Origin of the sequence: Rheinheimera pleomorphica, assembly GCF_011634895.1 — a bacterium.
Classification (GTDB): domain Bacteria; phylum Pseudomonadota; class Gammaproteobacteria; order Enterobacterales; family Alteromonadaceae; genus Alishewanella; species Alishewanella pleomorphica.
In genome coordinates this window covers 1-48,627 of the sequence record NZ_SIRR01000004.1, presented here as the reverse complement: position 1 = coordinate 48,627, position 48,627 = coordinate 1, and the positions used below count along the sequence as shown (strand labels likewise).

The window sequence follows — 48,627 nt, the reverse complement described above, 5'->3', positions numbered from 1 at the left end:
TACGGCATAACGCCGCTGAGCACGCCAGAGCAGGGCGCTTATGATGCGGTTATCCTGGCGGTGGGGCATCAGCAATTCCGTGCCATGGGTGCAGCGGGTATCCGCGCGCTAACCAAGCCAGAAAGTGTGATCTATGATTTGAAGTACGTATTAGACAAGTCGATGGTTGATATTCGTTTTTAATGTAGAGAGTAAATGAATGAAAAATTTTGCCTTAATTGGTGCGGCCGGCTACATAGCACCGCGGCATATGAAAGCTATTAAAGACACCGGCAATAACCTGGTGGCGGCACTGGATAAAAACGACTCGGTAGGCATTATCGACAGCCATTTTCCTGATGCGCATTTTTTTACTGAATTTGAGCGTTTTGATCGTCACGTCGATAAATTGCGTCGCGAGCAAAACGGTAAACAAATTAGCTATGTGTCGATTTGTTCGCCAAACTATTTACACGACTCGCACATGCGTTTTGCCCTGCGCGCCGGTGCTGATGCTATATGTGAAAAGCCGTTGGTGCTTAATCCGTGGAATATTGACGGCTTGCAGGAAATTGAAAAAGAAACCGGCCATAAAGTAAACACTATTTTGCAACTGCGACTGCACCCGGCCATTATTGCGTTAAAGCAAAAAGTGGCGGCTAGCCCGGCTGGCAAAAAATTCGATGTCGACTTAACTTATATCACCTCGCGCGGTAACTGGTATTTGCAGTCCTGGAAGGGCGACGACAAAAAATCCGGCGGTATTTCAACTAATATCGGTGTGCATTTTTACGATATGTTGCACTTTGTGTTTGGTGCCTTGCAAGACAACAAGGTGCACTATAATTCACCGACCAAGGCGGCCGGCTATCTGGAATATGAGAAAGCGCGGGTGCGCTGGTTTTTATCCGTCGATGTTAACGACATTCCCTCTGATATCCGCGCCAGCGGCCAGCGCACCTTCCGTGCGATTACCGCTGATGGTGAGTCGGTAGAGTTTTCTGATGGTTTTACTGATTTGCACACCATCAGCTATCGAGAAATCCTGGCCGGTAATGGCTTTGGTCTGGAAGAAAATCGTATTGCCATTGAAACCGTTGCCCATATCCGTAATGCGGCGCTGTCGCCACTAACCGGTGATTACCATCCGTTTGTTACCAACCTGGTGAAATAAACATGACGCAATATCAGGTACATTCAAGCGCTATCGTCGATGATGGCGCTACGATAGGCGATGGCAGCCGGGTTTGGCATTTTGCCCATGTTTGTAGTGGCGCTGTTATTGGCAAGCGTTGCTCACTGGGGCAAAACGTCTTTGTTGGCAATAAGGTCAGTATTGGTGATGATTGCAAAATACAGAACAATGTTTCGGTATATGACAATGTCACCTTAGAAGATGGCGTATTTTGCGGCCCCAGCATGGTGTTTACCAATGTGTATAATCCGCGTGCTTTTGTCGAGCGCAAAAATGAATACCGCAACACCCTGGTCAAACGCGGCGCAACCTTAGGCGCAAACTGCACTATCGTGTGCGGTGTCACCATTGGCGCTTATGCCTTTGTCGGCGCTGGCGCCGTAATCAACAAAGATGTACCTGATTACGCCCTTATGGTGGGAGTGCCCGCCACGCAGCTGGGCTGGATGAGTGAGTATGGCGAACGTTTACCTTTGCCATTACAAGGCAACGCCAGTGCACAGTGCCAGCATACCGGTGCTAAATATGTGCTTGAAGGCACTGTCGTTCGCAAGGAAAGTTAACATGCAGTTTATCGATTTAGCGGCGCAGTACCAGCATTTAAAGCAGCGCATTGACCAGCGTATTCAAACCGTGTTGCAACACGGTAACTACATTATGGGGCCGGAAGTCGCACAGTTAGAACAGCAATTGGCTGACTATGTCGGTGTTAAACATTGTATTAGTTGTGCCAATGGCACCGACGCCTTGCAACTGGCTATGTTGGTGCTGGATATCAAACCTGGCGATGCGGTGTTTTGTCCAACCTTTACCTTTTTTGCCACTGCAGAAGTTATCGCCTACGCCGGTGCGACACCGGTGTTTGTCGACTCTGATGAGCGTACATTTAACATCTGTCCGCAGCATCTTGAGCAGCAAATTGAGCAGGTATTAAAAGACGGCAAGCTTACACCCAAAGCCATTATCGCCGTCGACTTATTTGGCCTGCCGGCCAATTACCCTGAGCTGGAAAAAATTGCCACTAAGTACCAGCTTAAATTAATCGAAGATGCGGCACAGGGCTTTGGTGGTGAAATCAATGGCCAGCGCGCCGGCAGCTTTGGCGATATCGCCACCACTAGCTTTTTCCCGGCCAAGCCATTGGGTTGTTACGGTGATGGTGGGGCAGTATTTACCAATAATGATGAGTATGCCGCCTTGTTCCGCTCTTACCGTGTGCACGGCAAAGGCAAGGATAAATACGACAATGTGCGTATTGGCATTAACAGCCGGTTAGACACCCTGCAAGCGGCGATTTTGCTTGAGAAACTAGCAGTATTTCCTGACGAGCTTGTTGCTCGGAATAAAGCTGCTGATCATTACACTACAATCCTGAGTGAAAGATATGTCACTCCTTATGTTCCGCAAGGCTATCTTAGCTCTTGGGCACAATATACTCTGATCAGTGAAAATCGCGATTTACAGATGGCGAGTTATAAAAGCAAAGGCATACCAACCATGGTGTACTATGGCACCTGTATGCATCAGCAAACTGCATTTAAATCATTGAACTATAAAGATAGTGATTTTCCTAATGCTTCTCGGTTATGTCAGCAGGTGTTTAGTCTGCCTATGCACCCTTACCTTGATCAAAGCATGTTCGCCAAATTGTGAGACTACATGCTTTGCTGAACCGAATCAAAGCCTCTTTAGCAGGTACCAAAGCCAAACTTGGAGACAATAATTACTTTAGGTCTGTAATAACTTTGGTTTTTGGTACTGCTGGTTCTCAGGCTATAACACTATTATGTTTGCCTATACTAACAAGATTGTATAATCCAGAGCACTTTGAATTATTTGCTGTTTACGTGGCTTTTTCTACAGTCTTATCAAGCATAGCTTGTTTCAGATTTGAGATAGCTATTTCTAAGCCGAAAAAAACGTCAGAAGCTATCAATATCGTATTGCTTGCGACTGTGTTGTGCGTTTTATCATCACTTTTGACGCTGTTAGTAATAGTTGTGCTGTTTCATAATATAAATTCATTAGCAAACTTACAGAGTCAATACAAGATACTCTACTATTTGATACCGTTAGGTATGTTGTCTGCTGGTCTTTATTCTGTTGCAATGTATTTTGCAAACAGAAGAAAATTATTTAAAGACGTTGCTTATACAAAATTCACGCAATCGATTAGCGCCGCTTCTGTGCAAACTGCTGGAGGCTTGTATTCTGCATCTTCGTTGTGGTTAGTGATTGGGCAAATATTGTCTCAATCTGTAGGGGTTTACAGGCTTTTTTCTAAATCATTCAGAAATAAATTTGTTGCAATACAAAGAATGAGTTTTGTGAATTTAAAAAGCACTTTTGTAAAGTATAAAAAATTTCCTAAATATTCAGTTTTAGACTCTCTTTTTAATACGGCAAGTTTGCAGCTGCCAATAGTGCTTATTGCACAGTTCAGTGCTGCACCTCTCGTTGGCTATCTGTATCTGGCGTTACGCTTATTGCAAATGCCCATGACCTTAATCGGAAGTTCAGTATCTCAAGCCTTTTTAGTATTCGCATCAGAGATATCTGGTGGCGATGAACTAAGAAGTTTTGCCTTAAGTAATATTAAAAAGCTTGCTAACTTTGGTGGGTTATTTTTATTAGCCACGGGCTTAGCTGCTTATTTTCTTGTCCCAACTATCTTTGGCAACGAGTGGGAGCTTACAGCTAAATATGTATTAATTATGGTGCCATGGTTTATATTTCAGTTCTGCGCGTCACCTATTTCAATGATTATGCATATAAACGGAGCGCAAAAGCAGCTGTTATTATTAACATCTTTTGGTTTAATTGGTCGGGTAGGTATAGTATTTTTGGCATATTTGTTTTTTCCTGATTACTTTGTTGAGTCCCTTGCATTAATGAGCTTTATATATTATGTGGCTTGTTATTTGGTTTTTTCAGTTGCTTGTGGGGTAACCTTTCGTGAAGCGGTTAAAGTCCAGTATTTAAATTTAATTTCTAGTTTTTTATTAATTGTATTCTACTTCTGCAGCGGGTTGGTGGTTTGATGTTTTTTAATGTTTTTGTAAGGCCTTTCTTTAATTTTGTTCTAGGTTTTTTCTTTGATAGAAAGATTTTTGCCGGAAGATACTTTGCAAAGCGTAAGATTGGTTATGCTTGGTGTTTAAGAAGTTTATTTCAAAGAAATATTCTTAGGTTGGCTAAACCGTTACCATTCCCTGCATGCTTAACTGCCAGTATTAATAACCCGGAGAACGTTGTCTATGATATTGACGATATCAATAACTTTCAGTCACCGGGAACCTACATCCAAAGCTTTTCGGCCAGAATTGTGATAGGAAAAGGTACTTATATTGCTCCAAATGTAGGCTTGATAACAGCTAACCATGACCTCGACGATTTGGATAAACACTGCAAGGGTAAAGATATTATTCTTGGAAAAAAATGTTGGATTGGTATGAATGTAGTGATACTTCCCGGTGTTGAACTCGCGGATGAAGTTATTGTCGCCGCAGGGGCTGTCGTTACAAAAAGTTGCTTGCAGTCTAGAGTCGTTCTGGCAGGTACGCCAGCGAAGATTATAAAATCGTTTTAAAGTTTATGGCCAGAATTTGGTTGGTATGCTGCGATAAAATTTCTAACCTGTTTTTTTTACGATTATTTCTGATAGAGCCTGTCTCTAATCGTCAAGGTTAACTAATTTTGACCTGGTTACAGCTGTTATTCTAAAGGTAAAGAATGGCAAATATAATATTTCACCACCCTCTGCCGCTTAATCCGCAAGCTACCTCTGCCAGCGGTATCCGGCCTTTGCAGATGATCAAAGCGTTTGAAGCCTTGGGTTATCAGGTTGATCTGGTTACCGGCTATGCCCAAGAGCGCAAAGAGAAAATCAAACAAATAAAGCGTAACATCGCAAAAGGGGTAAAGTACGAGCTGGTCTATTCTGAAAGCTCAACCATGCCGACACTGATGACAGAGCCACACCATCTGCCAACAGCCCCCTGGCTTGATTTCGGCTTTTTTCGTTACCTGAAGCAGCAGGGTATTAAGATTGGCTTGTTTTACCGTGATATTTACTGGTGTTTTCCCGAGTACGAAAACACCACCAACAAGCTTAAAGCCAAGATTGCAAAATGGTTTTACCGCTATGACCTGCGTAAATATGACGAGCTGGTTGATGTCTTATATCTACCCTCGCTGAAGATGGCGCACTACATCCCCGGCGCAAAATCCTGCCGTCAGCTTGAGCTGCCCCCCGGTCATGCCGTTAATGCCATGCCGGCGCTGGCAACGCCGTCAGACGCCAATGCTAAGCTGACGTTACTTTATGTTGGCGGTTTGTCGGCGCACTATAAAATGCATCAGCTGTTTAATGCCATGCAGGCTTTACCCAACTGCCGGCTAGTGGTTTGCACCCGCCAGTTTGAATGGCAAAAACACGGCCACGAGTATCAGCCACTGGCTGATAATATCGAGATTGTGCATTTAAGCGGCGATAAACTGGCACAACTGTATCAGCAGGCAGATATCGCGTTGTTATTTGTACAGCCGCACGAATATTGGACCTTTGCAGCGCCGGTAAAGTTGTTTGAGTATATTGGCTACACTAAACCCATTATCGCCTCCGAGGGCACTTTGTGTGCCGACATCGTGTCACAGCTGAATGTCGGTTGGCGGGTTAACTATGACCAGGCCAGTTTTATCACATTACTGCAGCGGCTTTTGGCCCAGCCTGAATTACTGCAACAGGCCAGAGCACAATTAGCTGGTATAGCCGCGGCACATAGCTGGCAAGGCCGGGCAGCACAAGTCGTAAAGGATTTAACCGCTATATGAAAGTTGTATTATTATCAGGTGCCTCATCTATTCATACCATCCGTTGGGCCAACGGTTTAGCCCAGGCCGGTATAGATGTGCACCTAATTTCGCAGCACCCACTGTTAGAGCCGGTAGACAGCCGGGTAACAGTACATTTGCTGCCGTTTCGTGGCAATCTTGGCTATTTTTTAATGGTACCGGCGGTAAAAAAGCTGCTTAAACAGCTTAAACCGGATCTGGTTAATGCGCATTATGCCAGCGGCTATGCCACCACGGCCCGCCTGGCTGGCTATCATCCGTGGCTGCTATCTGTATGGGGCTCTGATGTGTATGATTTCCCCTACAAAAGCGCGTTACACAAAATGCTGGTACGGGCCAATTTAAAGGCGGCTGACCAAGTGGCCTCCACCAGCCATTGTATGGCAGCGCAGACTAAACGTTTGCTGCCGGCACTTAGCAATATTGCGATCACGCCTTTTGGTGTTGATATGTCTCGTTTTAACCAGTGCTATGTTCCGCTGGCGCAAAAAGCGGATACCGATATCGTTATTGGCACCGTGAAGGTGCTGGCACCGAAATATGGCATTGATACCTTACTGCAGGCATTTGCATTAGCCAGGCAGCAATTACAACAAAGCCAGCCTGAACTAGCCAGCAAACTAAAGCTGCGTATAGTGGGTGACGGTCCACAGCGTGCAGAACTTGAGGCCTTGGCTAAAAGCCTTGCTATAAGCAACGTTACCAATTTCGTTGGCCGTGTGGCGCACACTGAGGTAGCTAATGAGTTGGCAAAAATGGATGTTTATGTTGCCTTAAGTCGGTTGGATAGCGAAAGTTTTGGTGTGGCTATTATTGAGGCCGGTGCTGCTGGGCGTCCGGTGATTGTGTCCGATGCCGGCGGCTTACCGGAAGTTGTTGTCAGCGGTAAGACGGGCATAGTGGTTAAACGCGAATCTCCAGAGCAGGCAGCAGAAGCAATCTTGTCTCTGGTTCGTGATAAGGAATACTGCATACGTCTTGCTGAAGCTGGCTATCAATATGTAAGAGAAAATTATGATTGGAAAATGAGCGTGGAAACAATGCTAAAACTTTATAGCGACATGTCTAAGTGACGCCATAACATGCATAATTTTAATTATGAACTGCTGTTTTATTTGGTACTACTAGTAATTGCGATAGTATTTGCTTTTAAAGCACAGCCCAGGCTTAGTAATGGCGTTAAATTAAGCCTTTTCTTGCTATTGTCAATGAGTTTATCTGCAGTTGTACGCCTTACAAATTTTGATTCTGACATAGCTGTTTATGCGGAGGCGATGCAGTTTAAAGTATTTTCTTTTTACTATTTACGTGAGCCGGTAGTTTGGTTGGGGCAAAGAGCCGCTTTTTCACTTTTTGACAGTGAAGTGCTGGTTTTCATGCTTTTTGATTTTTTCGTTTTTTTAGCATTATATGTTGCATTTAGTAATTACAGATTGCCATTTTATGCGTATTTTTCATTTCTATGTTTTTTCCCATTTGTACTAGGAATGCAAAATGTATACAGGCAATGGGTTTCAGCTGTTTTTTGTCTGTTGGCATTCTCTTTTGTATATCGCAGTTATCTTAATAGGTATTTAGCTTTTTTGGTTGCAGGCTTATCCCATAATGTTGCAGGGGTTTTTATATCAGCTTTTTTCCTTTTGTCAAAAAGCAAAATTGAAAAGCTGGCTGGGGCGTTTTTTCTGGCTGTAACGCCCGCAATAGTGTTCTTTGCTGCTGGCTCTAAATCCGCCGCTTCAACCGGGCAAAATTTAGTGGTGGCTTACTTAGGGCTTCTAGTGCTTTTCACAGTTTTTATGGTGTTGTCATCAAGGCTAAAGATCCGCTTGTATGAGAGACCAAGTTACTTAGTAATATGTATTGGTATCTATGTTTCATTATTTGCTGCTATTTTTCTTACCTCAACTGGTGCAGAAAGAATTGCTATGTACTCTCTGATGTTGATTTATCCACATTTAGTTAATTTTTTTGAATGGCATTATAAACAGCGTTTCATATTAAGGATTTTAATGACTATAGGTGGGTTCTTCCCTATTTTAATTTTCGGAACCAGGTCTTTTCTGGTTTGATATGACATTTTTAACTTTTGAGGTTTCTATGCCAGTTGTGTCCATCATTATGCCGGCCTATAACGTTGAGGATTTTATTGCTTTATCTATCGATAGCGTTATAGAGCAAAGCTTTACTGACTGGGAGCTTATTATAGTTAATGACTGCTCATCTGATGCTACTGCTGAAGTAGTAGCTAAGTATTTAGAGGATAAGCGGATTAAATTAATTAATAACCAAGTCAACATGGGAGGCGCAGGCTCCAGAAACATCGCAATAGAAGCTGCAAAAGGTCGTTATCTGGCGTTTTTAGACTCAGATGACTTATGGACATCAGATAAGCTCGATAAACAAATCTCTTTTATGCAGCAAAATAATATTGGGTTTTCATTTGCTGGTTATTCGACCATTAACGAAAAATCGGATTTGCTTGATAAGATTGAAGTGCCTAGCAGGGTTAATTTTAGCAAACTACTCAAACACAACTATGTTGGCTGTTTAACCGCAATTTATGACACCCTGCCATTTGGAAAAATTTATATGCCAGCTGTTAAGAAACGGCAGGATTTTGCTTTGTGGCTGGAGTTGTTGAAGCGATTTGAATTTGCCTATGGTCTTAATATTAATCTGGGATACTATCGTATTCGTGCCGGTTCGCTTTCAGCTTCGAAAAAAGATGCTTTAAAGTATTATTGGCGCGTTCTACGCAAGGTAGGTGGCTGCAATTTGTTGTCTGCTTGTTATAATATAGCGTGTTATTTGTTTATAGTGATGCTTAAAAAGAAGCATGTAGCGCTATATAACCGTATTTTTATAAGCTGAAAATAATGCAAAATAATAAAATACTCGTCACCGGGAGCACTGGTTTTATTGGTAATGCTTTGCTGCAAGAATTGTCATTGCGGCAGTATCCACTTATTGCACCGGTACGGTCATCGGCGGTAAGTCAATTACCGTCGGTAGAGCAGCCTGTAATCGGCGATCTCTCTGAGTTAGCAGGTAAAGGTTATTTAAGCGATTGCGATGTTGTTATTCATACGGCCGCCATAGCTCATACAAATGGTGTTTCACTGGACGAATTTATCAGAGTAAACACTGACGCAACGTTAACTTTGGCCGAGAGTTGCGTAAAATCAGGCGTGCGCAGGTTTATTTTTTTAAGCTCTATCGGTGTTAACGGCATATGTAGCTATACGCCCTTTAATATCGACGATACACCTGCCCCCGCTGAGGACTACGCTATATCAAAATTTAAGGCTGAGACCGGTCTTAAAAAAATTGTACAAAATAGTGCAATGGAATTAGTCATTATCCGGCCTCCTTTAGTATATGGTGCTGCTGCCCGCGGTAATTTTGGTAAATTGGCAAAGCTGGCACAAAAAAACTTACCCTTGCCACTTGGCGCCATCCATAATAAACGCAGCCTGGTGGCGCTGGATAACCTGGTTGATTTAATCGTTACCTGTATTGACCATCCCAAGGCTGCCAACCAAACCTTTATGGTTAGCGATGGCCAGGATGTTTCAACCACAGAATTGCTTAAACTAATGACACGTGCGGCGGGCAAAACGCCCTGGTTAATACCGGTGCCCATCAGCTGGCTAAAACTGGCTGGCAAGTTAACCGGCAAACAGGCGGTGATAGACCGGCTTTGCGGTAACTTGCAGCTGGATATCAGCCATACTCAACACACACTGGGTTGGACGCCGCCCTTAACGCTGGAGCAGGGCATAGCGAGGTGTTTTAGTCGCTAAATCTCCCCCCGGCCATCAAATCTCCCCCCGCCCCTCTTTACGAAAGAGGGGGCAGAAGTGCATCATTGCGCCCTGCTTCTAAAGTCCCACTTTAAAAAGGGGGATTTAGGGGGATTAGGGAAGGGGCACGGCGCGGTTGTGTAGGGGCGCATCATTGCGCCCTGTTTTCGTTAAGTCGGGCGTTAACGCCACGTTTTAAGTTTTTATCTTTGAGGTTGTATGTTAATTCGTTTACTGGACATTATTTTTGCCCTGTGTGGCTTGGTATTAGGCTTTCCGCTGCTGGTCATTCTGACCTTGATCGGCCTGTTTGATACCGGCTCACCAATTTTTCGCCAGGTTAGGGTGGGGCGCCATAAGCGGCCATTTACGCTGGTGAAGTTTCGCACCATGCAGCCCGACACTGCCCATGTCGCCAGCCATTTAGCCAGTAGCAGTGCTATTACCCCATTTGGTGGTTTTTTACGTAAAACCAAACTGGATGAACTGCCGCAGTTGTGGAATGTGCTGTGGGGCGATATGAGCCTGGTGGGCCCAAGACCTTGTTTATTTAACCAGCAAGAGCTTATCGCGGAACGTGAGCAACGCGGCGTGCTGAACGCCCGGCCTGGCATTACCGGCCTGGCCCAGGTTAACGAAATAGATATGTCAACACCGGTACTGCTGGCAGAAACCGACGCCAAAATGCTGCAACAGCTCAACCTGGCAAACTACTTTAAATACATTCTGCAAACTGTCGCCGGTAAAGGCAGTGGCGACAGAGTAAAATAGTGTAGGGGCGCATCATTGCGCCCTGCTTTTAAGCCTCCCTTTAGTAAAGGGGGGGTATGCAGGGATTCGGTTTTACGGTGATTGTGGCAGGAAAAGCAGTTTGGTTTTGTCAGGCGCTGTGCTAAATTATTGACGTTTTTCTATCAGGATGATCCCTAACATGTTCAGTATCAGTGCGGCGAAGCTCAAGGCCGGCCTTTTCTTTTGCAGCAGTATTTTATTAGCATCTTGCGCACAGAGCCCGTCATCGTCTGATGCCGCAACGCAGTACCATACACAGGTGCGTTTTTTAGCCGCCAGCCACAGCATGCAGTTGCAGCAAGCTGAGATCGGGCAAACCGTGCAGCTGGCCCCCAGCCCCTGGGGCAACAGTGCCGAGCTGTTGGTTACAGCACGTTATTTTTCGGCCGCCGGGCGTGAATGTGCTGCGGCGCTGGTGCAAACGCTGCAGCCCGCTCTGCCGGTGGTGTTATGCCAGTATGATGACGGGCGCTGGGGTATTACCCGTTCGTTAACTCAGGTCATCTAATTACAGCACAGGCATCGGTTTGGCCGGGCAGTTATTTTGCGGAACTCTTTTATGAAATGCACTTCTTTAACTTTCTTTCTTGCTTTCAGTGTCTTGCTAACGCAGGCCGTGCAGGCACAAAGCTTTGGCGACCTGCCACAAGCGCAACAGGCGCAGGTGCTACAGGCTGCCCAACAGCAAAATGTTCCGGTACAAGAACCCATTAGCCGTACCAGCTGGCAGCAAGGCACTTACGGCCCGGTGCCAGAACTGACAGATGATAACATGGCCGACATTAAACCCTTCGGAGCTGATTTATTCAGCGGTGGCTTTCGCGGTGTACGCGCCGATGGCTTAAATCCGGCTTATAAAATTCTGCCGGGCGATCAGGTCACCTTGCGGCTTTGGGGCGCGGTAGAGGTAGACCGCATTTTGCCGGTGGACGCGAAGGGCAATATCTTTATCCCCACCATAGGCCCGGTGCAGGTGATGGGCGTTAGCCACGGCCAGCTTGACAGCATAGTGCGTGCTGCCGTGCGCCAGGTCTATTCTGACAAAGTTAGCGTCTATACCAATTTACAGGGCGTGCAGCCGGTGGCGGTGTTTGTGACCGGTTTTGTCAGCAAACCCGGCCGCTATGCCGGTGTGCCCAGTGACTCGGTGCTGTACTTTCTCGACCAGGCCGGCGGTATTGACAACCAGCTTGGCAGTTTTCGTCAGGTCCACATTCTGCGCAATGGCAAGCTACTGGCTGAGCTGGATTTATATCAGTTTATCCTGACCGGTCAGATGCCGCACGGCCAGTTGCAGGATGGCGATACCATTTTAATCGGTCCGCGCGGCCCGGTGGTGACGGTGCATGGTGATGTTGGCCGGCACTATCATTACGAGTTAAACCCAAGCCAGCAGAAGCTGTTTGGCCAAACCTTAACCGAACTGGCACAGCTAAATCCCGGCGTATCGCATGCGCTGCTGCGCGGTAATCGTAGTGACGGCCCTTACGCCAGTTATTTACCGCTAGCCGAGTTTGCCACCACTGAAGTGGCCGACGGTGATGAAGTGATGTTCTTTGCCGACCAGCGCGATAACAGCATAGTGGTACAGCTTGAAGGCAACTATTTAGGCCAGTCGCATTTTGTATTGCCCAAAGATGCCAGCCTGCATGAGCTGCTAAACAGCATTGCTATTGACCCTGCCGCGACCGATTATCGCAGCGTGTCGGTGCGCCGGCTAAGTGTGGCCGAGCGCCAACGTCAGTCATTGCTCGACAGCCTGCGCCGGCTGGAAACCACCTATCTGGGTGCGCCTTCGGCGACAGTTGAAGAGTCTGCCATCCGCGTGCGTGAAGCTGAGCTGATTACCCAGTTTGTTGCCAAAGCCCGTCAGGTTAAACCGAACGGCCGTTTGGTGGTGGCACATCAGGGCGACATTATCGATCTGCGCCTGCAGGACGGCGATATTATCACTTTGCCGCCGCGTAGCGACGCCATTTTAATCAGTGGCGAAGTGTATGTACCGCAGTCGGTTATTTATGTAAAAAACAAAACCGCGATGGATTACATCACCGGTGCCGGTGGCTTTAGCCAACACGCCGACAAAGACCGCATTTTAGTGGTACGGCAAAATGGCGAAGTCAGAGACGCCGGCGATGTCAGCCTGCAGCCGGGCGATGAAATTCTGGTGCTGCCCAAAGTCAGCAGTAAAAATGTGCAGCTGGCCACCTCTATTACGCAAATTCTGTATCAAATTGCGGTGGCGACTAAGGTGGCGCTGGACTTGTAATGCAGCAGCAACAAAGGTCGGTGCAAAAACGCAGCTCCTGGCAGGTTACGCTGCATGTCTGGCATGCGCTGTTTATGCGCGAAGCCATGGCGCGTATCACCGGTGATCGCTTAGGCTGGCTGTGGATCTTTGTCGAGCCGCTGGCGCATATTCTGATTTTTATCGGTATTCGCCAGTTGATGGGCCGCATCCGCCATATCAGTGGTGCTGAGTTTATCCCCTGGTTTGTCGTCGGCATGGTCACTTTTCTGATGTTCAGTACCGTGATGAACCGCTGCATCAATGCGATCAGTTCTAACCGCGCCCTGTTTGCTTATCGGCAGGTACATCCGGTTGATACTATTCTGGTACGTGCTGCGCTGGAAGGTACATTAAAAGTGCTGGTGCTGTGTTTGCTGGTGTTAGGCGGGCAAGCGCTGGCGTTAGACGTTATGCCAGCCAATGCGCTGGTCGTGGCCTCGGTGTGGTTATCGCTCTGGCTGCTGGCACTGGGCGCGGGCCTGGTGCTGTCGGTACCGGTTACTGTTGTGCCTGAATTTGCCAAATTTGTCACTATGCTCACTATGCCGTTGTATTTTTTGTCCGGGGTTATTTTTCCTATTCAGTTTTTGCCACGTGAAGTGCGGGAGTTTTTACTGTACAACCCCATTTATCATGCCGTTGAGTTAAGCCGTGGTGCGTTTTTTCCACACTACCAGCTATTGCCGGGTATCAGCCTGCAGTACTTGTTGTTCTGGGCGTTATCATTAGTGTTGCTGGGGCTAATGCTGCAGCTGCGTTATAAAGCCAGGTTGATGGCACAATGAGTATCCTCAGCACGAATGAGCCGCCAATGATAGCGGTTGACAGCCTGTATAAACGTTACCACGGTCCCTTTGGTGGCGACTGGGTATTAAAAGACGTTAATTTTAGCATTCCGCGCGGCATCAGCGTTGGCCTGGTTGGGCGCAATGGTGCCGGTAAATCGACCTTGCTGCGGCTGCTTGGCGGTATGGATACACCGGATAAAGGCCGTATCGTACAAAACTGCCAGGTCTCCTGGCCTATCGGTTTAGGCGGCGGCTTTCAAGGCTCAATGACTGGCCGGCAAAACGTTAAGTTTGTTGCCCGCATTCACGGTGGCGAAGCGCGTATTGGGCAAATTATCGACTTTGTGCAGGACTTCGCTGAAATAGGCAAAGCCTTTGATCAGCCGGTAAAAACTTACTCCAGCGGTATGCGCAGCCGGCTGGCGTTTGGTTTATCGCTGGCGTTTGATTTTGACGTCTATTTATCTGACGAAGCCACCTCCGTCGGCGACGCCAGCTTTAAAGCCAAAGCTACCGCCGCGTTTCGCGAGCGTATCGGCAGCGCCAGCTTAATTATGGTGTCACACAGCACCGGTATTTTAAAAGATTTGTGTCAGGCCGGCATCTGGCTGCATCAGGGCCAGGCCATCTGGTATGACAAACTGGACGACGCCATTAACGATTATCACAACAGCATAGGTAAAGCATGAACCGGTTAAAAAAACATCCGCATTGGGCTCTAAGTATTATCGCCATGTTTTTTGCGCTGCTGTACTGGACACTGCTGGCGTCCGACCGTTATGTCTCCAGCAGCCATATCGTGTTGCAAAGCCCGGAAATTAACCCCACCGGGCTAAATATTTCGTCGTTGTTATCCGGCACTCAGGGCTCGGGCGATCTGTTATTACTGAAGGATCATCTGCAATCGGTTGATATGCTGCAAAAACTGCAGCAGAAACTGAATATCCGCCAGCATTATGCCAGCGGTGATATCGACTGGTTATCACGGCTGGGTGACGAGCACACCGAGCTGGAAAAGCTGTATCGCTATATGCAAAAGCACATCGATATCGTGTTTGACGACTATGCTGCTGTCCTGCGTATCCGCGTGCAGGCTTATAGCCCGCAAATGGCACAGGCTATCGCGCAAACCCTGCTCGATGAGGGCGAAAAACATATGAATGACATGGGCCAGCGGCTGGCTGCCGAGCAGGTCGCCTTTATTGAAACTCAGGTTAGCGCGCTGGAACAACGTTTGTTTGCCGCGCGTGACGAGCTGTTGGCGTTTCAGAATAAGCAAGGCCTGGTGTCGCCGACCGGCACCGTAGAAGCCATTTTTGCTGTAGTGTCGCAGCTTGAGGCCCAGTTGGCGCTGCTGCAGGCGCGGAAAAAATCGGCCAGCAGCTTTCAAAGCCCAAGCTCGCCGGAGATCGTGCGGCTAAATAGCGAAATTCAGGCATTGCAGCAGCAAATAGGCCAGGAAAAACAGAAAATGGCCGCTGAAAACGGTACCGCGCTAAATCAGGTATCCTCTGAGTTTCAAACGCTGGAGCTAAAAGCCCGCTTCGCGCTGGAGCTATACTCTAATGCGCTACTGGCACTGGAGTCGACCCGGGTAGAGGCGGCGCGTAAGCTAAAACAGGTATCGGTGCTGCAATATCCTACTTTACCTGAGTTTTCTACCGAACCGCGCCGCTTATATAACCTCTTGGTATTTGCTTTTTTTGCGGTGTTTTTAGCGGCGATTGCCCATTTAACCCGCGCTGTTATCCGCGATCACCGGGATTAAGCAATGGCTGCGCTGGCGCTGTTATATTGCCCTCCGTTACGGGGTAAAGAACCGGTATTGCTAAGCAGCAAGGCGTTGGCGCAACCGGCTGACCGGGGTTCACAGCAAACAGCAGCACAGCTAACACCAGCACAGCTAACACCAGCACAGCAGGCCCAGGCACAAGCGTTTATTACGCAGTGGCAGCAAAGCGGGGTATCACGGTATAACCGCTACCACGACGCCACAGGGTTACCGCCTTGTTATGTGTTGCTTATTTTGCAGCATGGCCAAAGCAAAGCGCTGCAACAGCAAATGCTGGCCCAGGCCAGGCAGTTGGCGCGGCAATTTGGCACTGAAGGCGGTGCTAACAGCAACGCAGTGGTGCTGGTGTGCGACGATGCCCATCGCAAGGTACCACTGGTGCCGGACGACGTTATCCGGCTGTGCCCGGCGGCGCAACACCATGGCAAACTGATTGCCAATGCGCAACTGGTGGTCACGGCCGACAGCTGGCTGGGGTTTGAAGCCCTGCTGTGGGGGAAAACGCTGTACAGTTTTCTGCCGTCCTTCTACAGCGGCCTAAGCCGCTATTGCGGCAATATACCACTGCCTGGTGCGCCCCAGACGACACTGCTGCAATGGGTATGGCAGCTGTTTTTTCAGTATGGCCACAGCATTAACCCCGAGCAACGCGGCCAGGCCTTTAGCAGCCCCATAGCGGCGTTACACTGGCTGGCTACTCAGCGCAGCATACGCCAGCGTTTTGCGCCCAAGCTGTACGCCATAGGCTTTAATTATCATTGGCGGCGCACCTTGCAAGCCTTTTTACCCGGCAGTCAGCTGAGTTTTGTCCGCCAGGCCGCACAGGTGCCGGCGCACAGTGATGCCGTTATTTGGGGCCGGCGCGATATCCGTAACCAGCTGGCGCCGGGCGTGCGTTTATTGCGCTTAGAAGATGGCTTCTTGCGCTCTGTTGGTCTGGGTATGCAATTTGCCAGGCCGCTATCCTGGGTGGCCGACAGCCGCGGCTTGTATTTTGATGCCACCACAACGTCAGATTTAGAGCAGTTGCTGGCGCAGCATGAACTGGGCCGCGAGCTGCAACAACGCGCCGAGGCCTTAATGGCACAGCTGGTGGCCAATGGCATTAGTAAATACAACACCGGCAGCACTGCCTGGCAGGGCCCCGAGACCACGGCGCGGCGCATTTTAGTGCCCGGTCAGGTCGAGTCTGACGCCTCTATTGCTTATGGCTGTAGCAGCATAAACACCAATCTGGCACTGTTGCAACAAGTGCGCGCAGCCAACCCCGACGCCTTTATTATTTATAAGCCACATCCTGATGTGTTAGCCGGTGCCCGGGCCCAGGGTGAAAACGAGCAGCACGCGGCGAAGTTCTGTGATCTGCTGCTGGAAAATGTTAGCATTGCCAGCGTTATTGCCTGGGCAGATGAGGTGCATGTACTAACCTCGCTGGCCGGTTTTGAAGCCTTGCTTCGCGGTAAAACGGTGCATTGCTATGGCATGCCGTTTTACGCCGGCTGGGGCCTGACGGTCGACCATAGCCCTAATCAGCGGCGTCAGCGGCAGTTAAGCCTGTCACAACTGGTGGCGGCAAGCTTGCTGTTATACCCGCTGTATCTTAGCCGGGTCAGTGGCTATTACTGCAGCGCAGAGCAAACCCTGACGCAGCTGTGTCAGTGGCGCAGTGAAGGCATAACCTTAAAACAGCGGCTGGGTAGCCTGGCGCGCCGTGTCATTAACCGCATCCTTGGAGCAAAATAAGTGAGCCAGTCAGCTGTTTTCCGCCCCCAGCGCATCGCGGTAGTTGGCTCTTTGGCCACCACTATTTTAGGCTTTCGTGGCGAGCTGATAAAAGCGATGGTCGCGCAGGGGCATACCGTATATGCCTTTGCCAACGATTACGACACGCAAAGTGAGGCTGACGTACGCGCCTTAGGCGCCGAGCCGGTTAGTTACAGCCTGGGACGATTCTCGCTTAATCCGTTTTCCGAGCTAAAAAGCTGCTGGCAGTTATACCGCTTATTCAAGCAGCTCAAGATCAGTGTAAGCTTTTGCTATTTTGCCAAACCGGTAATTTACGGCACCCTGGCGGCAAAATTTGCCGGTGTGCCGCTGCGGGTGGCTAAAATAGAAGGCTTAGGTCGGGCTTTTACTATTCCTGCCAGTGGCGATAGCCTAAGGGCTAAACTGGTGCGGGCAATACAGGTGGCGCTGTACCGGCTTAGCCTGGCGCATACTCAGCATGTGTTTTTACTCAATGCCGACGATAAAGCCGATCTTATCGATCATTATCAGCTGCATACCGGCAAAGTTACCCTGCTGGGCGGCATTGGTGTCAATTTGCAACATTACCCCCGCACGCCGGCCCAGCTAAATCCATTGCGATTTATTTTTGTTGGCCGTTTGCTCAGCGAAAAAGGCATCAGCTATTTTTTGCAGGCGGCGCGCTTTGTTAAAGCTCTGCATCCGGCTGTTGAATTTATTGTGCTGGGCGAACCTGACGGCAAACATGGCGTTAGCCGCACTGAGCTGATGCAATACGTCAACGACGGCATTATTATCTACCCCGGCCGGGTACAACGGGTGTTACCTTATTTGCAGCAAAGCAGTGTCTTTGTGTTGCCGTCTTTTTATCGCGAAGGCGTACCGCGCAGCACCCAGGAAGCGATGGCGGTGGGGCGGGCCATTATTACCACCGATATGCCCGGCTGTCGCGACACGGTAAAACATGGGTTAAACGGCTTTTTAGTGCCGGCGCACTCACAGGATGCGCTGCAGCAAGCCATGCTGCAATTTGTGCAGCAACCTGAGCTGGCCTGCCGTATGGGCGAGCAAAGTCACCGTTTGGCGGCAGAAAAATTTGATGCTGGTAAAATTAACCAGCATATTTTGCAGTTACTCCAGTTAACCGCGGCGCAGGCAAGCGTTGCGCAAACCTATTTAGAAGGACAACACCCGTGAAAGTAACCAAAGCTGTGATCCCCGTTGCTGGTTTGGGCACCCGTATGCTGCCGGCTACCAAAGCCATCCCGAAAGAGATGCTGCCAGTGGTGGATAAACCGCTTATTCAGTATGTGGTGCAGGAGTGTATTGCCGCCGGTATTAAAGAAATTGTGTTGGTCACCCATTCGTCAAAAAACAGCATCGAAAACCACTTTGATAAAAGCTTTGAGCTCGAATCGATGCTGGAAAAACGGGTTAAACGGCAGCTGTTAGATGAAGTACAAAATATCTGCCCGAAAGACGTCACCATTATGCATGTACGCCAGGGCGAGGCCAAAGGTTTAGGCCATGCGGTGCTGTGCGCCCGGCCGTTAATTGGCGATACGCCCTTTGCCGTGGTACTGCCAGATGTGTTAATTGACGGCTACGACAGCAACTTAAAGCAAGACAATCTGGCGCAAATGAACAGCGTATTCAGCCAGACCGGCGTCAGCCAGGTGATGGTAGAGCCGGTACCGCACGCGCTGGTCAGCAGCTACGGCGTGGCCGATGTTGGCGGTCATCAGCTGGCAGCGGGCCAGTCGGTTAATATGACGGCAATTGTTGAAAAACCGGCGGTAGATGAAGCGCCGTCAAACCTGGCCGTGGTCGGCCGTTATGTATTTGCTCCGGATATCTGGGAAGCGCTGGAATACACGCCGCTGGGCGCCGGTGATGAAATACAGCTGACCGACGCTATTGCCATTTTAATGAAGCAGCAAAGTGTTAATGCCTACCACATTGTTGGCCGCAGCCATGACTGCGGTAATAAGCTCGGTTATATGAAAGCCTTTGTCGAATATGGCCTGCGCGATAAGCATTTGGGCAGCGACTTTAACCAGGCCCTGCAGGCACTGCTAAAACACTATAATTAAAACCGTTTTTGGGGTACAAGATGAAGCTATTGGTATCGCTGGCGCCGCAGGCGCTGTGGCAGGCTAAACAGGGCCAATTTGGCCTTAGTCACCTTAGTTATGCAGCGCTTAACGCGCCAGACCAGGCTGACGCAGCGCCAGAGAAAGAGCCAGCGCAGGCGCGGCTAATCAGCGATAGTCTAAGCGTGGCGCAGCTAACCGCGCTGCTTAACCAATACCCCAATAGCGAATTTGCTGTGGCCTATGCCGCGCCCGAGCAGCAGCTTGGCCTGCAGCTGGCGCAAGGCGATACGCCCGAGCAAGCGGCAAACAGCTGGTGCCGGCAAATTAAAGCCGTATTGCAATTACAGCAACAGCAGCGCAGGCGGCTTAAGCTGTTTAATCTAAGCTTCAGCGCTAATCAGGGCGCAGCGCTGCCGGCCTGGGTGCAGTATCAGGCCGATAAGCATCAGCCTTGCCCGCTTGATAGCTTATACACAGTGCTGGGCGCACAGCTACTGCGTCAGCACGACAATGGTGCCGCTTTGCTGGCACGGCTTGACGCCAGCAGCTTGCCGCTTAGCACGGGTGCTTATCAATTTAATCTGGCCGCACTGCAGCAACAGGCGGGCGATACCCGCGCGCTGGATGCCGCTAACGCCGCGCTGGCTGATGCTAACGCGGATCGGGCCAGCTTAAATAGCCAGCTTACCGCCGCCAATGACGAGCGCAATGTATTGCTGCAGCAATTACAGCATGTACAGCAAGAGTTAGAACAGCTGTTTCAGAAAAAGCAAAGGGTAAAACAGCAATACAGCCAGTTAGAACAGGACTATCGCACTGAGGTGGCCAGCCTTAGCGAAAAACTGCAGCATGGCGCACAAACGGTGGAAAAAACCGCCAGCCAGTTACACGGCCTGCAGGACGAATTACAGCGTATCACCGCCGCCCATAACCAGCTGCAGCAACAACATACGCAAGCCACGGTGCAACTGGCCGCCAGCAATGATGAGCGCGACCTGCTGTTGCAACAATTGCAGCATGTACAACAAGAGTTAGAGCAGCTGTTTCAGAAAAAACAAAGCGTTAAGCAGCAATACAGCCAGCTGGAACAAGACTACCGCACTGAGGTGGCCAGCCTTAGCGCTAAGCTGCAACATGGTGAGCAAACAGTGGAAAAAACGGCTGGTCAGCTGCATAAATTGCAGGATCAGGTAAAACGGATTACCGACGGCCACAACCAAAGCCAGCAGCAGCTCAACAGCATTAATACAGAACGCGACCAGCTGTTGCAGCAATTGCAGCAAGTGCAACAAGAATTAGAGCAGTACTATATTAAGTGGCAACAGGCCGAGCAAAAACTTAACTACAGTGACACCGCGCGCGACAAGCAGCAGCAGCGTGAGCTTAGCAAATTAGAAAGCCAGCTGCGTAAAAGCAAAGCCCGCGCCGCCGGTGCCGAGCATCAGCTGCAGTTATTGCAGCAGGAGCTGGGGGCGGTTAAAAGCTCAACCCTGTGGAAGAGTGGCGCCCCGGTGCGCGCCCTTACCCGGCTGGTAAAGAAAACTGACCCGGCCAGGCAAAAGCTACAGCAAGAAGCCGCGCTGATTATTACCTCAGAATACTTTGATATCGACTGGTACCTGCAGCGCTACCCCGACGTGGCCGAAGCCAACATTAACCCGGCCGAGCACTATTTAAAGTTTGGCGCAAATGAAGGCCGTATGCCGGGGCCGCTGTTTGACGGCGACTGGTACCTTAAGCGTTACCCGGACGTGGCACAAAGTGGTATTAACCCGCTGCTGCATTTTATTAAGTTTGGCCAGTTAGAGGGGCGCAGTGCCTCGCCTAAGCTGTTGGCCGACAACAGCATGCGGGAGGACTAAGCCATGAGCGAAACAACAGCCATGAGTAAAACCGCAGCACAGCATACTGAGCAGTTAATCTGGCTCGGTGCCGGCAGTGCCACTGAGCCCGCCGGGCTTATTGCCAACGCCAACCAGGTATTGCTGGTTGAGGCCCGTAAAGCGGCTTGCCAGCAGTTAACCGCGCAGTTTTCCGCTAACAGCAAGGTGAGTGTTAAGCAGGCCGTTATCAGCCTTGATGGCGGCGAGGTTAACTTCACTGAATATAATCTGGCCGAATTTTCCGCGTTAAGCCCGCTAACCGGTCTGACAGAGTTATTCCCCGGCTTAACGGCGGTAAAATCCCGGCCACAGCCCAGTCTTACCCTGAGCGAGCTGCTAACGCCGCTGGCGTTAAGCGGTAACAACAATACGCTGGTGCTGGATATTGCCGACTTAAACCTGGCGTTACTTAAGCAGCTGCAAGCCAGTGGCCAGCTTGAAAAGTTTAATCAGCTGTATTTGCAAGGCAGTAGCATAGCGCTGTATCAGGGCGCAGCCACGCTGACTCAGCTAAACAGCTGGTTAGCACAGCAAGGTTTTTTGCTGCAGACACAGGACAATACCGACCCCGACTTACCCTGGCTGCAGTTTTGTGTTAACCCGCTATGGCAGCCATTACAGCAAGCGCAGCAACAACACAGGGCTGAACAAGCTAAAGCCGGACAGGCGCAGGCCGAGCTAACAAAACAGCTTAACGCCGTTAAGCAGCAGGTTGTCGAAAATAATGCCCAGCATCAACAACAGTTATTAGAGCAAAAACGTCAATTTGAACAAAAGCTTGCGCAATTAACCCAGCAATTGGCGCAAAGGGTTTCCGAAAACGAAACGTTGCAGCAACAGCAGGCGGCTGCTAAAGTGGCGGCCGAAAAAAGTCAGGCCGAATTACAAGGCCGGCTTGCAGGCATGGATGCTGAGCTTCAACAAGCCCTCAAGCAGCGACAAACCGCTGAGCAGCAAATCCATTCTTTAAACGAAACGCTAGAACAACAAGCGCAGCACCTGGCCAAGTTGCAACAGCAGCTGGCGCAGGCAACACAGCACAATACCCAGCTTAATGCCGATAACGCCGCGTTAACGGCGCAGTCGCAGGTGTATCAGCAGTGGCAGGCAGCGCAAAGCCAGCAACTAGATGCCGTACAGCAAAAAATGGTTACTGAGCTTAATAAAAGCCTGAGCAACAGTGTGAAACAAATGGAGGCCTTTATTGGCCTGCGTGACCTCTTGGGTTTTGGTCAGATGCCGCTGAATTATCACGGCTGGCCTATTAGCGCCGACATTGGCTTGTACCTGGCGAAAAAAGTGGTTAGCGAGCCGTTTGACTACATTATCGAATTTGGCTCTGGCACTTCAACAGTGGTATTTGCCCGTGCCTTACACACCCGGGAAAAACAAGGGGCTAATGATAACGGCTGCAAGGTGGTTAGTTTTGAACACAATAAAACCTACCTGCAAAAAACTGCGGCTGATATCGCCGCACATCAGGTAGAAGATCGGGTTGATTTAGTCTATGCGCCGCTGGTTGAGCTGCAGTGTGACGATAGCAGCTACCTGTTTTACAGCTGTGACGACAAGCTGGCCGAAATTAGCCAGCAATTACAGGGCAAAGAGGGACGTATCCTGGTGCTGGTAGACGGCCCGCCAGCCAGCACCGGACCGCTGGCGCGCTATCCGGCGATACCGCAGATCTTAAAGTATCTGGCGCGACATCAGTTGCATATCGTGATGGATGACTATGTGCGCGAAGACGAAAAAAAGGCCGCCGCCAAATGGTCAAAACTGTTTGAAGAGCGCGGCATTAAGCATCACAAAGAATTACTGAATTTCGAAAAAGTCGGGTTTTCCTGGATTTTAAACCATTAACTGTCAGCCCAGAGTAAGAGAGTAAATAAGTGAAAGTATTAACGGTGTTTGGTACCCGCCCTGAAGCCATTAAAATGGCGCCTTTAGTGCAGCAACTGGCGGCGGATCCGGCCTTTGACGCCCGTGTTTGTGTTACCGGTCAGCACCGGCAAATGTTAGATCAGGTACTGGACCTATTTAGTATCACACCCGATTACGACCTGGCCATTATGAAAGCCGGTCAGGACTTAACCGATGTGACCACCGCTATTTTGCAGGGCTTAAAGCCGGTATTGCAGCAATTTAAACCCGATATCGTGCTGGTGCACGGCGATACTGCCACCACCTTTGCTGCCAGCCTGGCAGCCTATTATCAGCAAATACCGGTGGGCCATGTTGAGGCTGGCCTGCGTACCGGCAATATTTATTCACCCTGGCCTGAAGAAGCCAACCGCAAACTGACCGGTGCCTTAGCGCAGCTGCACTTTGCGCCAACTAAGCTGTCGGCCGACAATTTACGTGGCGAAGGTGTTAGTGCCAGCAATATTATTGTTACCGGCAACACTGTTATCGATGCGCTGCTGCAGGTGACCGACAAGGTTAATACCGACGCTACGCTAACGGCGGCGTTTGCGCAGCAGTTCAGTTTTATTGACGATAGCAAAAAGCTTATTTTAGTGACCGGCCACCGCCGTGAAAGCTTTGGCGGCGGTTTCGAGCGTATTTGTCAGGCGCTGGTTGATACCGCCAAAGCCTACCCGGATTGCCAGATTGTCTATCCGGTGCATTTAAACCCCAATGTACAAGAGCCGGTTAACCGCATTCTGGCCGGCATTAATAATGTGCACCTGATTGCGCCACTGGATTACCTGCCGTTTGTATATCTGATGAACCGCAGCTATTTAATTTTGACCGACTCAGGCGGCATTCAGGAAGAGGCGCCATCATTGGGCAAGCCGGTGCTGGTGATGCGTGATACCACCGAGCGGCCTGAGGCCGTTGCCGCAGGCACGGTAAAATTAGTTGGCACCGACACCGCTGTGATTAAAGCCGCGCTGGCCGAGTTATTAACCAGCCAGCAGGCGTATCAGGCCATGAGTTTTGCTCACAACCCTTATGGTGATGGTCAGGCCTGTGGCCGTATTATCGCCACGTTAAAAAATTTTCAGTAGTAACTAACAAGGAATTTGTTATGTCTTTTTCTTCGCTTTCTGTTATTGGTTTAGGTTATATCGGTTTACCTACTGCTGCTGTTTTTGCCTCGCGCAAAGTTAAAGTCATTGGTGTGGATGTTAGTGAAAAGGCGGTTAATACCATTAACCGCGGTGAAATTCATATTGTCGAGCCGGATTTAGATATTGTCGTACACGCTGCGGTAACCGAAGGCTACCTGCGGGCCACGCGCACGCCTGAGCCGGCCGATGCCTTTATTATGGCGGTGCCTACGCCGTTTAACGACGATTACAGCGCCGATTTAAGCTACATAAAAGCCGCCAGCGAGGCAATAGCGCCGGTACTGCAAAAGGGCAACCTGGTGATTCTGGAGTCGACCTCACCGGTGGGCGCTACCGAGCAAATGGCCGCCTGGCTGGCCGCGGCCCGGCCTGACTTAACCTTTCCGCAAACCCATGGCGATGACTCGGATATCCGTATTGCCCATTGCCCGGAGCGGGTATTACCCGGCCATGTGATGCGCGAGCTGATTGAAAACGACCGCGTTATCGGCGGCATGACCGCCCGCTGCTCGCAAGCGGCGGTGGCACTGTACAAAACCTTTGTGCAGGGTGAATGTGTGGTGACGAACGCCCGCACCGCCGAAATGGCAAAGCTGACCGAAAACAGTTTCCGTGATGTCAACATTGCCTTTGCCAATGAGCTGTCGATGATTTGTGACACGCTGGATATCAATGTATGGGAGCTTATCGCGCTGGCCAACCGCCACCCGCGGGTGAATATTTTACAGCCCGGCGCCGGTGTCGGTGGCCACTGTATCGCGGTAGACCCTTGGTTTATTGTCGCCAGCGCGCCAGAGCAGGCACGTATTATCCGTATGGCGCGTGAAGTGAACGACTCAAAACCAGAGTGGGTGCTGCATAAAGTTAAAGCCAAACTGGATGCCTGGCACAGTGCCAACCCTGATAAAGGCCGCAGCCAGGCCACTGTTGCTGTACTGGGCGTAGCCTTTAAGCCGGATATCGATGACTTACGTGAAAGCCCGGCGCTGGAAATTGCCAAAGAAATTGCCGCCCTGGGTGTGCAGGTGCAGGTGGTCGAGCCAAATATCCATGAATTGCCGGCAACATTACAGGCTGGCAATACGCAGTTAGTACCGTTGGCACAAAGCTTAAGCGCAGACATTGTTTGTGTACTGGTAAAACATAAACCCTTTAACGACGTTGTCAGTACGCTGGCACAGCACGGCGCTTTGGTCGATGCAGTGGGTTTAACCGGTTAAAGGTACTTTTGTTATGACACAGCTTTTAGCAGCAACCCGGCCCAGCTTAAGCATTGCTGGCCGGGTAGCGTATGTGGTTAACCACAGCTTCCCGCACAGCAGCAATGGTTATGCGGTGCGCACCCATGGTGTGGCTGCAGCGCTGGCAGCCAATGGCCATTCGGTGATAGTGATCAACCGCCCGGGCCGGCCCTGGGATATCGCCAGTGCCAAAGTGGCGCGTGCCGATATTGTTTTTCAGCAGGATGGTGTGCAATACCTTTGCCTGCCGAAACCCTCGCAGCACAATTATCCCAGCCAGCCGCAGTGGGCAGAGGCGGCAGCCGATGCACTGGAGCAAGCGTTTCGGGTATATAAACCGGCGGTGGTGGTGGCGGCATCAAACTGGGAAAATGCCGAGCCGGCCATGCTGGCTGCCAAACGGCTTAAACTGCCGTTTTATTACGAAGTACGCGGCTTTTGGGAATTAAGCCGCGCCAGCAGCGACCCTAGCTGGCAGGGCAGTGATGAATATAAGCACGCGGTAGACAAAGAAACCGCCATTGCCTGCGCCGCGGATAAGGTCATCACACTAAACCCGTTAATGCAGCAACAGCTGGTTAAGCGCGGCGTGGCTGCCGACAAAATTATTATACTGCCCAACGGCGTTAACGCCTTACCCCAGCCTGGCAAGCCCGCTAAGCCGGGCGCGGCGCTTAGGGTAGGCTATATTGGCTCTTTTTCTGCCTACGAAGGCCTGGACGATTTACTGCAGGCGGTGGCGTTATTGCGCCAAAGCGGCCTGGCGCTTAGCCTTAATCTGGTCGGATCGGGTAACCAAAGCGGTATTATCAGCAGCAGCGACAGCCGCGCTGCGCAGCAGCTGCAAACCAAAGCAGAGCAACTGGGTATAGCGCAGTGGGTAAGCATCAACCCACGGGTGGCCAACGGAGCGATTGCCGAGTATTACCAGGGTGTCGATCTTATCGTTAACCCCAGGCGCAGCTATCCGGTGACCGAGCTGGTGTCGTCGTTAAAGCCGATTGAAGCCGCCGCTTACGCCAAGCCGGTGCTGTTATCCGATGTGGCGCCAAATAAACAGCTGGCCGAGCAGTGTAGTGCCTTTACCTTGTTTAACAGCGGCGATGTGATTGATCTGGCCGCCAAGCTAAAAGCCCTGCTAACCAATGCTGCTCTGTATCAGCGCTGTGCCGAGCAGGGCGCCAGCTGGGTAGCGCAACAGCGGCTGTTTGCAACCCTGGTTAAGCCACTAAGCCAGCTGCTTTACGACCATAGCCAGCGCAATAAGCAGTTCCGGCTGGGGCAAAGCCAACCTTTGGCGCTGATCAGCAGCGCACCGGTGGTGACAGACAAGGCGGCAGCAAATAGCGCGACAATAAAGGCCGTACCTGCTCAGCCGCAGCCAGCAGCAACAGCGCCGCAGATTAGCGATGCCAGCGCACGCCAGCTAAGTTTGACGCCGCACGGCTACCAGCTGGCGGTGAATAGCGGCAACACCCTGTTTATTTATGCTGCGGCGCAATACCAGCACATTAAAGGCAATAGCCAGCGTAAAGCCGTGGTATTAATTGAGTTTTATGATGCTAAAGGCGACCATATTGTTAACGGTTATGGCAAGCTGGCGTTTTCTAAAGCCTTTAACTCACATTACAAGTACCTGCCTTGTACCCAGGGCAAGGTTAGCGAGATTTACCAGCTTAAAGTACCGGCTAATGCGGTACGGGTAGAGGTAGCCTTTCAGCTGTTTAACACCAGCGCTAACGAGCAGGTTGAACTGTCAGCAGTACGTATCGAGCAGCTGGCAGCCGCCAGAGCGGCACTGCCGGTTGCTACCGCGCCAGCGTTTGTGCCGCCATCCGCGCAGGCTGCGGCCATCAGTATTGCCGGCTGGCCGGCGTATCCGCCAAACGGCAAACCCTATGTGCTGGGTATTATGGACGAGTTTACCACCGGCTGTTTTGAGCAGGACTTAAACCTGATCCAGCCGCGGCCGGATAACTGGTACGGTTTGGCTGAAAAATACCCGCCGCAGCTGTTTTTTATTGAAAGCGCCTGGAAGGGCAATATGGGCAGCTGGCAATACCGGGTGGCGCAATATGCCAATAAACCGGGCCAGGAAGTGGCACAAATTTGTCAGTATGCCAAAGCCAAAGGTATACCAACGCTGTTCTGGAATAAAGAAGACCCGGTGCATCATGACAAATTTATGCAAAGCGCGCGCTTAGCCGATTATATTTTTACCACCGACGCCAATATGATCCCGTCGTACCGGGAAAAAACCGGCAATACCAAGGTGTTTGCCCTGCCGTTTGCTGCCCAGCCAGTGCTGCATAAACCGGCGCCACTAAAGGGGCGTAAAATGCTGTCGTGTTTTGCCGGCAGCTGGTATGGCGACCGCCATGCCGAGCGCGGCCAGGTGATGGGCTGGCTGTTGGATGCCGCCAATAAGCATGGCCTGGAAATTTATGACAGAAACCACGGTACGGGTATTTTTCCGTTTCCGCAGCAGTATCAGCACGGTATTAAAGGCAGCCTGCCGTACAAGGCGCTGTGTGACGAATACAACCGCTATCGCATTTTCTTAAACGTTAACTCGGTAACCGACTCGCCAACCATGTTCTCGCGCCGGGTATTTGAGCTGATGGCCTGTGGTACACCGGTTGTCAGTACCTACGCTAAAGGCATTGAACAGCTGTTTGACTCAGACGCGGTGTGGATGGTGAACAGCCCGCAAGAAGCAGAGCAGGCAATACATACCTTAATGACGGATGACACCGAGTGGCGTCGTCGCAGCCTGGCCGGTATCCGTGAGGTGTTTTCTAAACATACTTATGCCCACCGCTTAAACGATATTTTTGCTACTTTGGGCATTAGCAGCCGCATGCCAACCGATCCGGCCATGCTATTGCTGGCTAAAGCTGATACGGCTGATGAGCTAAGACAACTGCAACAGTTTGCTGCCAGCCAGCAGTATGCCAACTTTACGCTGGCCATTGAATGCAGCCCGGCGCTTAGCGGTGCGGCTATTGCTGCGCGCACTGTGTTATTACAGCCGGGGCAGGGCGGCGCCTGGCTGACACAACAACTGGCCAAGGCCAAAGATGACAGCGCTATGCTGGCAGGCCATTTATCGGCGCAGTGCCGTTACGATGTGCATTACCTGCGTGACTTAGCCAATGCCAGCTTGTATCAACCCGACGCCGCCGGCTGGGCCAAGGCGTTAGGGGATGATTGCTTTGCCTTTAATAGCCCGGCATTGCAGGCGGGCACCCTGTGGCAGGCTGCGCAGTTTGCGCAGCAACATTTACACTGCGACCCGTTACAACCGCTGCAGCAAAGCGACCTATTTGTTGCAGACAGTGACCAGTTTAGCCTGGTTGGCCAGCACTTGGGCCAGGTGGTAGGAGCCTAACGGATGAGCAAAAGAGTATTAATTTGCGCCAATCCGGATCTGAACTTTATCGACGGTTCCTCCATTTGGCTACAAACCATCGCCCTGGCCGTGGCCGCTACCGGTAAGGCCAGTGTGGATTTTATTGCTAAAAGCCGCCCCGAGCGTGCCGAGTTGTTTGCACCGGTACAAGAGTGCGCAGCCATTAATATTATCGACGGCAGTGCAGCAGCGCACTGGCAGGGCAAAAGCTACCGCCGTATTACCCTGCCGATGATGGCTGAGCTGGCAATAAAGCTGCACCAGCAACAGCCGTATGATGTGGTTATTGTGCGCGGCACAGAGATTGCCACCAGTTTACTGGCGCAGCCGCAGCTGCTGGCGCGTTGCTGGCTGTATTTAACCGATATTCCGCAAAGTGTTGAACTGTACAGCCCCGAGCTTAAACAACAAATGCAGCAACTGGCGCAGGGGTGCGGTAAATTGTTGTGCCAGACCAGCGGTTTTAAAGCCTTATGGCAGCAACTGGTGCCCACGTTAGCCAGCGATAAAATCGCCATTTACACGCCGGTCATTCCCGATTTGCCGGCTAAAGTCAGCCGCATTGATCAGCGCCTGGCAACGGCGATATACGCCGGTAAGTTTAAAGGCGACTGGATGACACTGGAAATGGCACAGTGCTGGCGTGATATTCATCGTCAGGTGGTTGGCAGTGAGCTGCTAATGGTGGGCGATAAAATTCATAAAGAGCCAAGCCCGGCCAATTACCACGAGCTAATGCAGCAGGCGCTGGAAAATACCCCCGGCTTAACCTGGCTGGGGGCCCAATCGCGTGACGAGGTACAAAACCTGCTACGCCAGGCCCGGGTGGGCTTATCCTGGCGCGCCGAGTCGATGAATGACACGGTAGAGTATTCGACCAAAATTCTGGAATACGGCGGCGCCGGTTGTGCGGCCATTTTAAACCGCAACAGCCTGCACGAAGCCCTGCTGGGCAAGGATTACCCGTTGTACGCCAACAGCGAGGCCGAGTTTAAACAACAGTTAACCCGCGCGTTAAGCGATACTGTGCTTACCCAGCGCGCTGCTGACATGCTGCGCGAGCTGGCCAAGCGCCATACGTTTAGCAGCCGGGTTAACGAACTAAAGGAATGGTTAAACACAGTGCCAGTTACAACTGCAACCCCAACAAAACGTACCGTGCTGGTAGCCGGGCACGATTTGAAGTTTTTTAGCCTGCTGCAAAGCAAGCTGGCGGCAACAGGCCAGTTTGAATTTATTACCGATCAGTGGCAGGGCCACAATAAGCACGACGAGGCCGCCAGCCGCAAATTGCTGCAACAGGCTGATATTATTTTTTGTGAGTGGTGTCTGGGCAATATCGCCTGGTATTCGCACAATAAGCTGCCACACCAGCGTTTGGTAGCCAGGTTTCATGCCCAGGAAACCCGCGCCGACTATCTTAATAACGTTAACTGGCAGGCCATTGATCATATTACCTTTGTTAGCGAGCATATCCGCCGTGCGGCGATACAGGCTTTCCCAAAGCTGCCGCTGGTTAAAACCTCGGTAATTGCCAATTACCTGGACAGTGACAAATTTACCCCGAAAAAGAAAACCGGCGATGCGCCCTTTACGCTCGGTATGGTGGGGGTAGCCCCTAAAAGCAAGCGGCTGGATAGGGCAATAGATTTACTGGAAGCCTTACTGGCAACCGACAGCCGTTATCAGCTGCGGGTTAAAGGTAAACACCCACTGGAGTACAGCTGGTTGTTAAACCGCCCTGACGAGTTGGCCTACTACCAGCAGTTGTTCGAGCGCATTAACAGTAATCCGCAGCTGCGTTACAAGGTGATATTTGACCCGGCCGGTGACAACGTAAACGACTGGTTTACTATGGTGGGCTATATTTTATCGCCGTCTGAGCACGAGTCGTTTCATATGGCGATAGGCGAGGGTATGTTAACCGGCGCTGTGCCGGTGATCTGGAACTGGGAAGGGGCTAATGAAATTTGGCCGAAAGAGCATGTAGTTTCTTCGCTGGCGGCAGCATCGCAGTTAGTGCTGCAAAGCCATCATGACGTTGCCGCTATACGTGCTAAAGCGTTGGCGATAGCTAATACTGATAAAGTACTGGCTAATTGGACGCAGTTTTTAGCAGGATAAATAATACAAACATGACTGAAAACCTGAACCTCGCCCAGTTGGCACAGCAACTTTCGCCGCAGGCTTTAGCGCAATCAGCTGCCAATGCGGGCAAAAATAAAGCCGAGTATGAGAAGTTAAAACAGGCGTTTTATTCTGCTCAGGTAAATCTTAATAAATTTGCTCCGTCACCTATAGATCTGCGTAGCTTTGCATGGCAACTGGAAGGTAAGGACAGAAATTGGTGGTGGCAGTTACAGGCATTACCCTTTCTTAATTGGTACGTATCCAGTTATCAGCTGCAATCGGCTGAAGAGCAGCAGAGCTTTTTACAATTCTGTCTTTCAGCATTTGAATGCTGGTGTCTAAACGCAGAACACAATGCTAATTCGCCTTTAAACTGGCATGATCATGCCACAGCTTTTCGGCTGCGTAATCTTGTTAATTGGTTTACGCACTGTGTCTATAACCAATTAGATAACGGTTTTGCTAGTGATAAACGGTTGCAGCCTTTCACTGCGTTGTTGAATAAACACTTATGCTGGCTGGCTGAAGATACTAACTATTCTGAGCATACCAACCATGGTTTTGACCAGGCATTGGTTATGTACACGGTCGCGCTTTATTTGCCAAACGCTGGTATGGAACAGTTTCTGCAGCTAGGCAAAAGCAGGTTAATTGCTGAATTAAAGCATGCGTTTACTGACGAAGGTGTACATAAAGAAAATAGCCCGGGCTATCAGAAATTTATGCTGGGCCGAGTGAAAACACTGGTTAATCTTGATTCGTTGGGTGATATTGAAGTTTCAAGCTTGGCCAAAGACTACGTAGAAAAGGCAGAAGCTTTTCTAAAAGCGTTGACACTGCCAAATGGCGAACTTCCGCTAATTGGTGATACGCAGGCTGGTGATAGAGGTATTCTCGATAGAAATGACGGCGTCAGCTTAGAAATATTTGATTATTCTGGTTCTGGCTATGTTGTTATAAAAGGTTTAACTAACGAGAATAAAGCATATTATTTTCTTCTAAAGAACAGTCACCAATCTAATTATCACAGGCACGATGACGACTTAATGCTATATCTCTGGTTTGATGGTGAGGTTATTCTAGGGGATGGCGGTTTATACTCTCATAATGAAAAGTGCGAACTAAGAAAGTTTTTCCGTTCTCACCTTGCTCACAATGTACCGTTTATTAATGAGAAAGCTGTTCGTGATAGAGCAAAATTGTCCGCTCATCCGGAATTATGTATTGATAATACTATCAGTTTGATAAAAGCAACTAGCCATATGTTTGGAGTGAAAATTACCAGAGAAGTTGATTATTCGAATATTCAGGATGGTATTTTGAAGGTAATGGATAATGCCGAATATCTGAATTTGAGCACCAATCATTTTATCGGACCTGATTTCAAGCCGGTGCAATTAGATGTAAATAAGTTTAGATTTGAATCTGATAGAAACTACTGCAGTATAGAATACGAAGAGGCGCTTGGGTTACAGGTAGTAAGCGGTGTTAATCAGAAATCTGAGCACATCAGTATTTATTCCAATCGATATAATGAAAAAATAAGTACTTTTAGGGTAAGTTTTTCTCACGAACGTGGTGCGAATGCAGTAATAGATTTCGGTGCTTTAGGATGCAAAGATGAATAGAGTTATCAGATTAAAAGAGTGGGGCTGCAATAAGAAGACAACGAAAAAGCCTGCTGAAAACCAAATTTTGAATGCTACTCGCGCTCTTGAAGCTAAAGATTATGCTTTAAATACTGACAGTAATGGCTTTATTATTAATAGTGGAAAAATCGAAACAAGAGATAAAAACCTGGTTTTGCTCGGTGACTCTTTTATAGAGTCTCTTTTTGTTGATGAAGACAAACGAATCAATGCAGTTATAGAGAACAATTTCGCTGATTTCAATGTATTAAACGGTGGTTATTCTGGCGCTACGTCATTGCATTTGCTTAATGTAATTACAAATAAAGTTATTCCTCTTAATCCAGATTTTGTTGTAATTTTTGTACCTACCAATGATCAAAGAGTTAAAGCAGTTGAAAATGGGTACTGGAACAAAGATCAGCGTCTTTCTTCAGTCATTCCTAGTGGTAAAGGTGCAGAGTTAGTAGATGATTATCCTGTAACATCTTTTAGTAGCTCTGTCGAAAAAATGCTAGAAGTTATCCACTTTACGTTAAGCATTTATGGAATAAAGCATTGCTTTGGTACGACACCGCATAGGCAAAAACTCGATGAAGAAGATGAATGGTTTAAACTTAAATCGCTAAACCTTAAAAGTTACAGTGTGAAAGTATCACAGAGAAAGCAGGTTAATAGTGTTTGCAGAGCCTTTTGCCTAGAAAAAAAGATAGCACTAATAGATCTTGAGGCTGAGCTTTCAGATTTTAATCATTATTTTTATGACGATCTGCATCTGACAAATCAGTCCAGCCCTATTGTTGGTGACATAATTTCAGATAGACTAAAAAGTCTAGATTTACTTTAAGGATTTAACAGTGAAAATTGAAAAGCCAATTCACGATTTATACAGCCATAGCTATATATCTCTCAAAAATAAGTACTTTTTTCACTCTGTTGGTAAAGCTGCAAACAGCACGGTTAAGCATTTTTTATATTTAGGTGAGGCGAAGGGCACTCGATTCAAATATGAAAATGTGCATGATAGAAGGCTTTCTCCGCTTATTTCTCCATTCCAATTGACTGAAGAACATCTGTTAGAGATATTTAATAGTCAGGATTTTTTTAAATTTACGTTCGTCAGAAATCCATACTCTAGATTACTTTCTTGTTATTTGGATAGAATAGTTCCTAAAAAATCCACTCCTTATAAGGAGCTTGTTCGTTATCTAGAAAAAGATGTCGGCTACGAGGTAAGTTTTCAGGAATTTATTGAAGCAATATGTAAGCAAAGTATTTACGAGCAGAATAATCATTGGCGTGTACAATATTATGATACGATGTCTGATATAGTTAATTACTCTTTCATCGGTAAACAAGAAAGTTTCGCTGAACATATGAGTATTGTTTGGAGTAAAGTCTATCCAAATCTTGCACTTCCAAACTTTGATTCCACAAATTCATCACCTTCTCGAACGAGTTCTGAAAAAAAGATAGATATCTATTGGAATTCTTATTTAATAAATATCGTCAACGAGAAGTACAGGATGGATTTCGAACATTTTAATTACGATATGCGTTAAAGACTTGTGGAATAAAGCCGTAGAGAATTAATTTCTTCGGCTTCATCATTTTATAGGTTGTAAAATTTAATGAACTTCTCTAATTTTTCTTCATTGTTTTTACAGAAAAAATATCCTTGATATCTTTTTATGTTGTCGATTGATATTTTTTTTATGACTTCACCAGGGTTGCCTGCAACAATACTAAGCTCATCTATGTTTCCAGTCACAACACAGTTTGCTCCGATGATTGAGGCATTTCCAATAGTGCAGCTGCCTATGATTTTACTTCCAGTAGCTAAGTAAACATCATTCCCAATACCTCTGCATTTTCCACCTACAGTAACACCTTGGCCAATTAAGCACCTTTGCCCTATCTTTGCATTTTTATGAATGACTACTCCAATGCCCCCGTATGCAAAGCGACTACCTTTCCCTATTGATGCAGATGCTGGAATTACAGAGTTGTGCAGTAAAAAGTTTAACTTTACTAATTTTTCCGCGAGGTCAAACTTTCCAAGTTGGAAATGTTCACTAGATTTTCTATAAATCATCATTGCATTTGGTAATACATTTTCATCAAACTCGGTGTCAAGGAGTTCAATGATTTCATTGAATTTTTTCATATTGTATTATGGTGGAGTGTAGTTTTAATTGTTTATAACTTTGAAGGGGCGCGTAACTAAAATAAAAATATAGTCACGCGCTTAAGATTTTATTGGAAGTCTGCTCTAACAGCTAAACAATAGCCATTATGCTTTCTATTTGTGTCGATGTGGAAACGTACTTGCCTGTTTGTCAACATACCAATTTGTGCTGTTTCGTAAAGTTTTTCACCTACTTCTGCAGCTTGCAGTTCACCAGTACAAGAAAATGAAATATAGCTTGAACCATTCATGCCAGGGCAAGCACCACCTGTAGCCGCATTCGCATTTGCACTTATACGAGCTAAGCAACCACCGAAATTGCTGCCGTCATTTACAGTAACATCTAACACACTAGCCCAAGGTAAACGGACGATCTCAGCATTTGCCGCGCCTGATATTCCCATTACCAGTGCCGCAGCGGCACCTAATAAAATCTTTTTCATAAATCACTCCTTGTTAGTTTTTTTTGCTGCACAGAGTTTAAATATTTTTGTGCTTTATTCAAGCAAAAATTTTAGCCATACAACAGCTTACTGTTAGTACTGTGTTACCAGGCGCCAAGGTGCAGGCTGGCCGGGGTGTTAGTTACTAACATTGCTGCCCCAGGGCACGGTGTAGCATTTCCCTGTGCGGTGCCGTGTTGGTAAAACGGTTTTAGTTATAGCCGAAATAGGTAATTTTGCCAATATATTAAAGCTTACGGGTACAAGTTTATGATTTAAAACTTAAAAAATATTTTAATGCTGTTTTGTTTTAGCTTTTAGAATAATTAGCAGTTTTAAATATATTGCAAAACTGCGCGTAATTTTTTTCGCCTGCTATAGTTGCAGGGTTTGTTAATGTTTTGGGGATAGCCGCAATACCAAAGTTACCCGCACCGTTTAGCCGGGTTAACGTTTATATTTTCCAGCCTTTTGCTGTTTTGTCGACTGGAGCTTTCAGGGAGAAACTCGTATGCGAAGCAGTATCTATGATTATTGTATTTGTTTTGCCGTGGTTATGTTTGTGACACTGCTGGCCGGGCCTGCCCGGGCGGGGGCGCAGCTGGCTATTGGCGATGGCCATATGTGTGCTATTAACGACTATCAGGAACTTAGCTGCTGGGGCACTAATACCCATGGCGCTTTAGGTAACGGTACTAACCAGCGCATGCTGCTACCCGACAAGGTTATCGCCCTGGGCGATAGTGTTAGCCAGGTAGCTACCGGTTTGTACCATAGCTGTGCCCTTAACAGCGCCGGCCAGGTCTATTGCTGGGGCTTTAATGACAACGGCGAGCTGGGGCTTGGCCATTATGACAGCCAGTATGAGCCGGTGGCCGTGCCGGGCCTGGCGGCGCCGGTAAGCCAAATAGCCGCTAACTTAGGTAAAAGCTGCTTTATAGACGGGGGCGGCGGCCTTAGCTGCGTAGGTGCCAATTGGTTTGGCCAGCTGGGCGATGGCAGCGAAGAAACCCGCACTACACCGGTAGCGGTGCAAGGCTTTAGCAGTGGCACCGTGCAGGTGGCTACCGGCGGCTATCATAGCTGTGCACTAAACAGTAGCGGCGCTGTGTATTGCTGGGGTAATAACGCCCTGGGCCAGTTGGGTAATGGCAGCACAGATCAAAGCACTGTGCCGGTGGCCGTGCTGGGGCTGGAGTCTGGCGTGGTGGCCATTAGTGCCGGCCATTTACACAGCTGTGCCTTGCTAAACAGTGGCGCAGTGCGCTGCTGGGGTAATAACAACTTTGGTGAGCTGGGCGATGGCAGTGCCGGTGGCTACAGTGACCTTATTACCAGCGTTAGCGGCTTGCCGGACGATATTGTCAGCGTGCAGGCCGGGCGCTATTTTAGCTGCGCCTTAAGCCAAAGCGGCCAGGTGTATTGCTGGGGCCGCAATGATCTTGGCCAGGTGGGTGACTTATTTGGTGCTTATTATGCCACGGCGCAGCTAAAGCCCGGCTTAAGCGGCACGATAACGCAGTTGGTGGTTAATTATGATAATGCCTGTGCGCTTAATAGCGACAAGGTGCTGGCATGCTGGGGTAAAGGTGATAACGGCCAGCTTGGTGATGGCCAGCTGTTTAACCGCGCGCTGCCGGTTGTTGTGCGTAATTACCCCGAAGCGCCAAAGTTTGATGATATTGCCTTAACCGACAACGGCCGGGTGGCGGTAGGGGCGCAGCATGCCTGTGCGATAGACCGCTTTGGCAGCCTGAAATGCTGGGGCTTGAACACCTCTGGCCAGCTGGGCAATGGCAGTTATGAGCCCGGCCTGGCCGCCACAGCGGTAACGGCGCTGCGTAACAATGTGCGTAAAGTGTCGGCCGGTATTATTACCACCTGCACTATATTACGCGATGGTGCCGCGCATTGCTGGGGCCATAATGAAAGCGGCGATATTGGCGATGGCAGTTACACCACACGCAACCGGCCAACCACGGTAGGGGTGTTTGCCAGCGGCGCGGCAGATATTAGTGCCGGCAACGGCAAGGCCTGCCTGGTAGATGCCGGCGGCCAGCGCCACTGCTGGGGATCAAACTTTGACGGTGGCCTGGGCCTGGCGCTGGATACCGGCCAAAGCCGGTTAACCCCCACGGCGCTAAACGGCGAGCCGGCGCATGCCGCTGCGGTTGAGGTGGGTATGGGCAACCATGCCTGTATGGTACTCAACAGCGGCGCCGTAAATTGCTGGGGTTATAACAGCTATGGTCAGCTTGGCAACAACAGTTATAACCCGACGCTGGCACCGGTGGCGGTAACCGGCTTACCCTTTAATGCCAGCACGGTGACCAGCGGCAGCGCCTTTAGCTGTGCCAGTTTGGTGGATGGCAGTGTCTGGTGCTGGGGCCGCAATAACCGTGGCCAATTGGGCAGCGGCGACTATGCCGATTCGCCAATACCGCTGGCGGTACAAAGCCTGCCTGAAGCCATCAGTAAGGTGGCCGCCGCCAATGAAAGCGTGTGTGCACTGGGCCAGTCTGGCACCCTGTATTGCTGGGGCAGCGATGCGCATGGCCAGTTAGGGCGCGGCGCTTATGTTGGTATTGCCCCTTTGCCGTTGGCGATAGCATCCTTGCCCGGCGCACAAAGTATTATTGACTTTGACGCCGGTACCGCAACGGTGTGCGCATTAACCAGCTTGGATGCTATGTACTGCTGGGGCCGGGGCTGGGGTGGTATTTTAGGTAATGGCGGTAGCAGCGACAGCCCGGCGCCGGTATTGGTAAACGGCTTTTACACAGAGCAGGGGCCTGAGCTGTATATTATTGCCGAGGCTAAACCCAGCGCCGCGGGCAACGTGAGCTGCAGTGCACTTAGCGTAAGCTATGGCGGTAGTGTTAGCTGCAGCGCCCAGCCAAACCCCGGTTACCGCTTTGAGCGCTTTAATTTATGCCCGCAACAAGACTGTAGCCTGAGTGATATTCGCCATGATGTTTTACTGCAGGCATTTTTTAGCGCCGAGCAGTATCAGGTCGGGTTGGGGCCACTGCGTGGCGGCAGTGTTGAGGCCTCGGCACAAACAGTAGGCTATGGCCAGCTACTCACCTACACACTAACCGCTGCAACGGGGTACCGCATACGCCAGCAGGTAGGGGGCACTTGCCCGGCCGGGCAATGGCTGAACGATAACACCTATCAAACCGGTGCCATTACCAGCGCCTGCACGGTGCTGTTTCGCTTTGAACGCATAAAGGCCCGGCGCAAGTTCCCGCTGTGGCTGTTGGCCCCATCGCAGCCGTAAACGAAGGGGGCAGAAATGGCCAGGACAACCTTTTTGGCAATTGTGCTGCTGTACAGCTGCTATTTGTTGGCTGCGCCAGATTATGGCGTGCAGGTGTTTAACGTGCACGCTTTTCAGCGCAGTGACGCCGACGGCGTTTATCAGACCCCAGGCTTTGTCTGGCATAACAATAAGCTGTATTTTTCCGGCAATGAGGGGGTGAATGGCTGGCAGTTATGGGCCTATAACCCTGCCACTAACTCAACTGCCCTGGCTGCCAGGCTGCGCCAGAGCACTAATGCGTTCGGCGTTGATGAATCATCTTACCCTGAAATTGTTCCCTGTGGTGCCGGGCTCTTTATCCGGGCGCTAACGATGAAGGACCCGTTTGGCCCCGCCTATAAGCAGTCTGTGCTTTATATGGAAAACGATAATTTTCAGCAACTGGAATTGCCCGCCAATACGGTTATTACATCTGGCTTGTATTCGGGCAATAACCATGTGCTGTTTTTAAGCTGGAGCGATAACCAAGCCCGCCTGGTGATATTTAATTGCGCCACTAAGCAGCTTAGCATGGTTGATGCGCCGGTTAATATTGAACCCTGGGGCCCGGGCTTTGGTGGCGGCATTGCCATAGCAGGTGAAACGGTTATATATCACGGCAGTTTTGCCAGCAGTAATAATGTGGTTAATACCTTTAATATAAATTCCGGCGTTGTGACATCGGTTTTGCCGGTTAATTCAGCCGGGGTTGAGTTTAATCAGCATCGTTTTATCACTACGCCAGGCGGTGAAGTGCTGCTGTTAAGCACGATGTTTTTTCAGCCAAATGCTGACATTTACCTGGGTAAACTGAATCCGGCTACGGGTAGCGTCGAACCAATAACGGCACCGGCCTTGACGCAGTTACTGGCACAACAGCAGTATTTTAAAGCAGCCAAATATTTTGAGTATCAGGCCCGGCCCGGTATTTTGCTGCAAGCCGGCAGCCCCGCCGGGCTGTGGTTTTTTGATTTATCGTCTTATCAAATCAGCAATCTTGGCCGGCTGTTAATTGACGGCACAGATTACACAAATAATTCAGGCGTGCTGTCAGATATGACAGTGGTGGCAGGCAAGGTTTTTTACCGTCATGGCATCTGGGATCAGGCAGGCCTGGTTAACTTTGACGCCGGGCCAGATGATTTGCTGCCACTGTATCAACGCCAGGGTAATGCAGTAAGTTATGCTGACGGGGCCTGGTATTTTCCTGGCCGTAATGAAAACGGGGTCGAGTTGTGGCGCTACCGGCCGGGTGAGGGCGCTGTGCAGCTGACCGATATTAACACTAGCCCTAAAAGTAGCGCACCGGCTAACTTTACCACCCATAATGGCCGGTTATTTTTTACGGCTAATACAACTGACATCCCTAATGCTGACAACACCTTTGGCCCCAGTTTATTTAAAGTAGAGAGCCCCGACCTGCAGCCTGTACCGCTGCCTGCCATGCCGCTTGGCACCAGCGAACCCGGGGTGCAGCGTGTGTTTAGCCTGCTTGGCCATAACGATAATGTGTTTGTTACAGCGCAGCAGAATGAAACAGACGATATTGTCGTTGGCCTGTTTCATATCCCGGATAATAGCTATAAACAGCTTTATAACATCAGCGTTGAGCCGTTGGATTACCGCAGAGATAAAGAGGTTATCTACGCTTTTATCTATCAGCATAAGTATTATGCGGTATTGAAATATCAGTCGAATGAGCTAAACGATAACGGCTGGGGTTATAAGGTTAAAACCGCGCTGGTTTGGCTGGATGAGGCAGGGCAAACGCAGCTTGCCGTGGACAATATGCAAGCGGATGGTAGCGGGGCGCATCAATTTCATCTGCTGCAGGATGTGCTTTTTTACGAGTCATTTTTCGAAGGCGGCCTGCACCATGGCACTGCGTTGAACCTGATTAACTTAACCAATGGCCAGCGACAGCTTATAGCTGAAGATGCGGCGTTGATTGAACAGCAACAGGTGCCAGTGTGGCAACAACGCTACTATGCGTATAACTGCTTCAATGCCTTGTGTCTGATCGATGTGACCGACGGTAGCCTGTACCAGCTTGAAGGCATGCCATTGCCGCTAATAGACAGCTTTAACCTGGTAGCAGACCGCGCCTACATTACTTACTTTAACAACGGTGCCCGTTATATGCTGGGCTTAGATGAGATGACGCTGGTCAGCTTACCACAAGACTTTGTTACCGATTCTTATGGTCGCCCGGGGCTGGGGGTGCCATTTAATTTGGATGCGAACCAACTGTATGTGCCAGGGCACAGCGGGCGTTGGCAACTTCCGAGCCAGCTGTGGCAAACGCCGTTAAGCGGCTCTGCGGCGGACTTCAGCTTACGTCTGACGTACTACAGTGAAGCAATAGCGGATATTGGTGCAGGTTACCCGCGTTTTGCTGTGCTTAATGGTGATATCTGGACCGAGGTTCAGCGTCAGCCGGGCAGGATTAAAAGTAGTGCTGCGATGTTATATGGCGATAACCCTGACTATGTGAAAATTTCCACTGATTTTAATGGTGCCGGCAGCGTTAGCGCCAGTAACAGCAAAATAACCTGTGGCAGCAACTGCGCGGATTATTTGGCTAAAGGTGCCATAGTGCAGCTTAGTGCGCAGGCCGCTGACGGCTTTAAATTTATGGCCTGGCAGGGCGATTGTCTTGCTGAAGGGGCGCACTGTAGCGTCACAGCAGACAGCGATAAACATATCAGGGCCATTTTTGCGCCCATTCGCTATGACATTGTTATTGAGCAAGATGGCCGCGGTGAGGTAATAGCCAGTACCTCGCAGGTAACCGCAGAGGGGCAAACCGTCACCTTAACGCTAAATCCCTCGCGCGGCTACGCTGTTAAAGCGACTATTACCGGGGATTGCCCCGCCGGGACCTGGCTGGATGAACACACCTACGAAACCGGTATTATTACCCAAAGCTGCAGCCTTGGCGTAACATTTTACCGCAGTAGCCGGCGTAAGTTTCCGCTGTGGTTGTTGGCTGCCTTCGCCGAGTAAACGCTCATCGGCGACTGCTGGCCGTGTAACAGGCAGTCGATTGCGAGCTGAGCTTTGCTATTAAAAACACAGAGCCAAGTCTAACATAGCGCTGTTACTTTACTGATGACGCTATTATTTTTCTGAGCTAATATCATCAGCTGATTAAATAATGTGCTGCTATAGCTTAAAATGCTCAGCCACTTACTGTTTGATAAAGTGTGATTAATCTGTTTGCCATGGAGTGGTTATGGTTAAAAGAATACTTGCCCTGCTTGGGGTTCTTTTTCCTTTATATTGCACGGCTGCTACTTACAATGCCGGTATTGAATCTGTCGGGTTTCAAAACACTGCAGTAACGGCAGGCACTGGTGTGAGCGCCGGGCCTGGGGCAACAATGCGAAACCTGGGGGCTCCGGGGGTTTTCAGGCTCAGATTAGAGGTGTTTAAAAGCGGCAGCAGTACGCCGGTGTTCAGTACTGAGCAGCAAACACCGGTTGAAATTGCTACCAATCATACCTATAGCTTTACTGCAATTTGGGCACCGGCCGAAGCGGCAGAATACCGGGTGCGGGCTACGGTACTAAGCCCCGGCGGTGATGTTTTTGCGGGTAACAGCAGCTATACAAACCCGCGGACCGGGGCCTGGGTAATGTTTAACGCCCAAAGCTACAATGCCGGTATTGAATCTGTCGGGTTTCAAAACACTGCAGTAACGGCAGGCACTGGTGTGAGCGCCGGGCCTGGGGCAACAATGCGAAACCTGGGGGCTCCGGGGGTTTTCAGGCTCAGATTAGAGGTGTTTAAAAGCGGCAGCAGTACGCCGGTGTTCAGTACTGAGCAGCAAACACCGGTTGAAATTGCTACCAATCATACCTATAGCTTTACTGTAATTTGGACACCAACGCAAGCGGCAGAATACCGGGTGCGGGCTACGGTACTAAGCCCCGGCGGTGATGTTTTTGCGGGTAACAGCAGCTATACAAACCCGCGGACCGGTGCCTGGGTAACGTTTAACGCCCAAAGCTACAATGCCGGGGTCGTCTCCTCAGTGCTATCAGACACATTGCTAACAGTGGGGGAATTAACTCGCTCCTATGCTGTTGTTCGTAATTTAGGTGCGACAGGGCTGTTTCGCGTTGAATTGGGCGTTTATGATGCCGATAGTGATGAACTTATCACTTATACCCAGTTTTACCCCCCTGAACTTGCTCCACAGCAGGAGTACACTACACCATCATTTAGTTGGCAGGTTCCGCGGCCAGGCAGGTACTATTTAAGAAGCGAAGTTACAGATATCGGGCAAAATGCGCCTTTTAGCGGCGACGCATCTTACCCTAATCCAAAGCTGAGTAATGTGATGACTGCGATATCGACCGGCGTGTCTTATGATGATGAAGTGGTGATTCGCTATAAAGGACAGGATGTAAAGCTGGGCGTTAAGCTGGCCGAAGTGCAAGCGGTTGAGCGCGGCGATAGGTTTTTAGATTTTAATCTTGGCACCGGGCAAGGCGCACTGCAGTCTATTCATTATGAAAGTGAGTTACCGTTAACGGCAAATGAAATAGCGCGCCTGGCCTGGCTTGCCTGGAAGGATGAACCTCCGGCTGTACATTTGTTGAACCTGCAAGACTTTGGTTATCATATGTTGCCTTTTGACCAGACTGAGTGGCCTATTCCTAATACGGTATATCAGTCACAAAGCAGCTTTAACGCCTTGCTGGAGCAACTTGATGACCCGGTTGAACGTGAGGCTATGTATTATCAAATCTTGTTTGAAGCTGTGACCATGCAGGATTATGTTGGTCGCTTTGGTAAGCGTTGGCACGGTTCAAGTTACAAACACAATATTTATCAAGCGTTGCAGCAAATTTACCCACAATTATCCGAACAAAAGATTGAAGACCTATTAAATCAATTGTTTACTGATATTCAACAAAACACATTGCCATCACGACCCAATGTATTTACTGGTGCCACGGAGTTGTTGCAGGTGGCATCATTTTTAGTCCCCTCCGCAGATCTTGCTGATTTATCAAATTTGACCAATCTGGTGTTAAGTTTAAAAAGTATGGGGGAAGCAGATCAGCAAAAGCAATTTTTATTGGAATCTTTAGCCGGCGTACTAATGCAGGCCTCAGTCTCGTTGCAGTTTGTCCAGTTCCTGGAACAGCAAATAGCGCCGCGTTCCACTGATCCGGCATTACATCTGGCCATAGCAAATTTACGTGACACTATCACCGCTCCGGATGCTTACGCTAAAAAATTAGCGTCATGGGTAAGTAATGTTGACAGCTTTCGAAATGGTATTTTGTCAACCTACGGCTTTGCCTCTAGCCTGGCGCAAGCGAAGTATGCTCACATGCTATATGTGGCAGCGGCAAAAGGTTCTCCAGCTTTGGCAAAAAGTGTCGCTTTGCTGGGCGCTAAATTGGCTATTCCCGGAGCGTTAATATATGCAGGCTTTGAAATTTACCAGTCTGCGGGTTATTACTCTTCCGTGGCGGGTACTGCTGCAGATTATGAGTTGGTAATGTCTGCTAAATTAGCGCTTCTGTTTCAAAGTGCGCGTCAACTATCCGTTACTGAAACCTCCTACACCCAATATCGGATGGCCGATTTATTGTTTTATTCAGTGCAATATCGTGATGTAAATTCGATGATTTATCGTTTATTAGATCAACCCGGGTTATCGGGTTGGGCAGCAAGCTTATTGCCAAATCAGGTGGTTGACAGCTACTTGCAGTGGGCCTGGGGAACTACTGGCGACAACGGTAATGGTGGGAAACTGTCAGATTATGCACAGCAAATGTTTAAATCTTATCCGGCAGAAGAGTGGGTTGTCACCTTATTACCTTATGTCGATGTGCCGGACCCGGCAGTTACCTACCCGCTAACAGTTGAGTTTACAGCCGCAGCTGGCTTTGTTCGCAGTGTTCCCGTTGGTATCACTTGTGGTGAAAGCTGTCAAATGCGCTATTCGCAGAACACCGTAGTGACCTTATATGCTGAAGATAGGGCTGATGCTATTTTTCAATCATGGGGCGGTGCCTGCGCTTTTGCCGGCCAGCAACGGATATGTCAAGTGCAAATGGATCAGGCGCAGCAGGTAACGGTTAACTATGCGGCGCCAGCACAACGTTTTGACTTAGCCATTCAGGTTGCCGGTGTAGCAGGGAAGGTTGCCAGTTACCAATTTAATGAAAGCTGTCTGACAGAATGTCATGTAGAGATGCCGGAACAAACTTATGTCAGTTTGTTTGCTTATGAGTTGGATGGCAGCAATTTTACCGGTTGGTCAGGTGCTTGTAGTGGAGCACAACCATATTGTACTGTCTTAATGGATGCGGATAAAAGTGTCGTGGCGAATTTTGCATTCACTGAGCCAAGGCCGCCTGTTCTGCTGCCGGCGTCAGATATTACCTCTGAAGGCGCCACGCTTAACTGGTATCCAGATGAACGGGCTGAGGGCTATTTGCTAGATGTTTCTACAACAGCAGATTTTAGCCAGAGGTTGCCCAGCTTCGCAGATCTGGATGTTGGTAAGGTCATTAATTACCGGTTAAACGAACTTGATGGCGGCCAAACGTTTTACTTTAGACTTAGGGCTTACAATACGCAGGGACTAAGTGATTACTCTGCAATACAAGCGCTGATCTTACCGCTGTCGCCTCCCGGGGTTATATCAGCAGACACAATCATGCCCGATGGGTTTGTTCTTACCTGGCAAGCGGTGCTGATGGCTGAGGGGTATCTTGTTGATATTTTCACTGATGCAGAATTAACCCAGCCAGTACCAGGTTATCACAACAGGGATGCAGGCAATGTAGTACAGTTTCAGGTCAGTGGCTTAGAAAGTGAAACTATGTACTTTATTCGAGTTCGGGCTTATAACGCTGCCCATGTTAGTGATTACCCACTTGGGACCGTGGTTATTGTTACACTGTCGATGCCCCAGCCTATCGACCCGCGTTATGTGATTAACAGCGATGGCACGGTAACAGATAGCAGCACTGATTTAGTGTGGATGCGTTGCAGTATAGGCCAGCAATGGTATGACGGTAGTTGTGTGGGGGAGAGCGCTATTTTGTCGGCAACGCAGGCGCAGGATTTAGCCCAATCTTTTAGCTTTGCCAATGCGTCAGACTGGCGTTTACCAACAATTGAAGAGTTACAGTCCTTAGTATTTTGCAGCTCACAACTGCCTGCCTATTGGAAAGATAATGCCGATGCCTGTGAGGGCGATTACGAGCAACCAACAATTGATGCCGTCGCCTTTCCCAATCAGCCGGGCTACTTTTGGTCGGCGACGGTAAGTAGCACTGAACCATTTTACCATCGTTGGTTTGTAAACTTTTTTGATGGTGATACTCGCTCTGCCTATGAAGGTAACGGAATGCGCGCTCGTTTTGTGCGAAACAGTCAGGTGGCAATGATTGGTGCACCTGATGCTTTGCCGGCAACGAATATTACCGCTGACCGTTTTACGGCGAACTGGTCGTCGGTAGAAGGCGCAACGGGCTACAGGCTTGATGTTGCGTGGAATGCGGACTTCAGTGAAATGGTTATGGGGTATCATAATCTCGATGTTGGCAATACTACCGCCTATGTTGTTAAAGAATTAAATAGTCAATGGCCGTATTATTACCGCGTCAGAGCTTATAATACATCGCAGATAAGCGGTAGCAGTCCTGAATATATCCAGGTGATAACTGCTGCTAAAAAGCGTGAACGTAGGCGCAATATTTTATTTTTGATTCTGCCGGCAATTGAAAAAAATTGAATGTAGGAAAGGCAAGGCGAACTGAAAAATGAATTTCTCAGCTCGCCATCATTGTGTGGTAGCAACTGCGCGGATTATGTGGCTAAAGGCGCCATAGTGCAGCTCAGTGCACAGGCAGTCGTTTGCAGTTAAGGGAATAGAGATGTTACGGAGTGTTGTCATACTAAGTATGGTTGTATTGCTGCAGATGGTTGCTTTACCGGCCAGTGCTTCTGTAAAAACCGCTATTGATATTTATTCAGTGCAACTGGAGGCATTAGGTTCGGCGGCAAATCAAAGCTCACGGCAGGTTGCTGACAACGCCAGGGGAACTATACGGGCATTGTACGACATTGTTGACCAAGAGATTGGTTATGATGTGAACGACCCGGGTATGTTAATAAGAACCGTAGACGCTATTTACTACAATGACGTTTTTGCCAGCCGCGCGGGCCTGGCAACGTCGCTTCTGGGTATTAGCACAACTATTCAGTCTGCCGAACAAATGCAGCACATTATTGGTCTGGCCAGCCAGGTGCAGAACATTGGTAAAGTGGCGGCACAGCTACATGCTATTACTAAAGACCCTTTGGTATTAACAGATGCGTTAGTTTTGCGTAATAGCCTGGTTGATTTGGCCAGCGGCAACAGAAACTCTGTGTATGAGCTGGATAATCAGCTGACGGTGATTAGGTCTAAAGTGAGTAAAGTAAATGAACTTGCTGATTTTATTGCTGCACTTTACAACCTGGGGCCTGAAACCCTGGAGGCATATCAGCATGCTCAGGCTGCGGTCGCGATTTTAAGATCCTTATATGCACAGGAACAAGCCAATGATATTGCCAGTGGGCAGTGGGCCAAGCTGGTTATCCAGGACATTATTGTTGATATCTGGCAACGTGAGAAGGGTTTAACAGCCGCCAATTTGCACAATATGAGGGCATACCGCAGAGAAACTACGCCCTGTGCCATCTTTGTGCTAGTAGGTTGTCCGGCTGTGCTTGAAGTATCGGCTGCAATGGTTTATCCCGCTGATAGTCAGGATACGCCGGTACAAAGTAGCTTTAATTTAAACCTGGTGCGCAGCCCGGTTGTTGACCGGCCAAATACTTTTATTGTGCATTTACCTGATGATGTTGCCGACGGCAGTCGCTTCGGCCAGGTAGACGCAGTGGAGTTCTGGTTAGATGGCAAAGCGTTATTTGCCCATTATGCTGCTAATGTGTCTGGCGTGCTGGCTGTTGATGGCAGCACAGATCACACAAAAGTGAAAACCTTTGTTTTTAACTTGCAGCCGTATCAGCAGAGTATGTTGGTATCAGCCAGGGTAAGCACCAAAGATGGCAAAAAACATTTTGCTGACGATTTGTTGGTGTTTGAACCCCGACTATCGGCATTAACGGTTTTAGATGTGCCGGCAGAAATAGCGCAGCAGCCACTGCATTTCACTGTGCATGCCTGCGGCGATACGCTGCACAGTGGCTATGTCTTACTTAAAAACCCTGGCATGAGCTGGACATACACTTCAGTATCTTTTAATGGCTATCAGCAAATATCCGGCGATTGTAAAGCGTATAACGTATCTCTGGCAGTACGAGATGTGTTGAATAAGGTGTCCGCTAATCAAACAGTTGAACTGGCTTTTACGGCTGCAGAGCTGACATCAGCTACGACATCTTTGTATGTGGTTGATGCCTTTGACACGGATAATGATGGTTTGCCTGACGACTGGGAGCATCGTTACTTTAACGATTTATCTATGCTGGCCTCTGATGACCCGGATAACGATGGTTTTACCAATCTGCAAGAGTTGTTGCAAGGCACCGATCCCAGCCTGGCAGGTTTGGCTGGGGTAACCGAAATTATTGATATCCGGTTATCAGAGTTTGGCTTTTGCTATTTTAGCGGCCACTTTTCTGCCCATGTAAAGTTAGGCTGCGTTGCCGAGCTTACGTCTGACACGACAATTTATGGCGATTTGTATCTTGCAAGTAGCCTTAACCTGAACGGCTTTACCCTGACAGTAGAGGGTGATCTTATTCAAAGCGCAGGTGTTTTACAGATTAACGAAGGCCAGGTAAAAGTTGCTGGCGATTATCGCCTGCAGCAACGGTTGGAAACCGAAGGCTATGCTGAAAGCACCGGCCAGCTGGTCATGACCTATGACGCTGATTATGTGCTGGTGCAGGGCGATTTTGTGATGCAAAGCCGCAGCAGTCATGATGGGCAACTGACGGCAGGG

General features: G+C 49.2%; 33 protein-coding genes and 2 pseudogenes. 33 read left to right on the top strand and 2 right to left on the bottom strand.

Annotated features, from left to right (window positions below; translation table 11 throughout):
* The 29 genes and pseudogenes from EYB30_RS04920 to EYB30_RS04780 all read left to right on the top strand — a co-directional run.
* Positions 1-183, top strand: a pseudogene (locus tag EYB30_RS04920) (Vi polysaccharide biosynthesis UDP-N-acetylglucosamine C-6 dehydrogenase TviB); the annotation flags it as partial.
* Positions 184-199: 16 nt separating this feature from the next.
* A complete protein-coding gene (locus tag EYB30_RS04915; protein WP_166837741.1) occupies positions 200-1,153 on the top strand; it encodes a Gfo/Idh/MocA family protein in 954 nt (317 codons plus the stop codon).
* Positions 1,154-1,155: 2 nt separating this feature from the next.
* Complete coding sequence (locus EYB30_RS04910) at positions 1,156-1,737, top strand: acyltransferase (protein WP_166837739.1); 582 nt, start codon at positions 1,156-1,158, stop codon at positions 1,735-1,737.
* 1 nt (position 1,738) lies between these two features.
* Positions 1,739-2,827, top strand: a complete 1,089-nt coding sequence (locus tag EYB30_RS04905) for a DegT/DnrJ/EryC1/StrS family aminotransferase (RefSeq protein WP_166837737.1) — start codon at positions 1,739-1,741, stop codon at positions 2,825-2,827.
* On the top strand, positions 2,824-4,215 hold the full coding sequence (locus tag EYB30_RS04900; RefSeq protein ID WP_166837735.1) for an oligosaccharide flippase family protein: 1,392 nt from the start codon (positions 2,824-2,826) through the stop codon (positions 4,213-4,215). The genes EYB30_RS04905 and EYB30_RS04900 overlap by 4 nt, the downstream gene beginning before the upstream one ends.
* On the top strand, positions 4,215-4,763 hold the full coding sequence (locus EYB30_RS04895) for an acyltransferase (RefSeq protein WP_166837751.1): 549 nt from the start codon (positions 4,215-4,217) through the stop codon (positions 4,761-4,763). The genes EYB30_RS04900 and EYB30_RS04895 overlap by 1 nt, the downstream gene beginning before the upstream one ends.
* Positions 4,764-4,906: 143 nt before the next feature.
* Entirely contained in the window at positions 4,907-6,007 is a 1,101-nt protein-coding gene (locus EYB30_RS04890) for a glycosyltransferase (protein ID WP_166837733.1), read from the top strand.
* Positions 6,004-7,101, top strand: coding sequence for a glycosyltransferase (locus EYB30_RS04885; protein ID WP_166837731.1), 1,098 nt, complete (start codon positions 6,004-6,006; stop codon positions 7,099-7,101). Before EYB30_RS04890 ends, EYB30_RS04885 begins: the two co-directional genes overlap by 4 nt.
* Before the next feature lie 9 nt (positions 7,102-7,110).
* The gene (locus tag EYB30_RS04880) at positions 7,111-8,097 is read left to right on the top strand and encodes an EpsG family protein (protein ID WP_166837729.1); all 987 of its coding nucleotides are present in this window, start codon (positions 7,111-7,113) and stop codon (positions 8,095-8,097) included.
* Position 8,098: 1 nt separating this feature from the next.
* Positions 8,099-8,899: a glycosyltransferase family 2 protein gene (locus EYB30_RS04875; protein ID WP_206674568.1), complete on the top strand. Its 801-nt coding sequence runs from the start codon at positions 8,099-8,101 to the stop codon at positions 8,897-8,899.
* Positions 8,900-8,904: 5 nt separating this feature from the next.
* Entirely contained in the window at positions 8,905-9,831 is a 927-nt protein-coding gene (locus EYB30_RS04870) for a UDP-glucose 4-epimerase family protein (protein WP_166837727.1), read from the top strand.
* Positions 9,832-10,050: 219 nt separating this feature from the next.
* Positions 10,051-10,602, top strand: coding sequence for a sugar transferase (locus EYB30_RS04865; RefSeq protein ID WP_166837725.1), 552 nt, complete (start codon positions 10,051-10,053; stop codon positions 10,600-10,602).
* Between the two features lie 160 nt (positions 10,603-10,762).
* On the top strand, positions 10,763-11,131 hold the full coding sequence (locus EYB30_RS04860) for a DVU3141 family protein (RefSeq protein WP_166837723.1): 369 nt from the start codon (positions 10,763-10,765) through the stop codon (positions 11,129-11,131).
* A gap of 51 nt (positions 11,132-11,182) precedes the next feature.
* Positions 11,183-12,892, top strand: a complete 1,710-nt coding sequence (locus EYB30_RS04855; protein WP_166837722.1) for a polysaccharide biosynthesis/export family protein — start codon at positions 11,183-11,185, stop codon at positions 12,890-12,892.
* A complete protein-coding gene (locus EYB30_RS04850) occupies positions 12,892-13,698 on the top strand; it encodes an ABC transporter permease (RefSeq protein WP_166837720.1) in 807 nt (268 codons plus the stop codon). Before EYB30_RS04855 ends, EYB30_RS04850 begins: the two co-directional genes overlap by 1 nt.
* A gap of 26 nt (positions 13,699-13,724) precedes the next feature.
* A complete protein-coding gene (locus EYB30_RS04845) occupies positions 13,725-14,390 on the top strand; it encodes an ABC transporter ATP-binding protein (protein ID WP_166837747.1) in 666 nt (221 codons plus the stop codon).
* Positions 14,387-15,469 carry a KpsE/RkpR family capsule polysaccharide export protein gene (locus tag EYB30_RS04840; protein WP_166837718.1) on the top strand — a complete coding sequence of 361 codons (1,083 nt, stop codon included), beginning with the start codon at positions 14,387-14,389 and terminating at the stop codon, positions 15,467-15,469. The genes EYB30_RS04845 and EYB30_RS04840 overlap by 4 nt, the downstream gene beginning before the upstream one ends.
* Positions 15,470-15,472: 3 nt before the next feature.
* Positions 15,473-17,236 (top strand): capsular polysaccharide export protein, LipB/KpsS family, encoded by a 1,764-nt coding sequence (locus EYB30_RS04835; protein WP_166837716.1) that lies wholly within the window; start codon positions 15,473-15,475, stop codon positions 17,234-17,236.
* Positions 17,237-18,436 carry a glycosyltransferase family 4 protein gene (locus EYB30_RS04830; protein ID WP_206674567.1) on the top strand — a complete coding sequence of 400 codons (1,200 nt, stop codon included), beginning with the start codon at positions 17,237-17,239 and terminating at the stop codon, positions 18,434-18,436.
* A complete protein-coding gene (gene galU / locus EYB30_RS04825) occupies positions 18,433-19,332 on the top strand; it encodes a UTP--glucose-1-phosphate uridylyltransferase GalU (protein ID WP_166837714.1) in 900 nt (299 codons plus the stop codon). The genes EYB30_RS04830 and galU overlap by 4 nt, the downstream gene beginning before the upstream one ends.
* A 20-nt stretch (positions 19,333-19,352) precedes the next feature.
* Positions 19,353-21,197 carry a coiled-coil domain-containing protein gene (locus EYB30_RS18635; RefSeq protein ID WP_241697968.1) on the top strand — a complete coding sequence of 615 codons (1,845 nt, stop codon included), beginning with the start codon at positions 19,353-19,355 and terminating at the stop codon, positions 21,195-21,197.
* 3 nt (positions 21,198-21,200) lie between these two features.
* Entirely contained in the window at positions 21,201-23,078 is a 1,878-nt protein-coding gene (locus tag EYB30_RS04815) for a class I SAM-dependent methyltransferase (RefSeq protein WP_166837713.1), read from the top strand.
* Between the two features lie 29 nt (positions 23,079-23,107).
* The gene (gene wecB, locus EYB30_RS04810; RefSeq protein WP_166837711.1) at positions 23,108-24,229 is read left to right on the top strand and encodes a non-hydrolyzing UDP-N-acetylglucosamine 2-epimerase; all 1,122 of its coding nucleotides are present in this window, start codon (positions 23,108-23,110) and stop codon (positions 24,227-24,229) included.
* A 20-nt stretch (positions 24,230-24,249) separates the two neighbouring features.
* Positions 24,250-25,512, top strand: coding sequence for a UDP-N-acetyl-D-mannosamine dehydrogenase (gene wecC / locus EYB30_RS04805; protein WP_166837709.1), 1,263 nt, complete (start codon positions 24,250-24,252; stop codon positions 25,510-25,512).
* 13 nt (positions 25,513-25,525) lie between these two features.
* Entirely contained in the window at positions 25,526-28,924 is a 3,399-nt protein-coding gene (locus EYB30_RS04800; RefSeq protein WP_166837706.1) for a glycosyltransferase family protein, read from the top strand.
* Between the two features lie 3 nt (positions 28,925-28,927).
* Complete coding sequence (locus tag EYB30_RS04795) at positions 28,928-31,069, top strand: glycosyltransferase family protein (RefSeq protein ID WP_166837704.1); 2,142 nt, start codon at positions 28,928-28,930, stop codon at positions 31,067-31,069.
* Between the two features lie 11 nt (positions 31,070-31,080).
* Positions 31,081-32,703, top strand: coding sequence for a heparinase II/III family protein (locus tag EYB30_RS04790; RefSeq protein WP_166837702.1), 1,623 nt, complete (start codon positions 31,081-31,083; stop codon positions 32,701-32,703).
* Positions 32,696-33,550: an SGNH/GDSL hydrolase family protein gene (locus EYB30_RS04785; RefSeq protein WP_166837700.1), complete on the top strand. Its 855-nt coding sequence runs from the start codon at positions 32,696-32,698 to the stop codon at positions 33,548-33,550. Before EYB30_RS04790 ends, EYB30_RS04785 begins: the two co-directional genes overlap by 8 nt.
* A gap of 10 nt (positions 33,551-33,560) precedes the next feature.
* Positions 33,561-34,265 (top strand): sulfotransferase family 2 domain-containing protein, encoded by a 705-nt coding sequence (locus EYB30_RS04780; RefSeq protein ID WP_166837698.1) that lies wholly within the window; start codon positions 33,561-33,563, stop codon positions 34,263-34,265.
* Positions 34,266-34,315: 50 nt separating this feature from the next.
* Here the strand turns inward: EYB30_RS04780 and EYB30_RS04775 are convergent, their stop codons facing one another.
* Both EYB30_RS04775 and EYB30_RS04770 read right to left on the bottom strand, forming a co-directional pair.
* On the bottom strand, positions 34,316-34,870 hold the full coding sequence (locus EYB30_RS04775) for a serine O-acetyltransferase (protein WP_166837696.1): 555 nt from the start codon (positions 34,868-34,870) through the stop codon (positions 34,316-34,318).
* Positions 34,871-34,959: 89 nt separating this feature from the next.
* The gene (locus EYB30_RS04770; protein ID WP_166837694.1) at positions 34,960-35,334 is read right to left on the bottom strand and encodes a hypothetical protein; all 375 of its coding nucleotides are present in this window, start codon (positions 35,332-35,334) and stop codon (positions 34,960-34,962) included.
* Between the two features lie 511 nt (positions 35,335-35,845).
* Between EYB30_RS04770 and EYB30_RS04765 the strand changes: the two genes are divergently transcribed.
* The 4 genes and pseudogenes from EYB30_RS04765 to EYB30_RS04750 all read left to right on the top strand — a co-directional run.
* Positions 35,846-38,617: an RCC1 domain-containing protein gene (locus tag EYB30_RS04765; RefSeq protein WP_166837692.1), complete on the top strand. Its 2,772-nt coding sequence runs from the start codon at positions 35,846-35,848 to the stop codon at positions 38,615-38,617.
* A 15-nt stretch (positions 38,618-38,632) separates the two neighbouring features.
* Positions 38,633-41,644 carry an InlB B-repeat-containing protein gene (locus EYB30_RS04760; protein ID WP_166837690.1) on the top strand — a complete coding sequence of 1,004 codons (3,012 nt, stop codon included), beginning with the start codon at positions 38,633-38,635 and terminating at the stop codon, positions 41,642-41,644.
* Positions 41,645-42,674: 1,030 nt separating this feature from the next.
* Positions 42,675-46,406, top strand: a complete 3,732-nt coding sequence (locus EYB30_RS04755) for an Lcl domain-containing protein (RefSeq protein WP_206674566.1) — start codon at positions 42,675-42,677, stop codon at positions 46,404-46,406.
* 142 nt (positions 46,407-46,548) lie between these two features.
* Positions 46,549-48,627: pseudogene (locus EYB30_RS04750) on the top strand (hypothetical protein); the annotation flags it as partial.

Coding starts and splice junctions, on each gene's coding strand:
- EYB30_RS04885 (WP_166837731.1), top strand. CDS start 6,004: ATGAAAGTTGTATTATTATCAGGTGCCTCATCTATTCATACCATCCGT.
- EYB30_RS04840 (WP_166837718.1), top strand. CDS start 14,387: ATGAACCGGTTAAAAAAACATCCGCATTGGGCTCTAAGTATTATCGCC.
- EYB30_RS18635 (WP_241697968.1), top strand. CDS start 19,353: ATGAAGCTATTGGTATCGCTGGCGCCGCAGGCGCTGTGGCAGGCTAAA.
- EYB30_RS04765 (WP_166837692.1), top strand. CDS start 35,846: ATGCGAAGCAGTATCTATGATTATTGTATTTGTTTTGCCGTGGTTATG.
- EYB30_RS04785 (WP_166837700.1), top strand. CDS start 32,696: ATGAATAGAGTTATCAGATTAAAAGAGTGGGGCTGCAATAAGAAGACA.
- EYB30_RS04860 (WP_166837723.1), top strand. CDS start 10,763: ATGTTCAGTATCAGTGCGGCGAAGCTCAAGGCCGGCCTTTTCTTTTGC.
- EYB30_RS04845 (WP_166837747.1), top strand. CDS start 13,725: ATGATAGCGGTTGACAGCCTGTATAAACGTTACCACGGTCCCTTTGGT.
- EYB30_RS04815 (WP_166837713.1), top strand. CDS start 21,201: ATGAGCGAAACAACAGCCATGAGTAAAACCGCAGCACAGCATACTGAG.
- EYB30_RS04795 (WP_166837704.1), top strand. CDS start 28,928: ATGAGCAAAAGAGTATTAATTTGCGCCAATCCGGATCTGAACTTTATC.
- EYB30_RS04775 (WP_166837696.1), bottom strand. CDS start 34,870: ATGAAAAAATTCAATGAAATCATTGAACTCCTTGACACCGAGTTTGAT.
- EYB30_RS04770 (WP_166837694.1), bottom strand. CDS start 35,334: ATGAAAAAGATTTTATTAGGTGCCGCTGCGGCACTGGTAATGGGAATA.
- wecC (WP_166837709.1), top strand. CDS start 24,250: ATGTCTTTTTCTTCGCTTTCTGTTATTGGTTTAGGTTATATCGGTTTA.
- EYB30_RS04800 (WP_166837706.1), top strand. CDS start 25,526: ATGACACAGCTTTTAGCAGCAACCCGGCCCAGCTTAAGCATTGCTGGC.
- EYB30_RS04875 (WP_206674568.1), top strand. CDS start 8,099: ATGACATTTTTAACTTTTGAGGTTTCTATGCCAGTTGTGTCCATCATT.
- EYB30_RS04850 (WP_166837720.1), top strand. CDS start 12,892: ATGCAGCAGCAACAAAGGTCGGTGCAAAAACGCAGCTCCTGGCAGGTT.
- EYB30_RS04910 (WP_166837739.1), top strand. CDS start 1,156: ATGACGCAATATCAGGTACATTCAAGCGCTATCGTCGATGATGGCGCT.
- EYB30_RS04835 (WP_166837716.1), top strand. CDS start 15,473: ATGGCTGCGCTGGCGCTGTTATATTGCCCTCCGTTACGGGGTAAAGAA.
- EYB30_RS04760 (WP_166837690.1), top strand. CDS start 38,633: ATGGCCAGGACAACCTTTTTGGCAATTGTGCTGCTGTACAGCTGCTAT.
- EYB30_RS04865 (WP_166837725.1), top strand. CDS start 10,051: ATGTTAATTCGTTTACTGGACATTATTTTTGCCCTGTGTGGCTTGGTA.
- EYB30_RS04895 (WP_166837751.1), top strand. CDS start 4,215: ATGTTTTTTAATGTTTTTGTAAGGCCTTTCTTTAATTTTGTTCTAGGT.
- EYB30_RS04870 (WP_166837727.1), top strand. CDS start 8,905: ATGCAAAATAATAAAATACTCGTCACCGGGAGCACTGGTTTTATTGGT.
- EYB30_RS04915 (WP_166837741.1), top strand. CDS start 200: ATGAAAAATTTTGCCTTAATTGGTGCGGCCGGCTACATAGCACCGCGG.
- EYB30_RS04855 (WP_166837722.1), top strand. CDS start 11,183: ATGAAATGCACTTCTTTAACTTTCTTTCTTGCTTTCAGTGTCTTGCTA.
- EYB30_RS04790 (WP_166837702.1), top strand. CDS start 31,081: ATGACTGAAAACCTGAACCTCGCCCAGTTGGCACAGCAACTTTCGCCG.
- EYB30_RS04905 (WP_166837737.1), top strand. CDS start 1,739: ATGCAGTTTATCGATTTAGCGGCGCAGTACCAGCATTTAAAGCAGCGC.
- EYB30_RS04890 (WP_166837733.1), top strand. CDS start 4,907: ATGGCAAATATAATATTTCACCACCCTCTGCCGCTTAATCCGCAAGCT.
- EYB30_RS04880 (WP_166837729.1), top strand. CDS start 7,111: ATGCATAATTTTAATTATGAACTGCTGTTTTATTTGGTACTACTAGTA.